General features: G+C 45.4%; 57 protein-coding genes (2 of these 57 cut by a window edge). 45 read left to right on the top strand and 12 right to left on the bottom strand.

Translation table 11 applies throughout. The features are described from left to right. From ACMQ5W_RS12555 to ACMQ5W_RS12490, 14 genes are all read left to right on the top strand, one after another. Nucleotides 1-157 carry the 3' portion of a PaaI family thioesterase gene (locus ACMQ5W_RS12555; protein WP_419025463.1) on the top strand. Its footprint begins 272 nt before the window's first position, so only the last 157 of its 429 coding nucleotides appear in the window; its start codon lies off the left edge, out of view; its stop codon occupies nt 155-157. Nucleotides 158-196: 39 nt separating this feature from the next. After that, nucleotides 197-1,936 (top strand): GlmL-related ornithine degradation protein, encoded by a 1,740-nt coding sequence (locus ACMQ5W_RS12550; RefSeq protein ID WP_419025462.1) that lies wholly within the window; start codon nt 197-199, stop codon nt 1,934-1,936. A gap of 24 nt (nt 1,937-1,960) precedes the next feature. Further along, complete coding sequence (gene orr / locus ACMQ5W_RS12545; RefSeq protein ID WP_419025461.1) at nt 1,961-3,049, top strand: ornithine racemase Orr; 1,089 nt, start codon at nt 1,961-1,963, stop codon at nt 3,047-3,049. Between the two features lie 353 nt (nt 3,050-3,402). Beyond that, complete coding sequence (locus tag ACMQ5W_RS12540) at nt 3,403-4,809, top strand: Na+/H+ antiporter NhaC family protein (RefSeq protein WP_419025460.1); 1,407 nt, start codon at nt 3,403-3,405, stop codon at nt 4,807-4,809. A 143-nt stretch (nt 4,810-4,952) separates the two neighbouring features. Then, nucleotides 4,953-6,344, top strand: a complete 1,392-nt coding sequence (locus tag ACMQ5W_RS12535) for a sigma-54 interaction domain-containing protein (protein WP_419025459.1) — start codon at nt 4,953-4,955, stop codon at nt 6,342-6,344. Nucleotides 6,345-6,549: 205 nt separating this feature from the next. Beyond that, on the top strand, nt 6,550-7,716 hold the full coding sequence (locus tag ACMQ5W_RS12530) for an alanine dehydrogenase (RefSeq protein WP_419025458.1): 1,167 nt from the start codon (nt 6,550-6,552) through the stop codon (nt 7,714-7,716). A 212-nt stretch (nt 7,717-7,928) separates the two neighbouring features. Next, complete coding sequence (locus tag ACMQ5W_RS12525) at nt 7,929-8,465, top strand: hypothetical protein (protein WP_419025457.1); 537 nt, start codon at nt 7,929-7,931, stop codon at nt 8,463-8,465. Nucleotides 8,466-8,650: 185 nt separating this feature from the next. Beyond that, nucleotides 8,651-8,845 (top strand): sulfur carrier protein ThiS, encoded by a 195-nt coding sequence (thiS, locus tag ACMQ5W_RS12520; RefSeq protein WP_419025456.1) that lies wholly within the window; start codon nt 8,651-8,653, stop codon nt 8,843-8,845. A gap of 2 nt (nt 8,846-8,847) precedes the next feature. Next, on the top strand, nt 8,848-9,486 hold the full coding sequence (gene thiF / locus ACMQ5W_RS12515; protein ID WP_419025455.1) for a sulfur carrier protein ThiS adenylyltransferase ThiF: 639 nt from the start codon (nt 8,848-8,850) through the stop codon (nt 9,484-9,486). Then, on the top strand, nt 9,483-10,253 hold the full coding sequence (locus ACMQ5W_RS12510; RefSeq protein WP_148494461.1) for a thiazole synthase: 771 nt from the start codon (nt 9,483-9,485) through the stop codon (nt 10,251-10,253). The genes thiF and ACMQ5W_RS12510 overlap by 4 nt, the downstream gene beginning before the upstream one ends. A 10-nt stretch (nt 10,254-10,263) precedes the next feature. Next, nucleotides 10,264-11,517: a 2-iminoacetate synthase ThiH gene (thiH, locus tag ACMQ5W_RS12505; RefSeq protein WP_419025454.1), complete on the top strand. Its 1,254-nt coding sequence runs from the start codon at nt 10,264-10,266 to the stop codon at nt 11,515-11,517. Next, nucleotides 11,510-12,070, top strand: coding sequence for a thiamine phosphate synthase (locus tag ACMQ5W_RS12500; protein ID WP_419025453.1), 561 nt, complete (start codon nt 11,510-11,512; stop codon nt 12,068-12,070). The genes thiH and ACMQ5W_RS12500 overlap by 8 nt, the downstream gene beginning before the upstream one ends. 128 nt (nt 12,071-12,198) lie before the next feature. After that, the gene (locus ACMQ5W_RS12495; protein WP_419025452.1) at nt 12,199-13,968 is read left to right on the top strand and encodes a phosphoenolpyruvate carboxykinase (GTP); all 1,770 of its coding nucleotides are present in this window, start codon (nt 12,199-12,201) and stop codon (nt 13,966-13,968) included. 187 nt (nt 13,969-14,155) lie between these two features. After that, a complete protein-coding gene (locus ACMQ5W_RS12490) occupies nt 14,156-15,322 on the top strand; it encodes a PucR family transcriptional regulator ligand-binding domain-containing protein (protein ID WP_419025451.1) in 1,167 nt (388 codons plus the stop codon). Between the two features lie 11 nt (nt 15,323-15,333). Here the strand turns inward: ACMQ5W_RS12490 and ACMQ5W_RS12485 are convergent, their stop codons facing one another. Together ACMQ5W_RS12485 and ACMQ5W_RS12480 are read right to left on the bottom strand one after the other, a co-directional pair. Continuing rightward, nucleotides 15,334-15,972 carry a DUF47 domain-containing protein gene (locus ACMQ5W_RS12485; RefSeq protein WP_148494436.1) on the bottom strand — a complete coding sequence of 213 codons (639 nt, stop codon included), beginning with the start codon at nt 15,970-15,972 and terminating at the stop codon, nt 15,334-15,336. 13 nt (nt 15,973-15,985) lie between these two features. Continuing rightward, entirely contained in the window at nt 15,986-16,978 is a 993-nt protein-coding gene (locus ACMQ5W_RS12480) for an inorganic phosphate transporter (protein ID WP_419025450.1), read from the bottom strand. A 240-nt stretch (nt 16,979-17,218) separates the two neighbouring features. Here ACMQ5W_RS12480 and nhaC point away from each other — a divergent pair, with 240 nt between their 5' ends. The 20 genes from nhaC (at nt 17,219) to ACMQ5W_RS12380 (ending at nt 39,969) form a co-directional block, all read left to right on the top strand. Next, nucleotides 17,219-18,694: a Na+/H+ antiporter NhaC gene (gene nhaC / locus ACMQ5W_RS12475; RefSeq protein WP_419025449.1), complete on the top strand. Its 1,476-nt coding sequence runs from the start codon at nt 17,219-17,221 to the stop codon at nt 18,692-18,694. Continuing rightward, nucleotides 18,695-19,525, top strand: a complete 831-nt coding sequence (locus ACMQ5W_RS12470) for a histidinol-phosphatase HisJ family protein (protein ID WP_419025448.1) — start codon at nt 18,695-18,697, stop codon at nt 19,523-19,525. A 220-nt stretch (nt 19,526-19,745) separates the two neighbouring features. After that, complete coding sequence (locus ACMQ5W_RS12465) at nt 19,746-20,999, top strand: carboxyl transferase domain-containing protein (RefSeq protein WP_419025447.1); 1,254 nt, start codon at nt 19,746-19,748, stop codon at nt 20,997-20,999. Further along, complete coding sequence (locus ACMQ5W_RS12460; protein ID WP_419025446.1) at nt 20,986-21,258, top strand: OadG family protein; 273 nt, start codon at nt 20,986-20,988, stop codon at nt 21,256-21,258. The genes ACMQ5W_RS12465 and ACMQ5W_RS12460 overlap by 14 nt, the downstream gene beginning before the upstream one ends. Before the next feature lie 11 nt (nt 21,259-21,269). Further along, on the top strand, nt 21,270-21,629 hold the full coding sequence (locus tag ACMQ5W_RS12455; RefSeq protein ID WP_419025445.1) for a biotin/lipoyl-containing protein: 360 nt from the start codon (nt 21,270-21,272) through the stop codon (nt 21,627-21,629). A gap of 12 nt (nt 21,630-21,641) precedes the next feature. Further along, complete coding sequence (locus ACMQ5W_RS12450) at nt 21,642-22,766, top strand: sodium ion-translocating decarboxylase subunit beta (protein ID WP_419025444.1); 1,125 nt, start codon at nt 21,642-21,644, stop codon at nt 22,764-22,766. Between the two features lie 13 nt (nt 22,767-22,779). Further along, nucleotides 22,780-24,177 carry an oxaloacetate decarboxylase subunit alpha gene (locus tag ACMQ5W_RS12445; RefSeq protein ID WP_419025443.1) on the top strand — a complete coding sequence of 466 codons (1,398 nt, stop codon included), beginning with the start codon at nt 22,780-22,782 and terminating at the stop codon, nt 24,175-24,177. A 92-nt stretch (nt 24,178-24,269) separates the two neighbouring features. Beyond that, the gene (locus tag ACMQ5W_RS12440; RefSeq protein WP_419025442.1) at nt 24,270-24,698 is read left to right on the top strand and encodes an Lrp/AsnC family transcriptional regulator; all 429 of its coding nucleotides are present in this window, start codon (nt 24,270-24,272) and stop codon (nt 24,696-24,698) included. A gap of 254 nt (nt 24,699-24,952) precedes the next feature. Next, complete coding sequence (locus ACMQ5W_RS12435; RefSeq protein ID WP_419025441.1) at nt 24,953-25,750, top strand: M55 family metallopeptidase; 798 nt, start codon at nt 24,953-24,955, stop codon at nt 25,748-25,750. 80 nt (nt 25,751-25,830) lie between these two features. After that, nucleotides 25,831-27,243 (top strand): amino acid permease, encoded by a 1,413-nt coding sequence (locus tag ACMQ5W_RS12430; RefSeq protein ID WP_419025440.1) that lies wholly within the window; start codon nt 25,831-25,833, stop codon nt 27,241-27,243. A 396-nt stretch (nt 27,244-27,639) separates the two neighbouring features. After that, nucleotides 27,640-28,965 (top strand): Sapep family Mn(2+)-dependent dipeptidase, encoded by a 1,326-nt coding sequence (locus ACMQ5W_RS12425; RefSeq protein ID WP_419025439.1) that lies wholly within the window; start codon nt 27,640-27,642, stop codon nt 28,963-28,965. 110 nt (nt 28,966-29,075) lie between these two features. Beyond that, nucleotides 29,076-29,405 (top strand): DUF3870 domain-containing protein, encoded by a 330-nt coding sequence (locus ACMQ5W_RS12420; protein ID WP_148494418.1) that lies wholly within the window; start codon nt 29,076-29,078, stop codon nt 29,403-29,405. A gap of 289 nt (nt 29,406-29,694) precedes the next feature. Continuing rightward, a complete protein-coding gene (locus tag ACMQ5W_RS12415) occupies nt 29,695-30,465 on the top strand; it encodes a serine hydrolase (RefSeq protein ID WP_419025438.1) in 771 nt (256 codons plus the stop codon). A 220-nt stretch (nt 30,466-30,685) separates the two neighbouring features. Continuing rightward, nucleotides 30,686-32,635, top strand: coding sequence for an OPT family oligopeptide transporter (locus ACMQ5W_RS12410; RefSeq protein ID WP_148494414.1), 1,950 nt, complete (start codon nt 30,686-30,688; stop codon nt 32,633-32,635). Between the two features lie 26 nt (nt 32,636-32,661). Continuing rightward, nucleotides 32,662-33,750, top strand: coding sequence for a dipeptide epimerase (locus ACMQ5W_RS12405; RefSeq protein ID WP_419025437.1), 1,089 nt, complete (start codon nt 32,662-32,664; stop codon nt 33,748-33,750). 204 nt (nt 33,751-33,954) lie between these two features. Continuing rightward, the gene (locus ACMQ5W_RS12400; RefSeq protein ID WP_419025436.1) at nt 33,955-34,656 is read left to right on the top strand and encodes a FadR/GntR family transcriptional regulator; all 702 of its coding nucleotides are present in this window, start codon (nt 33,955-33,957) and stop codon (nt 34,654-34,656) included. Between the two features lie 127 nt (nt 34,657-34,783). Further along, a complete protein-coding gene (locus ACMQ5W_RS12395; protein WP_419025435.1) occupies nt 34,784-36,520 on the top strand; it encodes a M28 family peptidase in 1,737 nt (578 codons plus the stop codon). A 22-nt stretch (nt 36,521-36,542) separates the two neighbouring features. Further along, nucleotides 36,543-38,099 carry an alanine/glycine:cation symporter family protein gene (locus tag ACMQ5W_RS12390; RefSeq protein WP_419025434.1) on the top strand — a complete coding sequence of 519 codons (1,557 nt, stop codon included), beginning with the start codon at nt 36,543-36,545 and terminating at the stop codon, nt 38,097-38,099. Between the two features lie 6 nt (nt 38,100-38,105). Further along, entirely contained in the window at nt 38,106-38,828 is a 723-nt protein-coding gene (locus ACMQ5W_RS12385; protein ID WP_419025433.1) for an aspartate/glutamate racemase family protein, read from the top strand. Further along, the gene (locus ACMQ5W_RS12380) at nt 38,815-39,969 is read left to right on the top strand and encodes a M20 family metallopeptidase (RefSeq protein WP_419025432.1); all 1,155 of its coding nucleotides are present in this window, start codon (nt 38,815-38,817) and stop codon (nt 39,967-39,969) included. Before ACMQ5W_RS12385 ends, ACMQ5W_RS12380 begins: the two co-directional genes overlap by 14 nt. Nucleotides 39,970-39,983: 14 nt before the next feature. Here the strand turns inward: ACMQ5W_RS12380 and ACMQ5W_RS12375 are convergent, their stop codons facing one another. Genes ACMQ5W_RS12375 through ACMQ5W_RS12365 form a run of 3 tightly spaced genes read right to left on the bottom strand, consistent with a single transcriptional unit; the run spans nt 39,984 to nt 41,782 of the window. Further along, the gene (locus ACMQ5W_RS12375; RefSeq protein ID WP_419025431.1) at nt 39,984-41,018 is read right to left on the bottom strand and encodes a DUF2804 domain-containing protein; all 1,035 of its coding nucleotides are present in this window, start codon (nt 41,016-41,018) and stop codon (nt 39,984-39,986) included. 14 nt (nt 41,019-41,032) lie between these two features. Next, entirely contained in the window at nt 41,033-41,383 is a 351-nt protein-coding gene (locus ACMQ5W_RS12370) for a hypothetical protein (protein ID WP_419025430.1), read from the bottom strand. Between the two features lie 30 nt (nt 41,384-41,413). Continuing rightward, nucleotides 41,414-41,782 (bottom strand): YkvA family protein, encoded by a 369-nt coding sequence (locus ACMQ5W_RS12365; protein ID WP_419025429.1) that lies wholly within the window; start codon nt 41,780-41,782, stop codon nt 41,414-41,416. 114 nt (nt 41,783-41,896) lie between these two features. On the opposite strand from ACMQ5W_RS12365, the gene ACMQ5W_RS12360 reads away from it, so the two are divergent. The 3 genes from ACMQ5W_RS12360 (at nt 41,897) to ACMQ5W_RS12350 (ending at nt 44,542) form a co-directional block, all read left to right on the top strand. Next, nucleotides 41,897-42,778 carry a deoxyribonuclease IV gene (locus ACMQ5W_RS12360; protein ID WP_419025428.1) on the top strand — a complete coding sequence of 294 codons (882 nt, stop codon included), beginning with the start codon at nt 41,897-41,899 and terminating at the stop codon, nt 42,776-42,778. Further along, nucleotides 42,768-43,838, top strand: a complete 1,071-nt coding sequence (gene buk / locus ACMQ5W_RS12355; protein WP_419025427.1) for a butyrate kinase — start codon at nt 42,768-42,770, stop codon at nt 43,836-43,838. The genes ACMQ5W_RS12360 and buk overlap by 11 nt, the downstream gene beginning before the upstream one ends. 95 nt (nt 43,839-43,933) lie before the next feature. Further along, nucleotides 43,934-44,542 carry a hypothetical protein gene (locus ACMQ5W_RS12350; RefSeq protein ID WP_148494820.1) on the top strand — a complete coding sequence of 203 codons (609 nt, stop codon included), beginning with the start codon at nt 43,934-43,936 and terminating at the stop codon, nt 44,540-44,542. Between the two features lie 48 nt (nt 44,543-44,590). Here the strand turns inward: ACMQ5W_RS12350 and ACMQ5W_RS12345 are convergent, their stop codons facing one another. After that, nucleotides 44,591-46,117, bottom strand: a complete 1,527-nt coding sequence (locus ACMQ5W_RS12345; RefSeq protein WP_419025426.1) for a phosphomannomutase/phosphoglucomutase — start codon at nt 46,115-46,117, stop codon at nt 44,591-44,593. Nucleotides 46,118-46,131: 14 nt separating this feature from the next. Continuing rightward, nucleotides 46,132-46,500, bottom strand: a complete 369-nt coding sequence (locus tag ACMQ5W_RS12340) for a putative ABC transporter permease (RefSeq protein WP_419025425.1) — start codon at nt 46,498-46,500, stop codon at nt 46,132-46,134. Between the two features lie 109 nt (nt 46,501-46,609). On the opposite strand from ACMQ5W_RS12340, the gene srtB reads away from it, so the two are divergent. Both srtB and ACMQ5W_RS12330 read left to right on the top strand, forming a co-directional pair. Continuing rightward, nucleotides 46,610-47,359 (top strand): class B sortase, encoded by a 750-nt coding sequence (srtB, locus tag ACMQ5W_RS12335; protein ID WP_419025424.1) that lies wholly within the window; start codon nt 46,610-46,612, stop codon nt 47,357-47,359. Then, entirely contained in the window at nt 47,359-47,745 is a 387-nt protein-coding gene (locus ACMQ5W_RS12330; protein ID WP_419025423.1) for a hypothetical protein, read from the top strand. The genes srtB and ACMQ5W_RS12330 overlap by 1 nt, the downstream gene beginning before the upstream one ends. Nucleotides 47,746-47,791: 46 nt before the next feature. On the opposite strand, the gene ACMQ5W_RS12325 is transcribed toward ACMQ5W_RS12330, so the two are convergent. From ACMQ5W_RS12325 to ACMQ5W_RS12310, 4 genes are all read right to left on the bottom strand, one after another. Beyond that, nucleotides 47,792-48,658 carry a MerR family transcriptional regulator gene (locus ACMQ5W_RS12325; protein WP_419025422.1) on the bottom strand — a complete coding sequence of 289 codons (867 nt, stop codon included), beginning with the start codon at nt 48,656-48,658 and terminating at the stop codon, nt 47,792-47,794. Between the two features lie 147 nt (nt 48,659-48,805). After that, a complete protein-coding gene (locus tag ACMQ5W_RS12320; RefSeq protein ID WP_419025421.1) occupies nt 48,806-49,357 on the bottom strand; it encodes a phosphoribosyltransferase family protein in 552 nt (183 codons plus the stop codon). Between the two features lie 157 nt (nt 49,358-49,514). Beyond that, nucleotides 49,515-50,084, bottom strand: a complete 570-nt coding sequence (locus ACMQ5W_RS12315; protein WP_419025420.1) for an HDIG domain-containing metalloprotein — start codon at nt 50,082-50,084, stop codon at nt 49,515-49,517. 45 nt (nt 50,085-50,129) lie between these two features. Further along, on the bottom strand, nt 50,130-51,065 hold the full coding sequence (locus ACMQ5W_RS12310; RefSeq protein WP_148493925.1) for a DMT family transporter: 936 nt from the start codon (nt 51,063-51,065) through the stop codon (nt 50,130-50,132). Between the two features lie 154 nt (nt 51,066-51,219). Between ACMQ5W_RS12310 and cobT the strand changes: the two genes are divergently transcribed. From cobT to ACMQ5W_RS12285, 5 genes are read left to right on the top strand one after another with little or no spacing between them, the layout of a single operon-like run. After that, nucleotides 51,220-52,353, top strand: coding sequence for a nicotinate-nucleotide--dimethylbenzimidazole phosphoribosyltransferase (gene cobT / locus ACMQ5W_RS12305; protein WP_148493926.1), 1,134 nt, complete (start codon nt 51,220-51,222; stop codon nt 52,351-52,353). Then, the gene (locus ACMQ5W_RS12300) at nt 52,353-52,904 is read left to right on the top strand and encodes a bifunctional adenosylcobinamide kinase/adenosylcobinamide-phosphate guanylyltransferase (protein ID WP_148493927.1); all 552 of its coding nucleotides are present in this window, start codon (nt 52,353-52,355) and stop codon (nt 52,902-52,904) included. The genes cobT and ACMQ5W_RS12300 overlap by 1 nt, the downstream gene beginning before the upstream one ends. After that, complete coding sequence (locus tag ACMQ5W_RS12295) at nt 52,901-53,656, top strand: adenosylcobinamide-GDP ribazoletransferase (protein ID WP_419025419.1); 756 nt, start codon at nt 52,901-52,903, stop codon at nt 53,654-53,656. The genes ACMQ5W_RS12300 and ACMQ5W_RS12295 overlap by 4 nt, the downstream gene beginning before the upstream one ends. A 33-nt stretch (nt 53,657-53,689) precedes the next feature. Further along, a complete protein-coding gene (locus ACMQ5W_RS12290) occupies nt 53,690-54,070 on the top strand; it encodes a bifunctional adenosylcobinamide kinase/adenosylcobinamide-phosphate guanylyltransferase (protein WP_148493929.1) in 381 nt (126 codons plus the stop codon). After that, nucleotides 54,070-55,791, top strand: a complete 1,722-nt coding sequence (locus ACMQ5W_RS12285; RefSeq protein ID WP_419025418.1) for an aldo/keto reductase — start codon at nt 54,070-54,072, stop codon at nt 55,789-55,791. Before ACMQ5W_RS12290 ends, ACMQ5W_RS12285 begins: the two co-directional genes overlap by 1 nt. A gap of 125 nt (nt 55,792-55,916) precedes the next feature. Here ACMQ5W_RS12285 and ACMQ5W_RS12280 read toward each other — a convergent pair whose 3' ends face one another. Continuing rightward, nucleotides 55,917-56,291, bottom strand: coding sequence for a helix-turn-helix transcriptional regulator (locus ACMQ5W_RS12280; RefSeq protein WP_419025417.1), 375 nt, complete (start codon nt 56,289-56,291; stop codon nt 55,917-55,919). A gap of 567 nt (nt 56,292-56,858) precedes the next feature. Between ACMQ5W_RS12280 and ACMQ5W_RS12275 the strand changes: the two genes are divergently transcribed. Beyond that, on the top strand, nt 56,859-57,671 hold the 5' portion of the coding sequence (locus ACMQ5W_RS12275; RefSeq protein WP_419025416.1) for a P1 family peptidase. The gene runs 213 nt beyond the window's last position; only the first 813 of its 1,026 coding nucleotides appear in the window; it begins with the start codon at nt 56,859-56,861; the stop codon falls past the right edge of the window.

Genomic DNA, 57,671 nt, shown 5'->3' with positions numbered 1-57,671 from the left:
ATCCTTTCTGCGTCCCCTTGACAGCGATTCCCACGCCATCATACACACTTATATTGTAAAGAATGGCCGAAGTATCATCAGATTGCGGGGAGAGATGATTTGCGAAGAAAGTGGAAAGCTGGTTGCAACGGCAACCGGCAATTGGTTTCCACTGTAGTTATAGAATAGGAAATATCCAATAAATAGAGGTGATAAGATGAAAGTAGACGTATTAGTAGCCGAAATCGGCTCGACAACCACAGTTGTAAACGCTTTTAAAGATTTGAATACTGACAACCCCATCTTTTGGGCTCAGGGACAGGCGCCGACATCGGTTCTTGATGGCGATGTGAGAATCGGCCTGCAGGGCGCCGTTGACGATCTCTGCAAGAAGATGAACATTGACAGTCTGGAATATGACGAGATGCTGGCAACCTCTTCGGCGGCAGGGGGCTTAAAGATGACCGTGCACGGTCTCGTGTATGACATGACAGCCAAAGCCGCTAAGGAAGCTGCCCTGGGAGCGGGAGGCATTATTCACTATATTACAGCTGGAAAACTGAGAAGGACAGATTTAGCCAAAATCAAGGAAATCAAACCAAACCTGATTTTGATTGCCGGTGGCGTTGATTACGGAGAGAGAGATACGGCATTGGACAATGCTGAGAAGATCCGTGCTCTGGGACTGAATACCCCGATTATCTACGCTGGAAATATTGAAAACCAGGAAGAGATGAAGTTGATTTTCGATGAGGAGAGCGGGCAGAAGCTATATAATGTAGAGAACGTGTATCCAAAGATTGACGACCTCAACGTAGAACCATGCAGAAAGGTGATTCAAGATGCCTTTGAAGAACATATCATCCACGCGCCGGGTATGGAACATGTGAGAGATATGGTCAACGGACCAATTATTCCGACACCGGGCGCAGTCATGGAGTGCACCAAACTGCTCTATGACTGTTTAGGTGATTTGATTGTTTTAGACGTAGGCGGTGCGACCACAGACTTGCATTCTGTGGCAACGGAATCGGATAAAATCGCCAGAATCATGATTGCACCAGAACCAAAAGCAAAGCGGACGGTAGAAGGTGATCTGGGCGTTTATGTCAACAGGATGAAAGTCATCGAGTCCATCGGAGAAGAGCAGATGAAAAAAGACTGTGAGAAGATGGGCATCGATTTAGAGAAAACCTTAGAAAGCTACGTAGCAATTCCGAAAACAGAAGATGAGTTCAAGCTGGTAGAACGGCTGACGAAAGAAGCTGTTCTTAAGGCAGTAGAACGCCACGCGGGCATTATCAGATATATCTATGGCCCATCTGGCAGAAGTACAGTGGCAGAAGGAAAAGATCTGACGCAAGTGAAATACATCGTCGGTACGGGCGGCGCTTTGACGAGACTGCCCCACAGAGTAGAGTTGATGGAAGGGATTGCAAAGCACAACGAGACTGGCATGATGCTGTTCCCAACGGAACATGCTAAGATTTTGGTAGACAATGATTACATCATGGCTTCCCTAGGTGTTTTATCAAAGAGGTACAGAGAAGCAGCCATCAGACTTCTCGAAAAGAGCCTTGACTTTAAATTTCCTGAAAAGAAAGAGCAGGAGTTTACGGTAAACGCGAAGTTTATGGCGGATGTGGATCGTGAATTGGCAGAAGCAAAAGCGAAAGAGGAAGAATACAGGAAACACATTGAGGAATGTGAGGCCATGGGCTACGATATGACAGCCTTTAAGGAGGAAGAGACCATTGGCGGGGCCAGTGCGGAAGAACTAGAAGCCGCAAGAAAAGCGGCGCTGGCGGATGCGGATGAAAAGGCAGAGATGCGCCAGGGCGGCGGCATCAAGGGTAAATGGGCAGCGCAGACGGAAAACGGCGGACAGTATATGGGAGACTGCACTCACGACTGCAAGCACTGCACCAGAAGAAATTGTCCGAACAGAGTAGAATAGAAAGAGATAAAAAGGAGAGAAATTATGTATCCAAAATTGATGATCAACTTGAAGAAACTTGAAGACAACTTAAACGCTTGTGCAACGATTACAAAGGATCACGGCAAGTGTTCTCTGATGATTGTCACCAAAGGGCTTTGTGCAGACAGAGAAATGGTAAAGATGGTAGCAGAAAATCCAAATGTTGATTTTATTGCAGATTCTAGAGTGAAGAATATTGCAGGGTTTGCCGATACAGCAAAGGCTAATGGAAAGAAAACGGTGCTGCTCCGTATCCCTATGCATTGCGAAGTAGCCGATGTAGTGAAATATGTAGATCTTTCTTTCAACTCGGAATTGTCCACCATCAGATTGCTCAATGAGGAAGCAGCGAAAGTCGGTAAAGTTCACGACGTCCTGCTGATGATTGATTTGGGAGATTTACGTGAAGGGATTTTCTTTCAAAATCAAGAGTTGATTTATGAGGCGGTGGAAGAGATTCTCAAGATGGAGAACATCAATCTCTATGGCATCGGTGTCAACCTGACCTGCTATGGCGCCATCATTCCGAAAAACGATAACCTCTCTCAGTTAGTTGCCATCGCTCAGGATTTAGAAAAGAAGTATGATATCAAACTGGAAATGGTATCCGGTGGAAACTCCAGTTCCATCTATCTAGTCGACAAAGGCGAGCTGCCAGCAGGCATTAACAATTTAAGATTAGGAGAGTCCTTCCTACTGGGCAACGATACGGCCTATGAGACAAAGCTGCCGGGGACGGTCAGCGACGGATTGGTTCTGCAGGCACAGATTATCGAACTGAAAGAAAAACCATCTCTTCCGATTGGTGAAGTCGGCGTCGACGCCTTCGGTGAAAAGCCGTACTATGAGGACAGAGGGATCATAAAGAGGGCCATCATAGGTATCGGCAAACAGGATACGGATTTGGGCAGCATGACGCCATGCGATCCCCAGGTGGAAATCATGGGAGGCAGTTCCGACCATATCATCCTCGACGTGACCCACTGTGACAGAGAATACAAGGTAGGCGATATCGTGGAATTTGAGCTGGGATACGGCGGCATGCTGAAGACAGCGACCAGCCCCTATGTAGAGAAAGCTTATATTAAATAGGATGTAATTGAAGAATGAGATTTCGTAAGCAATGTCATTAAGTTAAGCAAAGTGGGACATTAGCAGAGCGACCAGATGAATAACAGGGTGTACGAAGGGTATGCTCTGTTTTTTTTACCATATTACTATAATTTCCAAGGTCTTTTCGCAGCAGGGGCATTCCAGGAGGGAACAGTCTTCAAGAAAGAAAAGACCAGATTTGGGCATTGATGACCCAAAAATTGGCACACTGATGAGAAAAAGAAATAGCGCTATGAGAGAAACCTTCCAATTCCAACATGTCGCAAATTGTCTAAATGTGGCATATAATTTGCAATATATATGTAGCAGAACGTACAAAGGAGGTTTATTTTATGGATCTTGAAACAATGGGCTGGATATCCCTATTACCGGCTATCATCGCAATCGTATTATCTTTTGCTACCAAGAATACCATCGTAGCGTTGATTGCGGCGTGTCTGGTAGGTACTTTGGCGGCGGGTCAGGGCATTATGGGACTGCCGACCTTGATTAAAGAGGCCACAGGTACTACTGGCTTTTCTTGGGTTATGCTGCTCAATCTTTATATCGCAATTATCGTAGCATTTTTCCACAAGACAGGTGCCATTCAGGCTTTTTCGGACTGGGTGCACAGCAAAAATTTAAAAAGAAAAGGCGTGCAGCTTCTCGCCTGGTTTTTAGGAATTTTTGTTTACTTTTCAGACTCTTTCTCCCCGCTGTTCGTGGGAACCGTTATGAGAGATATCTCTGACAGAGCAAAGATTTCTAAGGAAAAGTTATCTTACATAGCAGATTCTACGGCTGCGCCAGTCAGCGTGCTGGTGCCCATTACGGGCTGGGCTGCATACTTGATGGGATTAGCCGTAGGTGTCGGCTGTATCGTGTCACAGTCAGATGCACAGAGATTATTCATCAAGGCTATCCCGCTTAATTTCTATCCGCTGTTTGCAGTGATCATGGTGGGATTGGTCGCTAGCGGTATTGTCAAAGACTTTGGTCCGATGAAGAAGGCAGAACTGAGAGCCATCAACGAAGGCAAAGTTCTCCGAGATGGAGCGACGCCTCTGATTGGAAAGGAACTGCTGGAGATGAAACCTTATCCAGGCATCGCTCCAAAAGTATTTTTGAACTTCGTGCTGCCAGTCATTCTGATTATCGCAGGTGCCATGGCGACATTTTTCGTATTAAAGTCTGCGAAGACTATGGAAGTATTCCTGGGCGTAGTGATCCTTATGGCAATCAGCATGCTGATTCAGGGAATTCCCTTTAGGGAAGTCATGGAGACAGTTACCCAGGGCATCAAAAGCGGTGTGCCTGCCGTAACGCTGCTGGCGCTTGCTTATTCTGTAAACAAGCTGTCTACTGATATGGGGACTGCTAATTATATCATCGAAAACTGTGAAAGCTTCTTGTCACCTGCTGTGCTGCCAGCAATCATCTTTGTCGTTGCTGCCGTCATGGCTTTCGCAACCGGGTCCTCATGGGGTACCTTTGCGATCTGCATGCCGATTGCACTACCACTCGCTTTTGCATATACCAATGATACGATGACCACACTGGTCGTTGCCTGCTTTGCCGCAGTCGCTGGCGGCGGCGTGTTCGGAGACCACTGCTCACCACTGTCAGACACGACGATTTTGGCATCCACGGGTGCAGGAGCTGACCACATCGACCACGTAAAGACCCAGCTGCCGTACTCGCTGATCTGCGGTGCACTGGCAGTCATCGGATATTTAATTCTGGGCTTTACTTCCTTATAATCGTACATCTTAATAATTAATCCATTTATCGATCACAGGCGGACCGTCTCATAATGAGGCGGTTTTCGCCTTTTTTGATTTGACTCCTTTTCAAAGACGAAGTACAATAAAGATACCATAATTGGATGCAAGGGAGAAGTGCCATGGATTTTATAAACAAGCTTTTTAACGGCAAAGGATATATAGAGGGGATTACGATTATTAACGTGGAAGGCGAGATTCTTTTCTCAGCCAAGTTTAACAACAAATTGGATACGAAAGATGAGAACTACGAAGTTGTCGGAAAGAAGTTTCTCGACATTTACGAGAATCTCGATGAAAGCTCCAGTACGGCTTATATTGCAATGCAAAGGGGTATGCCGGTTTACATGGAAAACCAGATTATTAAAAGCGCAGATCGGGAACCCATCGAAATTACTTCCTTGTCCATACCGATCAAATCTGGGCGCACTGTGGTAGGTGCTATCGATCTGTCTGTATCTGGAAATGAGCAGCAGGCACTTGATGGAGTTGAGATTATGGATGAAGTCCTCTTTGCTTATAACAATGTGGAAAGTCTGGGACACATCTCTGATGAAGCCAGGTACAGGATAGAGGATATTCAGACTTGTGACAGCAAAATGTTAGAATTGAGGGATAACATCGTCAAATTGGCCAAGACAGACATGCCTGTATTAATTTATGGAGAAACAGGGACTGGTAAAGAACTTGTGGCTCACTCCCTCCACAACGCCAGTAAGAGAGAGGGCAGGCCTTTTGTCGTACAAAACTGTGCGTCCATACCGGCTAATCTGATGGAGAGCATTCTTTTTGGCACATCAAAAGGCGCTTTTACGGGCGCGGTAGATAACATGGGACTGTTGGAACTGGCTAATGGGGGGACGCTTTTTTTAGACGAAATCAACTCTATGCCCCTTGAACTGCAGCCTAAGATTCTCAGAGTGATTCAAGACGGAACGTTCAGAAGGGTTGGTGAAAAACAAATAAAAAAGGTCGATGTCCGCATCATTTCCTCTACTAATGAAAAACCTGCAAAGATTGTAGCAGAGGGAAGGTTCAGGATGGATCTGTATTATAGATTGGCAGTGATGGTTCTGGAGATACCGCCGCTGCGAGAACGAAAAAAAGATATTCCTCTCTTGACGAATTATTTTATCAGTAAGTACAATAATTTGTTTGGGAAAAATATTCATAAGGTCTCGAAAAAGCTTTATGAGGAATTGGGGCAATATCAGTGGAATGGTAACGTGAGAGAGCTGGAAAATACAGTAGCCTACGGCGTAGGCATGGCAGAGGATCATGCGGATATTTTGGAACTGCGCCATATTGAAAGCAGGCTTCATATGCTGGACAAGAAGACAGCTGACTTTGAAGACAGCGATATGCCGCTGACGGACTTGGTAGCAGACTATGAGCGAAATATCATAAAAAACGTTCTTCAGAAGACAGAAGGGAATATTACCAGGGCGGCTGCGGTATTAGGGGTTCCAAGGCAGACTTTGAGCCGTAAAGTAAAGGAATACCAAATCCGCTAAACGCCAATTTGTTAGCCGAACCCGCTCATAAATTGGCACTTTTGTGAAATGATAATGATAAAAACGTTGATTGTTCAACGTTTTTATTTACATATAGGATGGCACAGCATTTGCAGTTAGAATATGACAGTAAATATTATCGCGCATATTGTTGCCTTCTGTGATGGGTTTTGTCCATGGAGGCAAGGGGAAAGGAAGTATAGAAATGAAATTTGGCGTATTAAAAGACATTAAAAACGGGGAGTACCGTGTTGTAGCGACGCCCGCAGAGGTCAGCATTCTGACAGAAGATGGACATGACGTATATGTGGCAAGTAAGGCTGGGTACGCTGCTGGTTTTGATGACGAGGAATACGAAAAGGCTGGAGCGACGATTACGATGGGAAATGAGGAAATTTGGCAGACTTGTGATTTCGTGGCAAAGGTCAAGGAAATAGAAGCGAGTGAATATGAATTGATGAGAGAGGGACAGTTGATCTACTGCTGCATCCATCCGGCGGCTCACAAGGAAGAGGTCGATGCCTTGCTTGAGAAGAAAGTCATTGCCATTACAGCAGAAGATTCTCATAGATACGGTTCTCCAAACTGTGAGGCGGCAGGCAAAGCCGGCGCCTTTATGGGGCTTTGGTCCATGATGAGCACTAACGGTGGCAGTGGGAAATTTGTCAGCGGTTTGGGCGCAGCTCCGGGCATCAAAGCATTAGTATGCGGCTGTGGAACCGTTGGTAAAGGTGCCATTGAAGTGCTTCAGACTATGGGGGCTTGGGTTACTGTAGCCGATGTGAATATTGGAGCACTGCGTGAGATTTCCGCAAAGTATGACGGAAAAGTAAACACCGTTATATCTAATAAATACAATATCGCGAAGGAACTGCCAACGACAGATTTGGTCATCAACTGTGTCAGATGGCCGAAGAATGCTGCGGACTTTATGATTGATCGGAAGATGGTGGCCTCGATGCGCAGGGGTTCGGTCATCGTTGACGTAAGTAACGACTATGGCTGCATCGAAACCTTTCACGAAACCACACATGACGATCCCATATATATCGAAGAGGGTGTCGTACATTACTGTGTCAGCAATATTCCAGGGGCGATTGCAGGTTCTGCCTCTGTGGCGTATGCCGCCTCCGTACTGCCACACTTCCAGTCTATCATGAACGAAGGCTTAGAGAAAGCATGTGTTAAAAACGGTTATCTGAGACGGAGTCTGACTGCGTATAAGGGATATTTGACTCACGAGGAGACCAGTGGGATTCAAGACAGACCTTGGGTACAGCCAGAAGTCATCCTCGGAATTGCAGATAAGAAGCTGGATCCTGCGCCGAAGACAACAATTACTAGATCGGATAATTTCTACTCAGAATTCTAAAAATAGAATGATAATCAGCCAACTGTGTCCGCAAGCGCAGTTGGCTATATTTTTTTAATTTGTAGGGGAGTAGTGAATGACTTAAAGGGGAAAATCAAAATAGTATTACTTCTTTTATGAGAGCAAAAACAACTGGAACTCCCCATACGAATGTGCTATGCTTATTTTAATTAATGGAAGACACCTATGCCGCATTGGAAGGGAGGAATTTTATGACTTTGACCAATGAAGACTTATTAGCGCTTTCGCAAATGATAGATACCAAGTTAGATACGAAGCTGCAGCCTATCGGTAAAAAATTGGATGCAGTGGATGACCGGGTGGCTAATCTGGAAGATTGTATGACGAACTTGGAAGACTGTATGACGAACCTGGAAAATTGTATGACGAACCTGGAAAATCGTATGACGAACCTGGAAGATTGTATGACGAATCTGGAAGATCGTATGACGAACCTGGAAACCAGATTTGCCGATCTGGAGAAGAGTGTTGCCAGCTTAGAGAAGGACATCAACTGGATGAAGCTGGAACTGCAGCGTATGAACAGCGAACTGATGAAGCTAAAAATCTGTCAGGAAACCAGGATTGTACCGGGTCTGTCCAATATCGAGACATGCTATCTGGACACTTCGTTTCGGTATCAGATGTCGGCAGACAAGGTGGACCTGGTTTGCGAGGATGTAGAGGTGCTCAAGAAGATCGTCAGTGAGCACGACGAAAAATTAAAGAAATGCAAATCGTGCTGCTGATTCTGGCAGGTAAGGACTTGACTTTGACCGCATAGAATTATAAAATAGTAAAAGAGTGTTGACTTTAAAGCCACACGAAGGGGCGCACCACCACGGGTGCGAATCTTTGTGTGGCTTTTTGTTTGCATGTGGGAGCTGAACGAGACGTTATATGCCTAAGACAGTAGAAAGGAGAATCATACACCATGGTAAAGATTAACGGCAGAGAGACTGATGCAGAAGGAAAGACTTTGATGGAATATCTGAAAGAGACTGAATATCCGCTGAGACGGATTGCAGTAGAGTGCAACGGGGAAATCGTGCCAAAGACAAGTTATGAGACGAAAGTTATCTGTGATGGCGATAAAATAGAAATTGTGAGTTTTGTAGGAGGTGGCTGATTGTGATACCAACGGAAGAAGAACTTAAAAACACTTTGGAACGACGCCATACCAAGCCTATACAGGACAAGATTTCGGCAGCTAAAGTTGCCGTCTGCGGCCTAGGCGGATTGGGTTCAGCCATCGCTATCGCCCTTGCAAGAACTGGCATAAGCAGATTGCACCTGATTGATTTTGACTGTGTAGACCTCTCAAATTTGAACCGACAGCAATATGCGTTATGTGATTTGGGCAAGCCTAAACCAGAGGCCTTGCGAGATGAAATTCTGCGGTTTTCCCCTTATAGCCAGATTCGCATTGATTTTGTCAGGCTGACGGAAGAAAACATACCAAAGCTCTTGGCAGAGGACGTGTATATCTGTGAAGCCTTTGATGCAGCGGAAGAGAAAGCCATGCTGACAAACTGTATTTTAGAGAAATTGCCGGGGAAATATCTGGTAGGAGCTTCTGGAATGGCAGGCTTTGGAGACAGCAATGCAATTCAGACGAGAAAAATTACATCTCACTTTTATCTCTGCGGTGATGGAGAATCAGAAATCTGCAGGGAATACGGCTTGATGGCACCGCGAGTCATGATTTGTGGAGCTCACCAAGCAAATATGATTGTGAGACTTATTTTAGGAAAGGAAGATGAACGATGAAAAAAGACACATTCGTATTAGGAGGAAAAGAATTTTCTTCGAGATTTATCTTAGGCTCAGGCAAATATTCCATGGAACTGATCAAAGCAGCTGTGGAGCAGGCAGAGGCTGAAATTATAACTTTGGCAGTGAGAAGAACCAACACCAGAGAAAGTGAAAATATTCTGGATTACATACCTGAGAATATAACCCTTCTGCCAAATACCTCCGGAGCCAGAAACGCAGAGGAAGCAGTCAGAATCGCTAGAATGTCCAGAGAGTTAGGATGCGGCGATTTCGTCAAAATCGAGATTATGAAAGACAGCAAATATCTGTTGCCAGACAATGTAGAAACTGTCAAAGCGACAGAAATACTGGCAAAAGAAGGATTTGTCGTACTGCCCTATATGTATCCCGACCTTTATGCCGCAAGGGATTTGGTTAATGCTGGTGCAGCAGCGGTGATGCCTTTGGCCGCCCCTATCGGGTCCAACAAAGGACTGGCTACAAGAGCTTTCTTGCAAATCTTGATTGATGAAATAGACCTGCCGATTATTGTTGACGCAGGCATTGGAAAGCCATCACAGGCCTGCGAAGTGATGGAAATGGGCGCAGCGGCGGTAATGGCAAACACAGCTATCGCCACAGCCGGCGATATTCCAGCCATGGCTTCTGCCTTCCGCCAGGCTATTGAAGCGGGCAGAGATGCCTATTTATCAGGACTGGGGCGTGTTCTGGAAAGAGGTGCGGCGGCTTCAGATCCATTGACAGGCTTTTTGAGAGATTAGGAGGAGAGAGATGGAAAATAGTTTATTCTTTGTCGACTCACAGAGATTGAGTTCTGAGGCACTAGAGAAAAAACATCGCATCGAAAGTGATCCTTCAGCGAGAACGAATCATATGGAATACATGAAAGGCATGGAGCAGATTCACTCTGACATCATGGGCAGGGTTTTAAGCCAGATGAACGACTACGATTATGGCAGCTATACGGCCGATGACGTCAAGAGAGCTCTTGAAAAGGAAACCTGCGGAATTGAAGAGTTCAAAGTCCTGCTGTCACCCGCAGCTCAGCCCTTTCTAGAGAAAATGGCGGATAGGGCAAAAGCGGAAACCAGCAGACATTTTGGGAATACTGTATATATCTTTACGCCTCTATATATAGCAAACTATTGTGAAAATTACTGCATTTACTGCGGTTTCAATTGTTACAACGACATCAATAGAAAGAAGCTGAGTTATGCGGAAATGGAAAAAGAAATGAAAATCATTGCTGATTCTGGCATGGAAGAGATTTTGCTCTTGACAGGGGAGAGCCGCAAAGTCAGCAGCGTGCAATATATCGGGGAGGCCTGCAAGATTGCACGCAAATACTTTCGAAATATCGGCGTAGAGATTTATCCTGTCAATGTGGATGAATATGAGTATCTTCATGAATGTGGCGTGGACTATGTCACTGTATTTCAAGAGACTTACGATGGGGACAAGTACGAGACGCTGCATCTGATGGGGCACAAGCGAGTCTTTCCTTATCGTTTTGACGCACAGGAGCGAGCACTTATGGGAGGGGTCAGAGGAGTAGGCTTTTCAGCGCTGCTCGGTTTGTCAGACTTTAGAAAAGATGCATTGGCAACAGCTCTTCACGTGTATTACCTCCAGCGTAAATACCCTCATGGTGAATTTTCCCTTTCCTGTCCAAGGCTGCGCCCCATCATCAACAACGAGCGGATCAACCCCATGGACGTAGGAGAACGACAGCTCTGCCAGGTACTTTGCGCTTATCGCATTTTCCTGCCGTATGTAGGGATTACCGTTTCTTCTAGAGAAAACGAATCCTTTCGAAACGGCATTGTAAAAATTGCTGCCACAAAGATTTCTGCAGGCGTTTCAACGGGTATCGGAGATCATGAAGGGAAATACGAAGGAAAGGAGATTGATGACGCTGGTGATGAGCAGTTTGAAATTGCCGACGGTCGAAGTTTTGCACAGATGTATAACGACATAGAAGAAGAAGGACTGCAGCCTGTCATCAATGACTATATTTATGTGTAGGAAAATCTGTGTTACAAATCGCCATTTGGCCCAGGGAGATTTTCTCTGCCAGATAGAAAAAGTTGTTGCCACAAAGCCTGCAGCACTGATTCTGCGAGAAAAAGATTTGTCAGAAGAAGCTTATGAACGTCTCGCCATAAAGGTGATGGCGATTTGCAGGGCAGAAAACGTTCCTTGTTATTTCAACGGAAGGCCAGAATTAGCAGTAAAGCTGGGAGCGCAGGGCATCCAACTGCCTCTGCAGATAGCGCAGGCACTGGATTGCCGAGCCAGGTCAGAACTGCCGTGCCTGGGGATTTCCGTACATTCTCAAGCAGAGGCTGTGTGCGCACAAAACTTAGGTGCGTCATATATTATATATGGGCATGTTTTTGCCACTGACTGTAAAAAAGGCGTTCCGCCGAGAGGGCTTGAAGCACTGCGGATTGTCTGCCGCAGCGTCGGTATTCCAGTTTTTGCAATAGGCGGCATTTGCAAAAAAAACGCCTGGCAATGTATCGATGCGGGGGCATACGGCGTGTGTATGATGAGTGAATATATGGAACTGAAATAGGGTGAAAAATTTCCGTGACAAAAGCTGCAAAGTGGTATAGAATGGTGCTTGTATGAAAATCATATAGTAGACTGCTTCCGCCGAAGCGGCCTGAAATTGTTATAAAAAGGAGAAAAGGAGAAAAATTTATGACAATGGTAACAAACCAATCCGTTAACGATTGGGTGAAAGAAATGGCGGAAATGACCAGACCGGACGATATTGTTTGGATTGATGGCAGTGAAGAGCAGCTCGATCAGATCAAGAAGATTGCTTTGGAAACTGGTGAGATGCTGGAATTGAATCAGGAGAAACTGCCAGGATGTCTGTACTACCGCACAAACCCAAAAGATGTTGCAAGAGACGAAAAAAGAACGGTAATCTGTACCAGCAGAAAAGAGGATGCGGGTCCGACGAATAACTGGGCCAATCCTGAAGAAATGTATGCAAAAATGGGCAAGTTGTTTAAGGATTCCATGAAAGGGAGAACCATGTATGTCATCCCATTTTCTATGGGAGTCGTCGGCACTGAATTCGCAAAAATCGGTATTGAGATTACAGATTCTATTTATGTTGTATTGAGTATGGCGATTATGACTCGCGTTGGACAGAAGGTCATTGACCAATTGAATCGAGGTGCAGACTTTACCAAGTGCCTCCACTCCAAAGCGCAGATTAACGAACAGGAAAAATATATTGCACATTTTCCAGAGGATAATACAATCTGGTCTATCAATTCAGCCTATGGCGGCAATGTTTTACTGGGCAAGAAATGCCTGGCACTTCGAATCGGTTCATATCTTGGCAAACAAGAAGGCTGGATGGCAGAACACATGCTGATTCTGAAGATAGAGAACAAAGCAGGAGAGAGCAAGTATGTCTGTGGTGCATTTCCAAGCGCCTGTGGCAAAACCAACCTGGCAATGCTGACGCCTCCTGATTACTTTAAGAAAAAAGGTTATAAGATTTCAACAGTAGGTGATGACATCGCGTGGCTGCGCATTGGAAAAGACGGCCGTCTCTATGCGGTAAATCCAGAAAACGGTTTTTTTGGAGTCGCGCCGGGAACGAACCAAAAGTCCAATCCGAATGCGCTGCAGACAACGAAGAAGGGCACGATTTTTACCAATGTAGCAAGAAATCTTGATGATAATACAGTTTGGTGGGAACGACTCGACAAGAACCCGCCGGAAAACGGCGAAGACTGGCTGGGAAACCCTTGGAACGGCAAGACTTCTGCCGAAAAGGGAGCACATCCCAACTCCAGGTTCACTGCTCCGGCAGAAAATTGCCCGACCATTGCAGATGAATTTTTTACAGGAGAGGGCGTACCTATTTCTGCAATCATCTTTGGCGGCAGGAGAGCGAAGGCAGAACCGCTGGTATACGAGGCAAAGGACTGGAACCACGGTGTCTTCATCGGTTCGGCAATGGCCTCCGAGACAACAGCAGCGGCAAACGGCAAAGTAGGTGTAGTAAGACATGACCCTATGGCGATGCTGCCATTTTGCGGATATAACATGGCTGAATACTTCCAGCACTGGATTGATATGGGCAAGAAAATGACCAATCCACCAAAGATCTTTCACGTGAACTGGTTCCGCACTGACGAAAATGACGAATTCCTATGGCCAGGATTCGGCGACAACCTGAGAGTGATCCTCTGGATGTTACACAGATGCAAGGGCACTGTCGGCGCAATGGAGTCACCTCTGGGTTATGAGCCAAGGCCGGAGGACCTCGACTTGGAAGAGTTGGATATTACTGCGGAGGAGATGGAGAAATTACTGCGAGTCGACAAAGAGGCTTGGCAGAGTGAGATAAAAGATATAGAAGCGTTTTACAGTAAGTTTGATCAGCTGCCAGAAGAGCTGACAGACAGTCTTGAAGAACTAAAACAGGGAATTGAGAACTTATAAAAATAAGCACAGAAACATCCGCGGAAGAAATATTCGCGGATGTTTTTTTACCATATCAATGTTATAATGAACGAAGGAACAGAAGGTATTGCCACAAGGAGGCATTTACTGCATCATGACATCAAGATGATTTTCAGAGGGAATATCATACAACAATGTAAAAAGTGTTTATTAGAAAGGAAGACTTATGGCACTGAAGGTAAAAGAGTTATTACAATTACAGAGCCTGCAGGGATTTAAGCTAGTCTCTGGAGAAAAGGGCATGGACAGGGTTGTCTGCTCAGCGGGGATCGCTGACTATGAATTTGCACCGGATGTGGACTACCACAATGACAATGCATTCGACAAAGACAGTTTTGTCATCTCCAGTCTGCTCTTTGCACAGAATGACAGCAGCCGGATTCTCGATGCTGTACAGAACTTGTACAACTTGGGAATATCCGCCTTTGCTTATAAACGCGTGATTTATGATGAATTGCCTGCAGAAGTCGTCGCCTTTTCAAATGAAAATAATCTGCCGATTTTTTCCTTTGGGCCGGATCGTTATTTTGAAAACATCATCTATGAAATCATGGAGGCTGTCCAAAGGGATGACACGCAGATTCTGGCAGAAGAGAATATCAAAAAAATGATTGAAAATGAACTGCCCAAAGAGGAGGTGCTGCGAATTAGCAAGAGCATTTCCCTTCTTTTTAAGAAAAATGCCGTAGCCGTATATATCAAACCTTCTGCAAAGGGCATAAAGCTGGATATGTCGAGAATTTTTAGGAATTTCTATCTCAACAAAAGTTTGAAAAATAAGGCGATGCTCTGTAAATATAACAAAGGCTTATTTATCATATTGACCAGCGCCTATGATGAGGACGAAAAGTTTCAGCTGATTCTGAGTGAAGCCATGGAGAGCCTGTCCATTGACGAAGAAAAAGTGTATATTTCGCGGGGTAATATCTATCACCCTTATGAGGAACTGGATCGCTGCCTGCGAGAGGCCTATCATACTTTTGCAGCTAGTGTGACGGACAGCAAGGATTATGGAACTTTTAATAACATCGGCTCCTTCAAATATCTCATTCCGCTGAAGGACAGCTATGCACTGAATGAGTTTTCGGAAAGCATTTTGCGGCCGATTCTGGATAAGGAGGAATATCTCAATACTGTTATTACCCTGGTGGTTAATAATGGTGATATCACAAGTACGGCCTTAGAATGCAACTGTCACCAGAATACAATCCGTTATCGGTTGGCGAAAGTGAGAGAGTTGATTGGCGCCGGTAAAAAGACGGAATTTGAGTTCTATGGAGAACTATCCACTGCGGTGAGAATTTATCTGCTAAAGAAACAAGCAGCCCTTTAAAGGCTGCTTTTCTATTTAATTGATTTGATTTTGATATCGCTGATACTGTCTGCGGCCTGCCCGACCTTATTAGCCAGCTTATTCAAGTCCTTGGAAAACTCTCTGATAATGATGATATCTCGCAGAGACGCCTTGTATTTGTCCAGATCATTGATGTTCTCCCAGTAAAGCCGCTTAATTTGATTTTCGTTTTTCTTCGCTTTGACCAAGTAATCCCAGAAGTTCTCAATGCTGTCCTCAGACCACTCGCTCATGGCACAAGTGAGAGAATAGATGGAGGAGTCAATTAATTTCGCCATTTCAATATTCTTTTCAGTGGGCGTGTAGTTGAAAAAGATTAAAAAGTCCTTTAAATCCTTGATCTTGTCGGTGATATCGTCAATGTCACGGGATACAGAGAAGAGATCGTGACGATCCAAGGGTGTGATAAAGGAGTTTTCTACGTAATCGATCAGATCTCGCCGAATCTTATCTGCATTTTTTTCGCAGCTTTCTATCTGCTCTGCCAGCTGCAGATCGCCGGTACTGATATATTTTAATAAAAGAGAGATACTCCTTGAAGTGATTTCACACTGCCTTGTGAGCATGTGGTAGAAATCAGGACGCTCTTTTTTCTTAAAGAAATTTTTCTTTTTTTTCGTCTTTTTCATGTTCGTTCCTTTCTTATATTTGTTTCATGGCGTAGAAGATTCCAGCGCCAATGAGGGCAGATGCCGGAATCGTGATCAGCCATGCTAAGATGATTTTTTTTGTTATACCCCAGTTGACCGCTTTCGGAGTGTTGCTGGTACCTACACCCATGACAGATGATGTGATAACCTGGGTTGCGCTGATGGGCAAACCCGTCAAGTTTGCAATGGTCACGACAAAGATCGTTGCCATCTGAGAGGCGAAGGAATTATGAATATCGATTTTGCAGATATCCATGCCGACGGTTTTAATCATGTTGTATCCTCCGGTTATAGTACCGATGGCTAGTGCAGCAGAGCAAGCAAGAATGAGCCAAAGAGGAATCTCAACGTCCGCAGAATAGAAACCTGCGAGGCCGATGGCGATGAGTCCCATGACTTTTTGTGAGTCGTTGCTGCCGTAACTGAATGCAAGAAAAAAACTGCTCAGTTTGTGCAGGATCATAATTCGCTTAGTCCATACGATGGTAGCATTTTTCAATAGACGGTTCTGCAGTTTGAGAAAGAGATATCCAAAAAGGAAACCGACCACTGGAGAAACCAACATCGCCAGGATGACTTTGATAAAAATTGCATACCATTCTATGTATGCCAGCCCATAGGCAGCTATACCGCTGCCAATCATGGATCCGATCATAGAGTGAGAGGCGCTGGAGGGTAGTTTGACAATCCAGGTAAAGACATTCCAGACCATACTTCCGACAAAAGCTGCGGCGACAAAGGTGTAACAGGTATCTGGCTGCCCTGATAGAACGGGAGAGATATCAATGATGTTTTCCGAGATTGTATATGCGACGGCAGTTCCCAAGGCGATGGCGCCTAAAAAATTAGCAACACCGGCGATAAAGACTGCTTTTGACGGCGAAATCAGCCTGGAAGAGATGGTCGTGGCAACGACAGTGCCGCCGTCGTGCATGCCGTTTATATAAGCGAAGATTAGGCCGATGCCTATCATAAAATAAAACATATCATAACTCCTAACCTTTTATATGTTGTAACAAAATTATATAAGTTTATCGCGCTTTTTTGCTTTGTAGCATTACTCAATTTCTGGATTTTTTTTTGTAAAATATATAAATTTTCAAATAATACAAAAAATGCGGTCTAAATTTTGAGTTTTATCAAAACATCAAATGAAAGAAAATTGCTACAATTTAGCTATCCTAGGACACAGGACTTATTTATTCCACTTTTAAGGAGAACGCAAATGAAACAAAAGGAAAAACCAACAAGAGTAAAAAGAAAGCCCAATATGCTAGAAGCGCTTTCTGCAGTCATTGTACTATTAGTTATCTTCTTCTTCGGCTCACTGGCTGATCTATCGGCTCCAGCTTTGATCGGTATTGCTGTGTGTTACGTCGTATTTATCGGCTGGCGCTGCGGATACTCCTGGCAGGAGATGGAGATGTATACAGCTGAAAAAATCAAATCCGCGACAGCTGCGCTTTCTGTACTGCTGGCGGTGGGATTCCTGCTGGGTGCATGGATGTACTCAGGAACCATCCCAATGTTCATCTACTACGGCGTACAGTTAGTTAGCGAAAAATGGATATTAGTTTCGGCTTTTGCCCTCTGCGCAATCTTTTCAACCTGTACAGGTACTTCTTGGGGATCTGCTGCAACAGCAGGTATCGCCATGATGGGGATTGCCACCGCAATGCCGAATGTGAATATTGCAGCCGTGGCAGGCGCATGCTATACAGGCGCTATCTTCGGGGACAAGCTGTCACCTCTTTCTGATACGACAATCCTGGCAGCATTGTCTACCAAAAATGATATCTTCGATCATATCAGACATATGTCAAAGACTGTTGTACCGGCAGCCGTTGTCGGTGTCATTATATACATCATTATGGGAATCAGTACCAAGACAACCGGTACTGGCCTGCCGGAGAACACTCTGCAGCTCTTAGATACACTAGATGCTGCTTTCAACTGGAACATCATCGTATTGATTCCGTTGGTCATTGTCGTATACGGTGCTATCACAAAGAAACCATCCACTGTTGTGATGATGATTTCTGCTGTTGTCGCACTGCTCATCGGTATCTTCTATCAAGGGTATGATCTGCAGGACGGCGTATCCGCTCTCTACAATGGATTTAACCTGGAGATGGTAGAAAACGCAAGAGCAGGATTCTCAGCAGCAAATGCAGGAGACGATGCGATGGCTCTGTTGAACCGCGGAGGATTGGCATCCATGCTGAAGTCCTTTATCCTGATCTACATCTGCTTCTACTTTGCAGGGATTATGGAACAGATCGGTGCAATTGAAGTTCTCCTTGGGAAGCTGCTGACTTCTGTAAAGACCAGATTTGGACTGATTTTCGCGACCTCTATCTCTGTCATCGTATTGGTTGCCATCGGAGGAAGTTCTTCATTGGCATTGATCCTCACTGGCGAAATGTACAGCGAGAAATACAAAGAAATGGGTCTGTCAACGCTGAATCTGTCGAGGACGATGGAAGACTTTGGAACTGGTTTAGCCGGATTTATTCCTTGGTCTGGTTCTGGTGTTTACTACCCATCAGTTCTGGGTGTACCTATCATTCAATACCTGCCGTACTGCTTCATGAGTTATGCGGTATGGGTAATCGCCTATGTATATGCAGCAACTGGCATTGGTATTAAACCGTTAGAAAAAGAAACTGCTGAAGCAGCTCCAATGGAGGAGGCAAAATAAATGATTCCAGATATGCACGTACATACGAGATGGTCTAGCGATTCTGTAACGCCAGTAGAGACGCAGATAGAAAAGGCTATCAGTCTGGGCATGGAGAGTTTGTGCATTACAGACCATCAGGATTTTGATGCGCCACCGTTTCCGCCGGACTACTTCAAATTTCTCCTGAACGATGTGGGAGACGATGATACGACGGCGGCTTATGTCGCGGATTTGACAGCGCTGAAAGAAAAGTATAGCGACAAAATTGAATTGCTGATCGGTATTGAGCTGGGCATCCAGCCTCATATCACAGAGAAACTCAATGAATACGCAGCAAAATATCCCTTTGATTTTATCATCGGCTCAACCCATACTTTTCACAAGATGGATGCGGAAGATAAACGTCACTATGAAGATGTGGACATTGAGACGGCAGTCAGACAGTATTTTGAAGAGGAACTGAAGAACGTAAAAGGGTTTCGCCATTTTGATGTGGCAGGACATATGGATTTCGTTCTCAGATACGGTCCCGGTGCCAGAGAGTCGTTCTCCTATTCAAAATACGGGGATATCATAGACGAGATATTAAAGGAACTGATTACGACTGGACGTGGAATTGAGTGCAATACTTCCAAATATAAGGCGAAGAACATGATAAATCCCAACAAGGAGATTATCAAAAGGTATGCCGAACTTGGCGGCGAAATCATCACCTTTGGCTCTGACGCTCATGTGGCAGAACGCCTGGGGGAGGGATTTGAGGAAGTCAGCCAGATGATAAAAAGTTATGGTATCTCCTACTATGCTGTTTTCAGACAGCATGAACCATCCTTTTACAAGATTAATTGAATGAACCAAAAGCAAAACGGTTTTCCTAAAATAGGGAAGCCGTTTTGCTTTTGGCTGCTGAAATACAGTTTTAAAATAAAATAATATGACGCTGGATTTTTTCATATTTAAAGTGGAGCATAATAATTCTTTAAATAATTAGTAACTTACCGCTGGCGCTTGTACTCTGTACTGCGGCCGCTTACAATGATAGCGAAATTACAAGAATGGGGGACAGAAGATGATCGCAACGGAACGGCGTACTACAACAAAAGCGCTTCAAAGAATTCGCCGAATTTTAGACCCAGGCAGCTTTATGGAAATCGGCGAGCATATTACCGCACGGCGGACAGATTTCTATACGCCTGAGAAGGTTGAGGCCTCGGATGGTGTCATAACCGGATATGGAACCATTGACGGGTGCCTGGTATACGTCTTTAGCCAGGATGGTGAAGTGATGGGCGGTTCATTTGGGGAAATGCATGGCCGTAAGATTCATCACCTTTATCGACTAGCTATCAAAACCAAAGCGCCGGTGATTGGCTGTTTAGACTGCAGTGGTCTGCGCGTAGAAGAAGGGCTGGATTCTCTGGACGCATTTGGTCAATTGTATGCCCTGCAGGCGGAGGCCTCCCGGCAGATTCTGCAGATAATGGCAATCTGTGGAGGCTGCAGCGGCGGAATGACAGTAGCAGCAGATATGGCCGATATTATTCTCTCTGATTCGGTGCACCTAGCAGATCAAATCCGCACTTTGATTGACCTCTTGCCGGCAAATACCAGTCAGTATCCAGAACAAAGACCCTGCAGCGATGATTTAAATCGGCAGTTATCGGAACTGGAGAAAAAACGGGGAGATGGCAGAGGGATTCTCAACGAGTTATCCGATGAGCATTTTTTCTTTGAATTAAAACAATGCTGCGGCAGGGATATGGTAATCGGATTTATGCGTCTCAACGGTGCAGTTGTAGGCGGCATTGCAACCCAGACTATTGCCAGTGAAGGCAAGATTTCGCCAGAGGGTTTTGAGAAAGCGGCATCCTTTATTGAACTTTGCGGAAAGCTTCATATTCCCCTTTTGACGGTGACAGATGCTAAGGGATTTGAAGGATCACTGCAGGCAGGAAGACTGGTAAAGGCGCTGACTGCGGCTTCCGTACCAAAGATCAATCTCATTGCCGGGGAAATATTCGGAAGTGCGTATAGCATATTAAACAGCAAAGGCGTGGGGGCAGATTATGTATTCATGTGGGATTGTGCAGCTGCGGGCCTGATTGAATCCTTGCAGGCTGTAGAAATTCTTTATCCCCAAGGGGAACTGGCATTCTTACAAAAGAGGGCAGAGGACTATAGGAAGACTCATTGCAGTCCAATGGCTTTGGCCAGACACGGTTATGTTGACAAAATTATCAAACCAGAGGAGAGTAGAAAATTTATACTTGGGGCTTTTGAGACATTGGCAGATGCGGGGAGGTGTCATAATGACCTTTGGTGAGATCTTATCAAGAGCGGCAGTTAATACTTGTCTGGGTATGGGAACGGTTTTCGTCATGCTGATTCTAATCAGCGCAATCATATTTTTATTTAAGTACATTCCCGAGAAGACCGCTCCCACACCAGAAACGGAACCGGAGGCTGCAGATGCGGAACTATTTCCGGCAATCATCGCGGCAGTGCTGGCGGCTTCGAAGAAAGAGGCTGATACGGAAGACGAGGCGTATCCATATGTTGTCAGATCAATTAAGCGCAGATAAAGGAGGCGAAAATGGAGACTTATATTGTTAGGGTGAACGGCAAAACCTATGAAGTAGAAGTAGAGAAGCAAGGCGAGCAGACGGTGCAAGACATCAAACCGGTACAAAAACCGCCATCATCAAAGATGCCGTCGGGACAGGAGGTCACCTGCGGTACATCAGGCAAGGTTTGGAAAGTTGTGCAGACAGAGGGCGCGCAGGTAAAAAAGGGCGATACTATCATGATTTTGGAGGCCATGAAGATGGAAATTCCAATTGTCTCTCCCTTTGACGGAACCATAGAAACAATACTGGCTGCTGAAGGTGACAGTGTCGAAGCAGGACAGCCGGCAGCCGTTGTCGCCTATGAGGGAAAGCTAGTTACAGCTTAACGGGGGAAAAGAATGGAATACGTTGTAAATACCATTGAGAATTTGTTGAAACAGACGGCCTTCTTTAATCTGAGCTTCGGCAACGTAATTATGATTGTTGTAGCCTGCGGTTTTTTATATCTGGCAATTGGCAAGCAGTATGAACCGCTCCTGCTTTTGCCGATATCTTTTGGCATGCTCCTTGTCAATGTATACCCGCCTATTATGGAAGACGGCGGTCTGCTCCATTATTTCTATCTGTTAGACGAATGGACGATTTTACCTTCTCTGATTTTTCTGGGAGTCGGTGCGTTGACTGACTTTGGTCCCCTGATAGCTAACCCTAAAAGCTTTCTTTTGGGAGCAGCCGCTCAGTTTGGCATTTTTGGCGCCTATATCATTGCCATGTTAATTGGCTTCAATGACATGGCGGCGGCAGCCATTGCTATCATCGGCGGAGCCGACGGACCCACGTCTATTTATCTGGCCATGAAATTACATCAGACCGACATCATGGGGCCTATCGCCGTAGCGGCTTACTCCTATATGTCGCTGGTACCGATTATCCAGCCCCCTATTATGAAAGCATTGACTACGAAGGAAGAACGGCAGATTAAAATGGAGCAGCTGCGGCCGGTTTCCAAGAGGGAGAGAATTCTCTTTCCCATCATTGTCACGATTATCGTCTGCGCTCTGCTGCCGTCAACCACGCCACTGGTGGGCATGCTGATGTTAGGCAATCTGTTTCGCGAAAGCGGCGTCGTAAGGCAGCTGACAGAAACTGCATCCAATGCGCTGATGTACATCGTCGTCATTCTTTTAGGAACCTCCGTTGGCGCTACTACCAGTGCAGAGGCCTTTCTCAACTGGTCCACGATCAAAATCGTCATCTTGGGACTTGCCGCCTTCTGCTTTGGTACAGCCGCGGGCGTTTTGTTTGGAAAACTGATGTGCAAATTATCCGGCGGCAAAATCAATCCGTTAATCGGTTCGGCGGGGGTGTCCGCAGTGCCGATGGCGGCAAGAGTATCGCAGAAGGTCGGAGCAAAGGCAGATCCAACCAACTTCCTCTTGATGCATGCTATGGGACCTAATGTGGCTGGCGTTATTGGAACTGCCGTGGCGGCAGGTGTCTTTATGGCCATTTTCGACGTATGATAGGAGATTAAATATGAAAAAGATAGAAATTACGGAGACGGTGCTGAGAGACGGGCACCAGTCTTTGGCAGCGACTCGCATGAGAACGGAAGATATGCTGCCCATACTTAAACAGATGGATCAGGCCGGATACTATTCCATCGAGTGCTGGGGCGGCGCCACTTTTGACGCTTCTCTGCGTTTTCTGGAAGAAGATCCTTGGGACCGTTTGCGCAAACTGCGCAGGCATATAAAAAACACAAAGCTGCAGATGCTGCTTCGCGGACAAAATTTGCTGGGATACAGACATTATGCCGACGACGTAGTGGAATACTTTGTGCAGAAGTCTATTGCCGGCGGTATCGATATATTGCGCATCTTTGACGCTTTTAATGATTTACGAAATGTACAGACTGCTGTCCGCGCTGCCAAGAGAGAAGGCGCTGAGGTACAGCTGGCAATGGCATATACTACTGGCAGCGCCTATACTTTAGATTACTGGAAGCAGCTGGCGGTAGAGATGGAGGACATGGGGGCCGATTCCCTCTGCATTAAAGATATGGCGGGAATTCTGACTCCTGATGCCGTTTCGAAGCTGATACCCGCACTAAAAGAGGCGGTCAGGCTTCCGATTCAATTACACAGTCACTGCACTAGCGGAATTGCGCCCATTACCTATGTCAGAGGTGTAGAAGCTGGCTGTGATCGCATTGATACGGCAATTTCGCCATTTTCCATGGGAACCAGCCAGCCTTCGACGGAGGTCATGGCAGAGACCTTTAGAGGAACGCCTTTTGAAACGGGATTGGAGCAAAGTACCCTTGCTGAAATTGCCAGCCACTTTAAGCCAATCAGAGATCGGTTTTTGGCTGACGGCACCTTGGATCCAAAGATGCTGGGGATCGATGTGAAGACGCTTTTGTACCAGGTTCCAGGAGGTATGCTCTCAAATTTGATTTCCCAATTGAAGGAACAAAATGCCATAGAGAAATTCTATGAAGTGCTGGAGGAAATTCCCCAGGTGAGAGAAGACCTGGGAGAACCGCCGCTGGTAACGCCTTCCTCGCAGATTATTGGAACGCAGGCTGTGCTCAACGTTTTGACTGGAGAAAGATATCAGGTGATGTCTCAAGAGACAAAGCGCATCCTGCATGGTGACTACGGCCGCACGGTAAAACCGTTTAACAGGGAAATACAGAAAAAAGCCATTGGCGAAGAGCTGCCGATTACCTGCAGGCCAGCCGACTTGCTTGCACCAGAGCTTGAAACCCTTGCGAAGGCATTGGCAGGTTTTAAAGAGCAGGAAGAAGACGTCTTGTCTTATGCCTTGTTCCCTCAGGTAGCTGCTGACTTTTTTAAACGCAGGGCAGCGAGGCTGAAGGGTATCAATCCAGATTGCTGTGACTATGAGAACAAGGCCTATCCAGTCTAAAAGGAGACTGGGCGGCAAATGTTTACTGGGGGTTTTGTTTTTCTACCCGATATGGTATATTTAAGGTAATCTTGAAAAAGGCGGGGGATATTATGAGAACCTTAGATGAAGTAGATATTAAGATCTTAAATCAACTGAAGAAAAACGCCAGGATGCCGCTTAAGGAATTGTCGGCAGAAGTCTATCTGACCACGCCGGCAGTTTCTGCCAGAATTGAGAAACTGGAGCAGGACGGATTTATCAAAGGATATCATGCGGATTTAGATATGGAAAAACTGGGTTACGGTATCAAAGCCTTTATTATGATTACCGTGGAGCCGGAAGACAGTCAGAAGTTCTACGAATTTATCAGATTGCAGAAATGTGTTTTAGAGTGTAATCATATCACGGGGCCCTACTCTATGATACTCAAGGCAACCTTTTCCAGCACGACGCTGCTGGATGAATTTTTAGGCAAACTGCAAGCCTTTGGCAAGACGGAGACGCAGGTGGTGTTTTCTACCGTGCTGGAACGACATTAAAGGCTCGCCGCTTCTGACCCGTTCAGAGGCGTTTTTTATTATGTAGGAAATAGTGATGAAGTCGATATTGATGAAATATCAAAGAATGTACCTTGTATAGTGGAACGAGATTTATCCTGTTATATCTCATTGCATCCCCATTCTTTGTGCAGTATTCCTGTGCAGAGAAACCGGGAGGCATTCTTTTTTGGCGTATATTTAGATGGCATAGAAGTTGCTTATTATATTTTATATGTGAAACAGGAGGTGAAGCAATGAAGGTATTTATCAGTGCAGATATTGAAGGGGTAACGGGTGTGACGGCCTGGAGTGAAACAAAATATGGCGGTCAGGGTTATGAAGAGGCTTGCAGACAGATGAACCTTGAGGTAAAAGCCACTTGCGATGCGGCGCTAGAACTGGGCTATGAGGTTGTAGTCAAAGACGGCCATGAGGATGCGCTCAATCTGGACCCATGGCAGCTGCCTAGGGGCGTACAGCTGATTAGAGGCTGGAGAACTTCACCAGAAGCTATGATGGGCGGTTTGGACGGGACTTTTGATGCCTGTCTGTACATTGGCTATCACAGTGCGGAAGGCACAAACAGCAGCCCTTTGGCACATACCATTGAACACGAATTGTTCAATTGGATGAAAATTAACGGAACGCTGGCATCAGAGTTTTCTATGAATGCCCTTTGGGCGGCATACTATGGGGTACCATCAGTTTTCCTCTCTGGAGACGAGGGTATTTGTGCCCATGGCAAAGAAGTTTGTCCGGCAATTGTCACAGTTGCAACCAAGGCATGCACAGGTAATTCCACATGGAACCTCCACCCGCAGGATGCCCTGGAGCAGATTAGGGAAGGGGTCAAAACAGCGTTGCAGCAAGAGCCGGATTTGATTCCACTAGAAGAACAGTACAGCCTGCAGATTCACTTTAAAGAACATCAAAATGCGAGAAATGCGTCCTGGTATCCCGGCGCAAAGCTGATTGCCAGCAACCTCGTAGAGTATACAGCTAAAGATGTCAGAGACCTGATGGTTGGGCGAATGTTCATGACCGGAATTTGAAAATTCACAGCCGGATTGTGACACGACTTTTACACCTTACTTATTGCAAAGAAACAACTGTTTTTCAGGAGGTGAAAAAAATGAACGAGAAAAGGACTTCAGTAGAGAGGGTCATGGAGGCCAGCACAGGGCTCAAGCGCACGATGAAAACAAAAGCGGCTATTATGGTTGGCGTAGGCAGCACGATCGGCACGGGTTTATTCTTAAGTTCTGGAGATGTTATCTCCAGTGCCGGGCCGGGCGGAGCGATTGTCGCATACCTAATTGGCGGCTTTATCGCATGGCTGATGACGTCTTGCCTGGGGGAGATGTCGGCAGCTATGCCTGTTTCGGGAAGCCTGCAGGCATATTCTACGGAATTTATCGGACCGGCCATGGGTTTTACCATCGGATGGGTCAACTGGATTGGCGCTGCGGCTACGATTACTGCGCAGATTGTTGCGGCTGCGATTATTATGCAGGATATCATACCAGGCACGCCGACTTGGTTATGGATTGTCGTATTTTCTTTATTATTGTTCGGTGTTAATTTCTTTAATGCGAAAGCATTTGGTAATATCTCTTTCTGGGTATCCAGCTTAAAGATGGTTCTAGTGGTCGTATTTATCATCATCGGCATTGCGATGATATTCGGCGCTGCTGGCGGAGAAGCCGTAGGGTTAAGGAATTATACGGGAAATGGCGGACTCTTTCCCATGGGTATTGCGGGAATCGGCGCAGTCATTTTGACATCATTTTACGCATATGCAGGAACGGAGATGGTAGCATCTACTGCAGGCGAAATTGAAAACGAAAAGGATATGCCTAAGGCAATCAATTTGACAATCGTGATTTTGATTGCAGCGACGGTATTGAGTATTGCCATTGTTGCGGCCCTTCTTCCTTGGGACCAGGCGTCAGTGCTAGGCAGCCCCTTTGTTTATGTCTTCAGAAACGCAGGGCTAAAAAGCGCGGCGCTTATTGTAAATGTAATCGTATTGACTTCCGCTCTGACGTCCGGCAACTATTTTGTCTATGCCTGCAGCAGATATCTGTGGTCCATGGCGAAGTTCCAGCAAGCGCCAAAAATCTGTGCGAAGACCAGCAAAAGCGGCGTTCCTGTGGTTGCGTTGACCATCAGTATGCTCTTTGCAATGGTTGGGATCATTGCAGAATTTGTTGCCCAAGATACTGTCTATCTGTTCCTTGTTTACTTCATTGGAGGAGGCAATATTTTCATGTATTCCGTCATCTGCATCTGTCAATACAGATTTAGAAAGAGATATCTGGCAGAAGGCGGTCGGTTGGAAGACCTGAACTTTAAGGTGGCTTCTTGCCCGCTGGTTCCGATTCTGGGGGTCTTGGCCTTTGCAGCAATGCTGGTCGTTACATTGCTTGATCCGAACGAGGCAGTGGCTATTTACGTCTGCGCGCCGTGCTATCTGGCAATCTACATCGTATCAAGAATCTATACGAAGAAAAAAGGCGTCGCTGCGGTTAATCTTGATATTTAGGAAAAAAGATAGACAATTTGGACAATTGGTATTATAATGAGTTCATGATCTTACGGCGTAGCCGCAAGGTAGAACTCATTGAAGCATGTTCCCCCGAATCTAAATTCAGAGGAATACACCTGTTATAATGAGTTCATGATCCTACGGCGTAGCCGCAAGGTAGAACTCATTGAAGCATGTGCCCCGAATCTAAATTCAGAGGAAGGCACCTGTTATAATGAGTTCATAACAAAGTTGCTGAACACTTATTTATTTAGACGCGTACAGCAGTTCAACGTAAATGAGGCCGGGCATGACATTTTTGTCGTGTCCGTTTTTAATACCTAAGAATGTATACTACAAATGGTCGTCTACTGTGGACGACATTTAATCTTGACTAGTTGGGGGACTAGAAATATGTTAGAAGAATATATTGACCAGCAGAAGATGATCGAAAAACTACAAGCGTGTATTGCAATCAGAAGTGTCAAAAGCAAAGCTGAGCCGGGAATGCCCTACGGCAGGGAAGTGTACCGCGCTTTGGAATATATGTTGAACTTGGCAGCAGAAATGGGATTTCGGATTGCTAATATAGATGGACACGTAGGTTATGCGGAATATGGAGAGGGCGACGAGATGATCGCCGTTCTCGGACATCTTGATATTGTGCCAGAAGGCGATGGGTGGACCTATCCTCCTTTTGAAGGACGGGTAGCAGACGGAAAAATATTCGGACGAGGAACTACCGATGACAAGGGTCCGCTCATCGCTTCCCTCTTTGCGCTGAAGGCAATAAAGGATGCCGGTATCAAATTGAAACGCAGAATCCGTATCATCTTTGGAACAGATGAAGAATCGGGCAGCCACGATATGATCAGATATAAAGAGACAGAAGAACTACCGGTTATGGCATTTACCCCGGACGCAGATTACCCAGTTATCTTTTCTGAAAAACGGCTGGTCAATCTTAAACTGACCCGAAACCTGCAGGCAGATTCAACAAAGTGGACCTTGGCAATGGCGAAGGGAGGAAACGTGGTGAACCAAGTGCCTGACAGTGCGCAGCTGCTTCTCCAAAGAGGTGAGGAACAGATTCATCTGCAGGGAAAAGGTATGGCCGCCCATGGAAGTGCCCCCGAAATCGGTGAAAATGCCATTGACGATTTAATGAAGAAGTTAACGCAACATTGCTGTTTTGCTGAATGTTCGGAAACGCTGAAAGCCTTTGCTGCATTCTATATGGAGCATCTGTATGACAGCTCGGATGGCAGCGGCTTTGATATCTACTGTAATGACAGAGAATTGGGCAGCAGTACGTTTAATACTGGGCTGCTCCATGGAGATGAAGAAAAAATACAGTTGACTTTGGACTGCCGCTTTCCAGCATCCCTAGACGCAGAAGTGCCTCTGCAGAAAATGAAGGAGGCGGGAGCAAAGGCCTCTATTCTAGTTGAAGTTGTGAAAAATAAACCGGGCCTGTACATGCCCAAAGATCATCCATTAGTAGAGACTCTGCAAGAGGTCTATGAAGTGGAAACAGGAGAACGCTGTGAACCGATTGCCATCGGAGGAGGCACTTATGCGAAGGCACTGCCAAATACAGTGGCTTTTGGACCGATCTTCCCCGGCTGCCAGAACCGAATTCATGAAACAGACGAGTTTATCACCGTCGACGAGCTGATGATGGATGCCGGTATGATTGCCAGAGCCATGTGCCAGCTGGCAGGGAGTGGGTCCCGGTAAGTATACACGGCTAATTTTGTCGCATTTTGTAGACAATAAACAATATCTATGCTATATTATGTATAAATAGTATGTAACAACTTTGCGCATAGAATAGGAGAATGACTGCGATGTATGATGAGAACACAGTGTACGTCATCGGTCACGGAAAGACCAGCTGTGATAACGCCATAACTAGCAGATTCAATATTTTCTTTATCGGATTTGTTGTGGATACCAGGGACGACCGCATTGTTGATTTGGAATGCACCGCAACCATTGACATTACCAACAGGTTCGTCAAAGATATATTCAGCGGCGGTACTTTGGGTCGTTATGACGAGAAGCTGATCGAGACGGTTAAGCGCAGATATTTCGGTTCATCCCAGAAAGCGATTATTACGGCTTACAAAGATGCGGTCAAGAAATATCAGTTAGTGAAAGAAGAATATTATCTCTAAGCTGCTTTATTCAGTTTAGTTGCAGTCGATAACCAAGACTGCGATACCACGAATGAAATCCAGCATGAAACAAAGAGTCTTTTCGCTTTGTTTTGTGCTGTTTTTTTGTTTAATAGGAAATATCGATTTCCTACTAAACAAAAAGGGGTGTGCAGAGGGGACCCCTCGCCGCCCTCAGGAGGGTGCTCAGCTTGCGTAGCAAGCGCCGAAGGGAACCTAGGGTTCCCTAGCGGAGTGGCGCAGCCGCTTTTTTGTTTCTAGCAACGCTTTATCACAGTGGAGGTATAACATGTTAAAAGAGCAATTGATTGCATATCTAAAAAAAGAGAACGTACAGGGTGCTTTTCTGATCAAAGACCTGTCAGACGGAGAAACTTTATGCCACAATGAGTGTTTAAAAGTCCCGTCTGCCAGCTTAATTAAGATGTACATTCTTGTTGAAGCGTTCCGATGCATCAAAATCGGTTCTCTCACTTTGGACAAAGAGATAGCGGTCAAGAAGGAAGACCTGGTAGATTTCAGCGTTTTGCAGTTTTTGCGGCCGAGACTTTACAGTCTGGAAGAGCTGCTGCGCCTGATGGTGGTTTACAGCGATAATACAGCAACCAACGTGCTTGTGGATTATTTCGGTATGGCATCTCTTAATGAACTGATGCAGCAAATCGGATGCAGGACCTCTGTCATTCAGAGAAAGATGATGGATTTTGCAGCCGCAGAAGAGGGAAGACAGAATTATACTTCTGTAATGGATATGACTAGCCTGCTTGAACGCTTATATCAGGGAAGCCTGCTGGGACAGCCCTTTGATGCGCAAATGCTCGACATTATGAAGGGCCAAGCTGATGAGGAAGCCATGCGTCGTGATTTGCCTGATGAACTTGTCATTGCCCGCAAAAGCGGAGAGTTGGACGCGTTGGACCACGATATTGCTATCGTCTACACAGAAAAGCGAAATTATATTTACGTATTTTTTTCCTGGGAAACGGGCGATAACAACTGCGGCCGTAAAGTCTTAGCAGAGACTTCAAAGCTGGTCTTCGACTATTTCCAAGGTAAGTAATTATATACGACTAAATCCCTCCAATCGTGGTTCGCACAAAGCGCTCGCACTCTTGGGGATTTAAAGCATAAGGCCTTCCATCAATTCCTTACAGAAATTGTGGCAAGCGCCATTATACGACTAGCGTCTTGCCGCTCGCACTGTTTGCGGGACGCTAAAGCATAAGGCCTTCCACCAATTTCTTGCAGAAATTGTGGCAAGCGCCATTAGGAGGTACAAAATGGAAAACAAGGAAACCAAAAGAACGGCGAACTTTTCCGCAAACGTCAGCGGAGATGAGTATCAGCCATATGTTCCTGCTACAGAGAACATAAAAGAATTTACCGTGCGTGCCATTGTGATCGGATGCATTTTGGCCTGTCTTTTTGGAGCGGCTAACGCATACTTGGCGATGAAAATCGGTATGACCATCTGTGCATCGATTCCGGCGGCGGTCATCGGTATGGCAGCGCTGAAGTGCTTCAAGAACGGAACGGTGCTGGAGAACAACATCATTCAGACTGTGGGATCATCCGGAGAAGCTTTGGCGGCAGGTGTCGCATTTACCCTGCCGGCGCTGCTTTTGATGAATCTGGACATCAAAATCGTTACAATTTTTGCTATTTCAGCACTGGGCGGGCTGCTAGGATGTCTGCTGATGGTGCCTCTGCGCAAGTTCCTGATAAAGGACGAACACGGCAAACTGCCGTACCCAGAAGGAACCGCTTGTGCAGAAGTCGTGGTAGCTGGTAAAGAAGGCGGAACCACGTCGAAGATGCTCTTTAAATCATTGGGAATCGGTGCGGGCTTTAAATTCCTCACCAATGGGCTATGTATTTTTCCAGAGGAGCTTGACGTGCCATTTAAAGGCTTGCTCAAAGGAGGCAGCGTAGGACTTGACGTCTATCCGTCCCTTCTGGGCGCAGGTTTCCTAGTTGGACCGAGAATTGCAGCCATGTCCCTGGCCGGTTCTGTTATCGGCTGGTTTGTCATTCTGCCTACCATTTACTTTATCGGACAGTATGCGCCAGAGGCGATTGGCCTGGCTGATCTGCCGATCTCTCAGTTAGATCACTGGGATCTGTGGACTTATTACTTGAAGTATATCGGTATAGGGTCTGTTGTCATGGGCGGCTTTATCAGCCTGTTCAAAGCAGCTCCGATTATCTACAAATCCTTTAAAGGCACCTTTGCAGCTTACAAGCTGAAGGAAAGTGAAGTAAAGAGAACTGACAGAAACATCGCTAAAAATGTTCTGGTCATCGGTATCATCGTGATTCTCGCTATCATCGCATTTTTGCCAGTATTCCCAAGTGTCCTGGCTGGAAGCATCGGTGCAATTCTGGTCTTGATATTTGGATTTATCTTCGTGGCCGTATCAGCTCACCTGGTAGGCTATGTGGGTAGTTCCTCCAACCCAATTGTGGCAATGGCTATTGGCGGCTTGTTAGTAACTGCCATTTTGTTCAGAACCATGGGCTTTAACGGAACCAGCGGTACAATCGCGACAGTCGTTGTAGGGTCAATTATCTGCATCGCCATCGGCGTCTCCGGTGATATGGCACAGGATTTAAAGACAGGTTTTCTCTTAGGAGCTACACCAAAGAAGCAGCAGTATGGCCAGATGATCGGCGTTTTGACTTCCGCTCTGGTCATGGGTGCAGTCATCATCATGCTCAATAATGTCTATACTATCGGCAGCAAAGATTTGGCAGCACCGCATGCTACTATGATCAAGTCTCTTGCAGAAGGTGTCATGTCAGGTAATCTGCCTTGGGCTCTGATTTTGATCGGCATGGGTATCGCTGTTGCCGTATGGCTCATGGGCGGTTCCGTACTGCCGTTCTCCGTAGGACTTTATCTGCCGATTCACCTCAGCGTAACCATGATGATCGGCGGCGCAATCAGAGGCATCGTGGACAGCAAGAAGTCTTACAGCGAAGGTACAAGAGCGAAGAAAATTGAGAAGGGCACCATGTATGCGTCTGGCTATATTGCAGGCGATGCTTTGATGGGTGTACTGGCAACTTTCCTGATTTACATCGGAACGGGCGTAGATACTTGGATTTCTGGAACCGATAACGCATGGGTATCCTTCGCATTCTTCTTGCTTGTCATCGGTTATTTCTGTTATGAGGTATTCAGCAACAGAGATGAAGATAAGCTGGAAGGCAGAGATTTGATGATGTAAATATTACATAAGAGGAGTAAACCAAAATGAAAATAGAATCGGTAGAGCTGAAGCGTGTCAGCATTCCCCTGAAAAAGCCGTTTAAAACAGCGCTGCGCAGGGTGGATACAGCGGAGAACATTATCGTAGTAATGACTGCTGACGATGGGACTCGGGGTTATGGAGAAGCCCCGCCCACTGCAGCAATTACCGGCGACACCAATGAGACGATTACTTCTGCCATCAAAGAGTTTATTGCTCCAGCAATTACAGGGCTTGACATCGAAAACTTGGACGAAGTCATGTACCGCCTGCAGCATTCCGTTGAAGGAAATACTAGTCCAAAAGCTGCCTGCGATATGGCAGTCTACGATCTGTGGAGCAAGCACTATGGGCAGCCGCTGTATAAGCTGCTTGGCGGATATAGAAAAGATCTGGAAACAGATTTGACAATCAGTATCAACGAGCCGGAGGAGATGAGGCGTGACGCTCTTGCCGCGATTGGCCAGGGATTCCATGCTCTGAAGCTGAAGGTGGGTATCGACTCTGACTTGGACATTGAGAGAGTGAGAACCATTCGGGAAGCTGCAGGTCCAGACATCAAATTGCGCCTAGACGCAAATCAAGGTTGGACACCCGAAGAAGCTATCCGTACTATCCGAAGATTTGAAGACTTGGGCCTGGATATTGAATTCGTGGAACAGCCGGTGAAAGCACGTGATTTTGCAGGACTGAAGAAGGTCCATGACAATGTAAGCACCAGAATCATGGCTGATGAGAGTATGTTTTCGCCAGCAGATGCTATTGAGCTGCTTCACATGGAGGCAGTGGATCTGATCAATATCAAGCTGATGAAATGTGCGGGAATTCATAATGCTTTGAAGATTGCTGGCATTGCTGAGACCTATGGAGTAGAGTGCATGCTGGGCTGCATGATTGAGAGTAAAGTCAGTCTCACTGCTGCCGCACACCTAGCAGCAGCAAAGAAAAATATCACCCGCGTTGACTTAGATGCGGCAATCCTGTTGGCAGAAGACCCCGTACAAGGTGGTTTTAAAAAAGAAATCCCGCATTTTTTTGTCACCGATGCGCCTGGACTTGGCATTACAGGCATCGAGGGACTGATGGAGTTATAAAAGTGAAGTGGCGCCGCTCTTTGGCATGAATCTCATCCAACAGAGGCGGGTCTTGATGTCACGTTTTTAGCAACATAAAAAGAGAACTTGGATGAGTTCTCTTTTTAATTGATAGGAAATGGTAAAAAAGAATATACATGTTTGAACAATGGTAGGTTTTATGGTATATTAATTCTGTAAATAAGAACAACGGAGGCATTTTGATTGAGGAATATTGGCGGAAGACCCTCGAGGACATTATTATATGAGGATGTAGTAAATGATTTATATACTTTGATCGATGAAAGCCAGCTGCAGCCCGGAGACAAGCTGCCACCGGAACGGGAGCTGACCGAAAAGCTTGGCATCAGCAGAAACGTGCTTAGAGAAGCATTTCATGTACTAGAGAGCAGGGGCATTATCAATTCACATCAGGGAAAAGGTAGGTTTTTGAGAGTCATGCCCAAGGCGGGTGACATGACAACGAAATATGAAAGCCTTAGCAAAAACTTAGAAAGATGCTCCATGATAGAGGCTTACGAAGTTAGACAAGTATTAGAAATGAAAGCTGTAGAACTGATTGTTAGAAATGCCAGCGAAGACGATATCGATGACCTAGAAAAAGCCTGCAGAGAGTTAGAAGTAATATTTGAAGAGACAAGGCGTACAGTTGGAGAATTTGAACTGCATAGACTCTATGCGAAGAAAACAAAAAGTCTGTTCATGGAACAGACAATGGAGATTGTTTTATCCAGCATCTTAGATATGATGCACAGTAGATTTCACGATGTACTGGATATACATAATCCCAAAAAAGAAATTGACTCTCATAAGCAAATTATTTCTGCAATTAGGGAACGAGACGCAGAGGCGGCAAAACAACTGATGTTTCAACATATTCAAGATACGATGGATATGTTGCAGTAGCATCTGTTTAATGATCAGAACAAATATGTAATTGACAAATAGCACCTTTGAGTGCTATTATGTTTGTACAAATTGGGTGACCAAGTAACCAAGAGAACAAAAAACTAAGCATGTAAAAGGAGGAGACATGGAAGATCTGAAAAAAATATTAGAAGAAATCAGTCTGGACCAAATGATGGACAGGATTCACTACATGACAGAGAATTTCCCCTACAGACTTTCGGGCAGCGAAACGGAGGAAAAAGCTGCACGGTATGTAACGAATGTCATGGAATCCTATGGCATGGAAGCAGAGACGCTGGAGTTTGATGCATACAACAGCACCCCTATGGAGTCGAAGGTTGAGATTATTTCACCTGAAAAGTTTCAAATCGACAGTCTGCCTTGCGGACACATTCGATCGACAGGAAAGGATGGCAGGGATTTTGAAATTGTATATGTAGCTGACGGATCTATTTCTGCCTATGAGGGAAAGGATGTTCGGGGCAAGATGGTGCTTGTGGAAGTCTCCTATGCACCGCCAGTGCCGGAAAAGGCTTATATTGCTGCACAGATGGGCGCTGCCGGGATAATGTGTATGAACTGGGGGAACGATGAAGAGGTAATCTGCCATAGAGCCTTAAAATCTGTATGGGGAAACCCTACACCCCAATCTCTGAAAGAAATGCCCGATTTGATAGGTGTGGGGATTACGAGGCACGCTGGTCTTCGCATCAAAGGATTATGCCAAAGGGGAGAAAAAGTGATTGCAAAAGTCACTGCCATTGCCGATAGAAAGTGGTCAAAAGTGCGGCAGCCTTATGGCATTATTCGAGGAAATGGCGAGAGTGATGAATTTATGTTGGTTGCATCACACCTGGATGCATGGCAGCCAGGTGTGACTTGCAATGCGACAGGCAATGCGACGACTTTAGAACTCTGTCGGGTGCTGACCAGACACAGAGAACAACTCAAACGCGATATTCACGTGGTATTCTGGAACGGACATGAGATTGCAGAGGCAGCCGGCTCCACCTGGTTCTTAGATCACTATTGGGATTTGCTGAATAAAAAGTGTATTGCGTACATGCACATCGATTCCACGGGCGTGGCATTGACAAAAAAGCTAGAGATTAAATCATCGGATGAACTCTATTCCTTTGCTCGCAATAACGTAAAGCAGATGAAAGAGGAGAACCTGCGAATCATGACCTTGAAGAAGATTGGCGATCAAAGCTTTATGGGCATCGGTATTCCCTCGCTTTGCCAGAGGATTTCCTTTACGGAGGAGGATATGGAGAAAGCTCATGGAGCGACCTTAGGATGGTGGAACCATACTAAAGAAGACGGTATCGATAAGTGCGATCCGCAGATTCTATATCAAGATACGCTGATTCATGCTGAATTTGTTTACAACTTCGTCAACAGCGACCTATTGCCTTACGATTTTAGACGGAAGTTTGATCAGATAGAAAAGAATCTTTATCCTCTGGCAGAGGCGTATCAGGAAAAAGTGGATTTTACCGATGTGCTGGCCAATCTAAAAGAGGCGAAAGAACTGGTCTTGGGGATTCAGAATAATAGCGCCAGCCTTGCTCCGTCGAAAAGGAGTGATTACAATGAGTTTGTTAAGATTGTATCCCGCAGTTTGACAAATATCTTTCAGACTTATGGATCAAAATTTGACCAGGACCGTTATGGGCACACAAATTTAACAGAACCGATCCCACTCCTTGCGGAAATCAAACAGTTAGATAAGCTGGAACCCTCATCTCTGGAGTACGGATTAATTGAAACGTTAGTAGTAAGAAATAAAAATAGAATTACAGACGGGCTGAAGACGGTAATTGATTTTGGCAAAGTGTACAAAAAGGTGCTTCTGTAAAGAATGAAGAAAGGAGTTACAAATGGAACATGTATTAAGTATCGTCAACGATTTCTTTGGAAATTTTCTGGCAATCAGCAACTACCTGTGGGCCTTTCCTACCCAATACGGCTGGTGGAGCAATATTCCAATTTTAGGACAGTTCACACTTCCCGTAATCATGTTATTTTCGGCGGGAATCATCTTTACGCTGCGATCAAAATTTGTCCAGATTCGCTATTTCAAAAAAGGCATTAAAATTTTGACAAAGAAAAAAACTGCAGAAATCGGCGTCAGCCCTTTTGCCTCGTTCATGTTGTCTGCCGCAATGCGCATCGGCGCCGGAAATATCGTAGGTGTTACAGGAGCCATTGCTGTCGGCGGACCGGGTGCGCTGTTCTGGATGTGGTTTTCAGCTTTCCTGGGTATGGCGACCTCCTTTATTGAAGCGACGCTGTCACAGATATTCAAGGAACAGAAAAATGACGAGTATGTAGGAGGCTTGACTCATTACGCGGAAAAGATTTATCAGAATCGCCACTGGGTCGGCGTCGCAATTGGTGTTGCATTCATTCTCTATAGAATGCTCAGTATGCCAGTACATACCTTTCACCTGTTCACCTCTGCGGGCACTATTGTTACGACTCTGACAGGACATCCGGCGGAGCGGACTTCTGTTCTGTACTATTCTCTGGCAGTTTTAATCGTCATTACTCTTGCCATTGTCATTTTCGGCGGCATCAAACGTGTCACAAAGCTGACTGACAAGATGGTACCCGTCATGGCAATCGGCTACTCTGTATTAGTTATCTTTATCGTCGTCGTCAATATTGACAAATTACCGGTTTTCTTTGTTTCTGTATTCAAAGGTGCTTTTCGACCAGACGCTATCTTCGGCGGTATGTTCGGCGTAGCATTAATTCAGGGTATAAAAAGAGGTCTGCTCTCTAATGAGGCCGGTATGGGTACCACCACTATGGCGGCAGCCTCTGCTGATAACGACCACCCTTGTGAACAAGGCTTTATCCAATCTATTGCAGTTTTCCTGGACACGTTTATTATCTGTACTATGACGGGTTTTATGGTGACGATGGGCGCAATATGGTCTCATCCCGCTTATGACTGGGAGTCCATCTCCAATTCAATCATCGATGTATTTACGCAGTCAGTGGCAGTTCTGATGCCGGGAACCGCCTTCGACAACGCCGCTGTTGTCATCGTGTGTTTGGCCTATGGCTTCTTTGGATTTACAACCCTTTTGGGCGGTATCATCTTCTGTGAGATTTCGGCCAGCAAAATTTCCGGCAGTGCGAAGATGACAAAAGTAATCAGAATAATGAGTGTCTTTGTCATGGTACCGGCTGGGTGCCTCAGTGTGCTATCCGGCTTAGAACTGGGAAACATGTGGAGCATTTCGGATTTGATCAACGTAACGTTTATCTTTATCAACGTGCCGACCATTTTAATCGGTGGGAAAATCGCACTAAAAGCTCTGAAGGATTACGTGGATACCGAGGGTGAACCCTTTGTTTCTGAGCGAATCGGTATAGAAACCAGCATTTGGACAAAAGACTTTGCTAAATCCAAGAAAGGAGCGTGACCTAAAGTGATAAAGATAAAGGTCATTATCCCTAACAGCGGGATGGATAGAAATACTCTGACAGCGCGGGAAGAGATGCTTTCCCATGCTGTCTCTAAAGAAATACAGATTTCAGTGGATTGCATAAGACGGGGACCTGATGCCATTGAATCCCATACTGATGAGGTACTGGCCGCTGCGGAAGTGATTAAAGACTGCATCAGAGCAGAGGAGGAGGGCTTTGATGGAATCATTATCTATTGCTTTAGTGATTTGGCTATTGATGCTGTGCGGGAGAACGTATCTATTCCGGTTATTGGGCCGGGAGAGGTGACCCTGACGGCGGCTGGCTCACTTTCTAACCGCTTTACAGTAATCACGACGACAGAAGACAATATAGCTAGAACTTATCGCAGGCTGAAGGGCAGTGGATTAGCGGATAAAATGACCTCTGTCAGAGCGTTGAATATTCCGGTAGTAGAATTGAGGAGAAATCCGCAGGTTACGAAGGACTATCTGGATAAAGTGATCTGCGAAGCGATAGAACAGGAACCTATTGATGGGGTGGTGCTGGCATGTCTGGGCATGGCGGCATTCGGAGAGGAAATCGGAAAGAAGTACGGTATTACAATCTATGATCCGTCAACGTTGGCAGTAGCTTATGCAGAGACCAGTATACGTACCGGTCTGAGACATAACCAGAAGGTTTATCCAAAGTATAAGAAGGGAAAAGAATATGGACTACTTTGACTTTGCGATAGATTTGATGAAAAAAATGGTTTCCATTCCTAGTAATTCACAAGACGAGAAGGATATTGCCAGCTTCTTAGATACCTTGTTTCATGAGATGGGGCTTATAACTCATCTTCACCAGGTGAGGGAGAATAGTTATAACGTCATTGCAAAACTACAGGGACAGGGAGCGCCACGGAGAAAACTTCTCTTGGGTGGTCATATGGATACAGTAAAACCTGACAAAGGATGGGCTGACAATCCACTCATTGCTAGAGAAGAGGAAGGCCGATATTACGGATTGGGCTGCGGAGATATGAAAGGTGGGTTAGCTGCACAGATTACCGTACTCAAGAAACTCCTCGATGAGGGGGTTCCCTTTCAGGGAGAGATAGAAATAGTCTGCTTATGTGACGAGGAACGCCATTCCATAGGCGCAATTGAGTATGTAAACTGGACGCAGGAGCACCAGGAACAAATCGCAGACTTCGGTATTTTTGCTGAGCCCCATTACGATCATATCGTCGTTGGTGCTACAGGGAAAGCGCTGTTCAGAATAGAGGTGATCGGCAGTACATGCCATGGAGCGACACCAGAAAACGGCATCAATGCAGTTTCCTGTATGGCAAAATTGATTCAAGCTGTCGATGAAAGATATGGGAGCCTATATAAACAGAAAAAGGGAGCGTCGCACTGCGTATTACAGATTGAGAGCCCTTGGGAAGGTTACAGTCTCAGCGTGCCGGATCGATGCAGTTGTTTATTGAATAAACAGCTGGATAGCGGCGAAACGGCAGCAGACTTGATGACAGACCTTATGGATTTATATCAGCAAACTGTCGGTGAAGGAAGAATCAAAATCAGCAGAGAAATCCCCTACTACCCATCCTATGCTGTAGATTTGAAAAATAAAGACTTGGAACTGCTGGTGCAGACCGCAGGACGAGTGGGCGGTTTTGTCCCCTCGCTTCGCATTAATCAGAGCGTCAGCGACGGGAATATCCTGAACAAGGAACTCGGCATTCCAGTGGTTTTATTCGGTCCGCAAGGAGTGAATTTTCATAAGGCAGAGGAATATGTGGTAGCAGAAACCATTCGGAACTATATGTGTATATTGGAGGAATATATCAAACACTTCTTTAAAAAAGAGAACTCTTGACGAGTTCTCTTTTTTTACCACTTATTATATACTTTCTCAGCAAAACCCATCAAATTTTTCACCTGTATTTCAGTGCCGTCGTCGAGAACGGCTTTGCCGGAGAATCTGCCGAAGACCTGATGCTGATTGGAACGAATGAGAAGGACGTTGGAATCTGCATGACGATCGATAATTGGTTCAAAGTCCATTTCAAAGCGGCTATCACTGCTGGTGAACCTCCACGGCTTGAGATAGTCCTCCTTACCGTCCTGCCCGGTTGGAATGTGAAAGGTTACTTGGTCCAATTTGTGGGCTTTGTGATTATAAAAGAGCATGTTTTCTGTGGCGGCGGAGGTATCGCCGAAGCCGTAGCCGATGTTAAATCCAAATGGCACGCCGTCTGCAAGCCCGGAAGCGCTGCCCCAGTACCAGGTGTTTTTGTAGGTCCAGACGCCGCGGCCCCAGTCCAGCACGGCAAAGGAGGACGCAGGATCAAAGATATACTCCTGTCCATCAAAGTGAACGCTGCCCTTTGCTGTCATGCAGTTGATCTTCTGATTGAGATAGAAGTGATCAGGCGCTCCGGCAAAAGGAGTGACGATGACCATGGAGTCTCCTGGCGGCTCCGTCAATTCCAGGCGCCCTTCTATTGGTTTTCCTTTGCAGAAATTATCCATGCGGAAGGACAGGACTCTGGCTGAACCTTCTTTTTGAAAGGAAAGGACGTGGTGTCTGCCGCCGTGGGCCACGTTTCCAGATGCAGAAGTGGACGGAAACCCTACTTTGCCGCTGGTAAAAAAGGACATGGGACTAGTCGTCTGCTGCCAGGGAATTCTGAAATCCAAGAGGCTGATACTGTCCAGACCCATGTAAGAATTATCAGCGATCGTTAGCGCGATGCCATAGTCATCATTGCCGATATAGTAATAATCCCATTCTTTGATGCGCCAGGAAGGGGCTTTGATTGCCGACCTGTCGTAAACAGGAAGCAGAGATTTTGCGTAACCAGGTTCATTTAAATGGCCCTGCTGATTCAGCAGAGGAGCGGCTTTTGTGATTTCATGCTGCATAATCAGACCTCCTTTTATTCTTTCTTGTCGTCTTTTCTTCGTATGAATTCAACGAAGGCAAACAAAATTGATATTACAGTTAAACCGGCTACGATCAGTTCAGCCATGTTATTGGCGTAGTCGACTTGTTCCGGTTTCACGACTGCCAAAACCAGAAAATAGACGCACCAAAGCAGCCCCATGAGAAGCAACATAAATGTAAAGTATTTTAACACACCAGCAGCTTTGTTTATAAGCTTGTGCGTAGCGGCTACTTTTTTTTCTGAGTATTCTTTGCGGAAAAAAGTGGCTTTGATCCCACCGCAGAAAAAGCCGACGATTAGGCCTGCTGATAAAGCGATACAGATGTTTTGCATAGTATTCATAAAGCATTCTCCTCTTAAGCTTGAATTCATTTAAAACCAGATGGCTTTTATGATCAGACAGAGTAACAAAAGCCAGATTATCAGAATGGGGATTGCGTAGTACCATTTTTTGGGCTTGCCATCCGCCCACATGTTTTCAGCACATTTGCGATTCTGCTCCCACACCTGGCGGGGAATCAGTTTGATTGTTAACGCTGTCAATGCAGGCAGCAGAACAAGATCGTCTAAATATCCGAGAACAGGTATAAAGTCAGGTATGAGATCAATAGGGGAGAGGGCATATGCCACTGTAACCGCGGCGACAACTTTTGCTGCTACCGGCGTGTCTTTATCCTTTAAAGCTAAAAAAACGGTCGGAATATCCTGCTTCAGCTTTTTTGCATTTTCTTTTAAATTCATGGAATGTTTCCTCTCAATGATTCTAAGTCAATTATACACGAATTAACGCAGATGTCATGAAATTATTTTTCAAAGGCTTTGGAATTCTGTGATGAATGTAGTACAATATAGGCTATGGAAAAGAAAATAACAAACAAAATAGAAAATAAAAGATTATGCATTGGCTGCCATCTTTCCTCGGTGAAAGGGTTTGCAGCCATGGGAAAGAATGCATGCGATATCGACGCCAATACCTTCGCTTTTTTTACACGTAATCCAAGAGGAGGAAAGGCTAAGGAAATCGACGGGGAAGATGTAAAAAAACTGAGAATGATATTGGAGGAGAATCATTTTGGAAAATTGGTCGCGCATGCGCCATATACGTTGAACCCCTGTTCCGCCACCGAAAAAACGAGGAACTTTGCCCATATGGCCATGGAAGACGATATGAGAAGGATGGAATATCTTCCGGGCAACTATTACAATTTTCATCCCGGCAGTCATGTGGGGCAAGGTATAGAAAAGGGAATTGAATTGATCAGTGATCTGCTGAACGAAATCATCACGCCAGAGCAGTCAACTGTGATATTGCTGGAGACGATGTCGGGAAAGGGCAGTGAAGTGGGCAGCCGATTTGAAGAGCTGGCCGAAATTATTTCCCGGGTAAACCACGACGAAAAAATGGGTGTGTGCCTGGATACCTGTCACGTCAGTGATGCCGGCTACGATATTATAGGCGATTTGGACGGGGTGCTTGAGGAGTTTGATCAAGTGGTCGGACTTGACCGATTGAAGGCGCTGCATATCAACGACAGCATGAACGAAAGGGGCGCCCATAAGGATCGCCACGCCTGTATCGGCAGTGGACATCTGGGGCTCAAACCGATATTGCATGTGATTAATCATCCGAAACTGGCAGGGCTTCCTTGCATTTTGGAGACGCCGCAGGAGGATCTATCTGGTTATGGAAGAGAAATCAAAATGCTGCGAGAGGAGAGTGAGAGATATGAAGATTAGAGACATTCTGGTCATCAATCCAGGTTCTACATCGACGAAAATCGCCATTTATGCCAATCAGAATGAGGACGTGCTCTTTGAAGAAAATATCATTCACGACGAAGAAATCATCCTCTCTTTCCCCAATGTAGCATCGCAGAGAGAATACAGAAGAGAGATGATCCTACAGATGCTAGAAGAAGACGGCTATGATTTGACGAATCTTTCGGCAGTAGTCGGCAGAGGCGGCATGGTCTATGAACTTGCAGGTGGCGGGTACAGAGTAAACGAAAGACTCTGTGACAGACTGGCCAGTTCCGATATTCCGCAGCATGCATCCAGCCTGGGAGGACTTTTAGCTTACGCGATTGCAACACCTTTGGGATTGCCAGCATATATTTACGATTCCACCATGGGCTGTGATTTGTTAGATGTTGTGAAACTTACCGGGATTGCCGGGGTCGAAAAGTATGGTGCAACCCATCTTTTGAATTCGAGAGCGCAGGCCATCAAATATGCAGCTTCTATCGGCAGAGACTATAAGGATCTGCAGTTCATCGTCTGCCATATGGGTGGCGGTATTACTGCTAATGCCTGGAGAGATGGGAAAGTAATAGATACCGCGGCTTACGATGACGGCCCTATGGCCCCGGAGCGCTCCGGGGGTATCCCGCTTCTTCTCTTCAAAAAACTCTGTTTTGATGGCAGACACACTGAGAAGGATATGGAAGACCTAATCAGCGGAAAAGGGGGCATCTATTCTTATTTGGGAACGAAAGACTGCTTAGAAGTTGAAAACCGCATTGAGGGTGGGGATGATTATGCCAAACTAGTCTATGAGGCCATGGCTTTACAAGTGGCAAAGTCTGTAGCGGGACTATCTTGTGTTTTAAAAGGTCAGGTGGATGTGATTATCTTGACTGGCGGCATTGCCCGCTCAAAGATGTTGACCGACATGATTACAGAGTATTGCGGACATATCGGCAAAATTGAAGTCATGGCAGGAGAGGGTGAGATGGAAGCTCTGGCAGGCGGCACGTTGCGCATGCTGATGGGGGAGGAAATCGCAAAAGAGTACTAATCTATATTTTAACTATGCTTCACAAATAAAATGTGATAAAATAGATTTGTCAGAAAAATGCAAATTGGGAACAGAATATTAACGAGGTGAGTATTATGAACAGAGCTGTACAACTTATTTCAGAAAATATAGGCATTCAGCATGCCTTAGCAGAATATAAGAATTCACAATACATACCCGCGCCAGACTATCTAGTGGTATCTTTTCCGGTTCTGTCAGACGAAAAGGTTTCGGCAGACGCCTATCAGGAAACTCTCGAGGAAGCTTTTGAGAAAGTGGAAAAGATTGATACCTATGATAACCGATATTTTTATCGGGTTTCCGTACCGAAGGACGAAATTCTGGAGGCCTTTGAGAAATGCGCGGATAATGATATGCTCAACAAGTGGATCAACTATTTTGCCGTCAGGGGACTGAAAGGGGATGCCAACGAAAGAGATCGTATCAAATTATCTGCTAAACAAGAAGCGGCAGATATGACCGGCGATGAAGAGTGGGCGGAATTTGTCGGCTACATGAAAGCGGGGATTATGGCCAATGCGGGCAGATTCGGGCTTTCCGTACCGGGGTTCACCATTGAAGAGCTTCGCAATGACAAATATGCAGGCGCCCTGGCCAGGGCGTTCGAGTCGGTGACGATCATCATCTTTGATTACGAATGGAAGGATGTAGAAGTATTCTACAAGTCATTGGAGTTTAAATAATAAAAAAAGTAAAAAGGCCGTTCAGCGTGACGGCCTTTTATAGTGCTTTTATAATTTTGAAATATCCAGCTCTGCATAAGTCGCCAGAATCGGCGTTAACAATTTCCTGATCGCCTCACAGCCGCCTTCTACATCGGATTCAATATTGAGGGGCATGATCGGATCATGCAGCGACTTGCGAAGCAGCATCCATCCCTTTAGAGAAGGGGTATCAAAATTGATGCGAACGCCTTCATAGTTCGGTGTGACGAGAGAAGCGCCCTGCAGCCGATCGGATGCGACGAGTGTCTGCAAATCATCGATAATCTGATTGCCGTAAGCTGAAAAGTCCTCCGCTAAAATCGGAAATCTGACTTCTATAGATTCCGCAGGCATTTTCATAGTGGCAATCAACGCGGAAATACCCTGACCCGCCTGATGGAGTTTTGCCGCTTTGATGACGATTTTAGTGGCGAGATAAGCGCCGTCGTCGAGGAAGTAGTTTTCTTTGTATGCGGCGTGGCCTGAGGTTTCAATGGCTAACTGGCTGTCAATCCCAGCTTGATTTAGTTGGATGGATTTGTTAATCACGTTTTTATACCCTCGCTTGAAGCGCAGGTGCTTAAGCCCCAGGTCCTTTTCGAGAAATGCAGTCAGCTGATTACTGGTGATGCTGTCTGTAACGACGGTGGTTCCCGGATGAGCCTCGGCGATCAGTGCCGCCGCCATGGCAACGATGCCGTTCCGGTTAATTTCGCGGCCTTTTTCGTCCACCGCAGAGGATCTGTCTACATCGGTATCAAAGATGAGGCCAAGATCTGACTTCACCTCTTTGACACGAGAACAGATTGCCTCCATCGCTTTCTGATCTTCCGGGTTCGGGGCATGATTTGGAAAGTTCCCATCGGGTTCCAGGTACTGGCTGGAAGAAATATCAGCACCTAGAGGTGCTAACACCTTAGTGGCGAAGAACCCGCCGGAACCGTTGCCCGCATCGACGGTAATTCTCATACCTGCCAGTGGTTTTTCGCCCAAGCCTGCACCTTCAGCAATCAGCTCACGCAGATGGGCCGAATATGTATCGAGAAGTGGGATTTTTTCCACTTCTCCGGGCTCACGGCCCTGTATGGAATTTAATATCGAGTCTGATTCTGCAAAGGTGATGATGTCCGTAATGTCGCCCTTGTCCAGTCCGCCTTCACAGTCGAAGAACTTGAATCCATTTCTGTTAAAAGGGAGATGGCTGGCCGTCACCATGATAGCGCCGTCACATTGATACTCTGCAAAGATTGTTGACATGAACATGGCTGGTGTTGAAGCGATGCCTGCATCTAAGATTCTGCAGCCGTAAGAAACTAGCGCCTGGCAGAATGCATCAGCCAAGCCGGGACCTGACAAACGCGGATCGCGTCCGATGGATATAGTCAAAGAAGCTGGATCTTTTCCCGTCTTTGAAGACAGCCAGTAAAGAAAGGCTTTTGCGAGGCGCATCGTTGTTTCCTTGTCCAGGTTGACAGTTTCGCCAGGGACGCCGTCAATTGCAACTCCCCTGATATCGCTGCCATTTTGTAACTTGCTATAATCATATTTTGACATAATTTCTTCTCCTGCTAAAAAAGTATATTCCTATTATATTTTATCAGGGAGAAGAAGGCAAGGCATATTGCAAACCAGTATGCCGTATAAAGAGGGCAGATCTGCCCGAGTACATTGCCAGGACGAGAAGAATAGTCCCAAACATCCCAATGCAGCCAGAGATTGACGATGACACCCATCGAGAACTCGTATGCGGTGATAATCAAAGCGCCGAGCAAAGCGGCGAGTATAACATTCATATTAAATAGAAAAGGAATCAGAAGATAGAACGTGAGTACGACAGCACCGCCTGTCAGCACCATGGTCCAATGGGTCCAGCCTCGATATATAAATTCTGTAAGGCCGTAAAAAGCTCCACCCAAAACAAATACTATTAATTCCATGATTTTAATATTGGAATCGGCGGCCTTTTTTATACGCAAAAGAATGAAAAAGAAATGGAAATGTGATACAATACTTTATAGTCGGATGAATAGAGGAGAATGTATCACTATGACAAAAAAAGAAAAGAAAAAAAGCACGTTGCTTTATCGAATGATTCTCTTTATTTTGATACTGATTATTGCGTTTAGTCTTTACAAGATTGGAACGATTTTATATGAATATCACGTAGGAACGAAAGAATATGACAGTGTACAGGAACTTGCGGGAACGCAGGCAGAATCATTTACTGGTGAAGTGGATTTTGACGCATTGGTCAAGAAAAATAAGGACGTCAAGGCGTGGATTTACTCAAAAGATACAGTCATCAATTATCCTGTGGTACAGGGAAAAGACAATCAATACTATCTCTACCGGATGATCAACGGCCAGTACAATGGCAAAGGTTCCATCTTTATCGACTACCGATGCGAAAAACCCTTTGCAGAGTTCAACACGATTATTTATGGCCATAGAATGAAAGATGGCAGCATGTTCAATTCCCTTACGAAATACCGGGACAAAGACTATTTTGACAAACATAAGAAAATGATGCTGATCACACCGGAGAAAAAATACGAAGTGGAAATCTTTGGTGTTGTAACAATTGCCGCGGACAGCGATAAGTACCGATATCGTTTTTCCGGAGAAAAGGATAAACAGACATACCTCGACTGGATTATTGCAAATAGTGAAATTGACACGGGTGTGGCTGCATCGCCCAGAGACAAAATCGTGATGTTGAGCACCTGCACATATGAATTTGATGATGCAAGACTGGTAGTATATGGAAAGCTTGCAGAAATGGAGGATGACGAGTAATGGCGACGGGCGTAATTGTAATCGTAGACTTAGGACATGAGAATTGCCAGATGATCAAGGAGGATGTGGAGAGTTTTGGCGTGCCGGCAGTCGTCTGCAGCCACGACGCAGACCAGGCATATCTAGACAGCCTGGGAGAAATCAAAGGATTTATTCTCAACGGCGGTCCGCACAAAACCATCAACGGATTTCGGATAGAAGCCAGCGAGGCTATCTACGAAAATGAAATTCCGACCTATAGTGTCGATCATGCAAGTTGGAAAGGTGTTGATCTGTTTACCTGGCCGAAGGATGAAGGGGAGCGGAAAGAGAGAATTGGAAAGTTCTTGTCTGATACCTGCAAACTGGAAATCTGGTCAAAGACCCACGCCAGAGGCATGCTATAAAAAAGACTACGTTTTATCAACTTGAAACGTAGCCTTTTTACGCGAGTTATCTGTGGAAGTAACATCGCAGCGCTTTTGCGATATAATCAGATGCACCAGCACCGTATTTTTGATCTACGATACCTTTGTTTGTTTCGTTTTCGTAACTTTCGATTATCATATCCCAGTAGCCATCTCCCATCTCTCTATTCATAAGAGATTGCTGGGAAAATTCAATAATTTCCGCAAGAATACCCTGCACTGCAGGGGAAGAGGCGTCCCTCGACATGTCGTCGGTCAATTGCGCATATAACTCGTTATTTTTCTTCATCAACTCGTCGATATTCTCCCTCATAGTATCAGCCTGTTCCATCAGTTCAGAAAAATGTGCCAGGTTGTCCTTCATTGCTTCCGTATATTTTTCCACGCTGCCAAATTGTTTGACAGCCAGTTGAGCTAGACGAGGCTCATCCTCCCTGACTCTTTCAATGAACTTTTCAAAGTTTTCGATGCTGCCCCAGTATTTTATTACCTGGTCCGCATCAGTTTTTTTGAACTGCTCCAATGCGTCGATATATTCGCTTAAATCAAATTCTGTGAAACTCATACATGGTTCTCCTTTCGCAAGTCTATCCAGGAGCGATATCAGCTTGTTAAGCCGGTCTCGTTTTAAAGAGAGCAGCTGCTTCTGCTTCTTATAAACTTCAATTTGGTCGAAATCTGGCTGTTCAATCATCGTCTTGATTTCTTTTAACTTGAAATCCAGCTCTTTAAAAAATAAAATCTGCTGCAGCTTTTTCAGGTCTTCATCATCGTACAAACGATAACCCGAGGAGGTAAGCTGGCTTGGATTGAGCAAGTTGATTTCATCATAGTATTGCAGAGTGCGCACGCTTACTCCGGTCAGCTTTGCAACTTGGCTTATTGTTCTCATAATCATCAGCTCCTAATTAACTTTGTCTCCATCATACAGTATCACGTAACGTGGGAGTCAACTGTTTTTAAAACAAAAATAAGAGGCGCCTCACCAGGGTCTGTCCGACTGGATTCTGTGCAAGAAGCCTCTCAATTTACATATTGATTATTTTATTGTGCCGTCAGCATTGAAGACTGGCAATTTTTCTAAGAAGCTGATATCCGTTCTGTCAGCTGCCTCACCTTCTGCCAGTACAGCCATCCTGCCGACGATATTTCCGCCTACTTGTTTTACGAGGGTTTCCAACGAAAGGAGAGATTCTCCTGTGCTGATTACGTCATCGACAATGAGGACTCGCTTCCCGCACATCATATCCGCTTCTTTTTGCCCCAGACATAAAGTTTGAATATGATCGGTTGTAATGGAGTTGACCTCTGTGGTGATGACATTATCCATATACAATTTGGCACCTTTTCTAGCGACCACATAATCATCTGTGCCAGCTTGTCTTGCCATCTCATAGGCAAGGGGAATGCCCTTTGATTCTGCCGTGATGATGACATCAAAATCCGGCGCAGCTTTCAGGAGTTCCTTGGCACATGCCCTAGTAATTTCTACATCGCTGAACATGATAAAGGCACCGATATAAAGATCATCAGTAATCTTGCACAAAGGTAATTGGCGTTTTAGTCCTGCTATTGTCATTTCGTAATACATGAATCTTGTTCCTTTCTCAAACAAATTGTAAAACCACATCAATTATTATACTCTCTCAGAGCTTCAGTTTCAACTGGCAATCAAGACCTGCTATGGGTAAAGAAAAAGCATACCAGCCGGTATGCTTTTTACGATTTGCTTTCAAGGTATATTGAGACTATTGTTCCAGTGCTGCAATTTCGTCTTCGCAGGCCTGCATGGCTTCCAGGGTTTCTTCCATGAGCTTTGGCAGTTCCCAGCCTAACTGGTCAGCACCTTTCTGGATGACTTCGCGGCTGCAGCCAGCGGCAAATCTCTTGTCTTTGAATTTCTTCTTCAATGATTTGAGATCCATGTCTTTGCAGCTGTGTGAAGGTCTGAGGATGACTGACGCTCCGATGAGCCCGGTCAGTTCATCCATGGCAAAAAGTATCTTCTCCATCTCGTGATCTGGGAACACATCAGAACATTCACCATAACCGTGGGAGACGACTGCGTGAATGATTTTCTCATCGACACCGGCTTCTTCTAACAGTTCCACAGCTTTCTTGCAGTGTTCTTCCGGCCACATTTCAAAGTCAATGTCGTGAAGCAGTCCGCAAAGACCCCAGAATTCGGCTTCGTCACCGTATCCCAGTTTTTTTGCCATGTACCTCATCACACATTCCAGGGTAATTCCATGGTGGACATGGAATTCCTCCTTGTTGTATTTTTTTAGAAGTTCTAAGGCTTCTTCTCTACTAATCATTGGTATCACTTCCTATCTTGTCATATTGTTATCCACTATTGTACACTAATTGCTCTTTCCTTGCAATCTTTCTTCTTTTGATGGAAGCTGCGAAATGATGACTGCGATGAAGATGACCACGCAGCCAAGACCTTCGTAGATGGTCAGAGATTCGCTAGCGAGCAATACGCCGAAGAGTACAGCAAATACAGATTCTAAGCTCATGATCAAAGTCGCCACTGTCGGCTCTGCATGTTCCTGTCCCAGCACCTGCAGGGTGTAGGCGATGCCAGAAGAAAACACGCCGCAGTAAAGTATCGGCAGCCAGCAGTCGAGTATATCGGCTATGACAGGATTTTCGAAAATAAACATGCAGACGATGCCGATGATCCCGGCAGTGAGGAACTGAATGCAGGACAGTTTGATGCCGTCGCATTTCGGAGCGAAATGATCGACCACCAGAATGTGACAAGAAAAGGCGACTGCGCACAGCAACACGAACATATCGCCAGTGGTCAATGCAAAGCTGCCCCCCTTCCCTGCCATGCATAACAGGTAGAAGCCGACAGCTCCCAGGGCAACGCAGAACCAGATAACTGGTTTTACTTTCTTATGGAGGAACAAACCCAGTATTGGAACGAGGACAATATAAAGCGAGGTGATAAAACCGGTCTTGCCGGCATCTGTATCAAAGAACATGCCGAATTGCTGCAGCGAGGATGCGATGCAGAGAACAACACCACAGGAAAGACCGCCGATCAGCAGGGTTTTCTTTTCTGCCTGTTTCTCTGTCTCTGTCTTCGCAACACGATCAGGGTCTTCTTTGCTGATCTTTTTGAACAAGAAGATTACAGGGATTAAAACGAGTCCGCCGATCAGCATACGGATACCGTTGTAGGTGAAGGGCTCTAATACCGTACCCGCTTTCTGGGCAACGAAGGCAGATCCCCAGATAATTGCAGTGATGAGTAACATGATGTCGCTCTTAAGTTTTTTGTTCATAAAATCATTTCCTTTTCTAATAAAATAAGTATTGCTTACAGAAATAATTATATTAAAATTAATAAAAGTTTACAAGGTAAGAAACTTTTTTTTCGCACAAAAATATGGTAAGATGATTGTACGAGTGAACAACCAGAAAAGAGGATAAGCAAAGATGAGCAATGAAAAAAAACTATTTGAGTTGATCGGAGAAATAAAGGAACTAGATGATGCAGCAATGAAGGCCGCAAAAGAACGGCAGGATTATCTGGCAAAGCCGCCGGGAAGTCTTGGACGCCTTGAGGACATTTCCATCAAAATAGCGGGAATTACAGGAAAGGCTGTTGGCAACGATGTGACCAGGCAGTGTGTTGTCATCATGTGTGCTGATAACGGCGTCGTAGAGGAGGGAGTCGCTTCCGCTCCACAGTCGGTAACGTTATCACAGACCATAAATTTCACTAGAAGATATACGGGCGTAAGCTCGATGGCCAAATATTTTGGCATAGACCTTTTGGTTACAGATGTAGGCGTTTCCATGGAGATTCCGGAAGAACTCTATACGGACTCGATGCTTACCGAGGATCAAAAAATTCCAGTTAAAATAGTAAACCGCAGGATTGCCAACGGTACGAGGAATCTGGCTAAAGAGGCGGCTATGACGAGGGAAGAGGCGGTGCGTGCAATGCTGACCGGTATCGAAGCTGTGAAAGCCATGAAGGATGCTGGCATCCAGCTCTTTGGTATAGGCGAAATGGGAATCGGAAATACTACCACAAGTTCGGCAGTGCTGAGCGCGTTGACTGGTGTCAAAGCTGAAGAGGTAGTCGGCAGGGGCGGCGGCCTCAACGACGAAGGCTTGGCTAAGAAAATTAAAATTGTAGATGATGCGGTCAATAGCTGGTGTATGGGAGACCCCATTGAGAAATTAGCAAAAGTAGGCGGATATGATATTTGTGCTATGGTAGGTGCTTTCCTGGCAGCTGGGATCTACAGAATCCCCGTCGTCATTGATGGATTTATTTCTATCGTAGCCGCCTGTGTGGCCAAAGAGTTAAATCCAAGGGCTGTGGACTTCATGTTTGCTTCCCACAGATCATTCGAAGTAGGTTATGTCATCGCTATGGACCGTCTCGGCCTGGCACCGATGTTTGATTTGGGAATGAGACTGGGAGAAGGCAGCGGCTGCCCGATCGCTTTCAAGATTATCGAAGCGGCAGTAGGGTCCATGAACTTGATGAAAACATTGGAAGAGGCGTCTATCGAGGGCGACTATCTGGAAGAAATCAGAAGGGAAAACTTGTTCTAATGAATATCTTTATCAGCGGAGGCTGCAAAAACGGAAAATCCATGTATGCGCAGAGATTGGCAAAGGAAATGGCGGACACAGAAGGAACAAAACTTTACTACATAGCGACGATGATTCCCACTGACGAGGAAGACTGCAAGCGAATTGCAAGACATATCGATGAACGCAGCGGCTGGGGGTTTGAGACGTTGGAACAGGGCATTGATATTTGCGAACTTCTCAAAGAAGGCGTTGATCCCAAGGGCGCTTTTCTTTTGGACAGCGTGACAGCGCTTTTGTCTAACGAGATGTTTCGAAGTGATGGGACTTGTAACCTGAAAGCTGGTAAAAAAGTCGCTGAGGAGTTGACGGAGTTTGCTAGAAGAACAGGAAATACCGTCTTTGTGTCAGACTATATCTATTCTGACGCCAGAAACTTTGATGCATATACGGATCGATACAGACAGTCGCTGGCTTATGTGGACAGACAATTGGCGAAGGTCTGCGACCAGGTCATAGAAGTCGCCTATGGACAAAGATATTATTATAATAGAGAAAGAGAGAACGGATGAAGTTTATTACTGGATTTTTTATGGCTTGGGGAAATTTCATCACCCTGCCATGTCCATACAAGAAGTGGGATGGGCAGCTGAAAAATATGATGCTCGCTTTTCTGCCTTCAGTCGGACTGGTGATCGGTGTTCTTTGGATGGCTGTTTTCTGGCTGCTGGTCTATCTGCAGCTGCCACCGGCTTTAATCAGTTTTGCCATGCTGTTTTACATTTTTATCGTGTGTGGATTCATGCACATGGATGGATTTATGGACTGCAACGATGCAATTCTGTCCAGGCGGCCTTTAGAGGAAAGACAGCGGATTTTAAAGGATTCGACTGTCGGCGCATTTGCGGTAGTGACAGTGGCTTTTTTGCTGCTGGCTTGGTTTGCGGCGATGCAGGAGGCAATTTACCACATCACCTATGTAGACCTTCTGATTTTGCCAGTGGTCAGCAGGGGGATCGGCGGAATGAGCGTCCTGACCTACAAGCCCATTGGTCATAGCCAGTATGTAGAGGATTACAAAGAACCAGGGCGAGGAAAATACAGGGTGGCGGTAGCAGTACAGATGCTGCTTGTTATCGGAATTGTCATATTTTTGGGCCGAGATGCTGCCAAGACTTTGATCTGTGCAGCGGTAATCGTCGTCGCGGCATTTTTTGCCTGCGCCTATGCCAGAAAGCAGCTAGGCGGAATGAGCGGGGACATCGCAGGATACACTATATGTATCAGTGAGCTTGCGGGCATCATAACCCTGGCGATTATATAAGAGTTAATAAATCAGGAAAAGTAGAGGTGTAGTATGATATTGATATTTGGGGGAGCATATCAGGGGAAACTGGAATATGCACTGAGTACCTACAAATTAGTTGAGAAGGATGTTTACCACTGTGATATGGAGTCCATGGTAATTAATTTTGATAAGAAGGTGATCGCAGATCTGGAGAAGTTCGTTCTGGCATGCGTAAAAGAGGGAATCAATGCAAAAGAGTGCTTAGAAGACAACATAGAAAAGCTGCGAGGGAAAATTGTAATCTTTGATGATATTTCCCAAGGTGTCGTACCGATTGACAAGACAGAGCGGGCATGGCGTGAAATGACGGGAAGATGTATGACTTATCTGGGACAGCAGGCGGAAGAAGTGATCAGAGTATTTTGTGGAATCGGGAACAAGGTGAAATAATGGTATCGAGAATTTATTTGATTCGGCATGGCATTACAGAGGGGAATCAGAGGCGATGGTTTTATGGAAAAGCCGATATCCCGTTAGCTGAGGAAGGAAAAGAAACCTTGCAGAGGCTGGCTGCCAGAGGAATTTACCCCCGCATTCCTGATGATGCGGATTGCTATACCACGGGGCTCCTGCGTACAGAACAAACCTTTGAAATCCTCTTTGGTGATAGGGAACATAAAGTGATTCCGAAACTGCGGGAGATGGAGTTCGGTGACTATGAGTGTCAGACTTACGAGGAACTGAAGGACTATGAATTATTCGATCAGTGGTGTTATGACGAGACAGGCGACGCGAAACTGCCGGGAGGCGAGTCTAACAATGAGTTTTATGCCAGAATTGCCGAGGGACTGAAAGAACTTCAGGGATATCATCGTCTAAAGGAATTGTCCCATCGCCACAGCGGAAAGGATGCTATTTCTGTAATAGTCTGCCATGGCGGTGTGATTTCGGCGATGATGCAGGCGCTGTTTCCTGAGGTGAATGGGAACATGTGGGATTGGATTCCCGACCCCGGCTTTGGATATATGATTGAATTTGATAAAGGAGAAGCTATCATGTATGAAAAAATAGAAGATATTAAAAAATTAGGATTTGGCTTGATGCGGCTTCCGATGAATGATGAAGAAGTGGATATCGAGCAGACCAAAGAGATGGTAGACTTATTTCTCTCTAAAGGCTTTACATACTTTGATACGGCCTACGGCTATCTGGATGGGAAATCTGAAGAGGCGGCAAAGATTGCATTGGTCGACCGTCATCCGAGAGACAGCTTCCAGTTGGCTACAAAACTGCCGGCCTGGGCAGCAGCTACAGAAACAGAGGCCAAAGAAATGTTTGAAACATCACTGCGCAGGACAGGTGCAGGGTATTTCGATTTTTTCCTCTTGCATAATCTGGGAGATACGAGAACAGCAGCCTTTGACGAGTTTCACATCTGGGATTTTCTTGCTAAGAAAAAGGCAGAAGGCAAGATTGTAAACTTAGGTTTTTCCATGCATGACAAGGCGGAGAAGCTGGAAGAAATTCTCCAGGCACATCCGGAGATGGACTTTGTCCAGCTGCAGATTAATTACGCCGACTGGGAAAGCCCTACCGTCGAAGCGCGTAAATGCTACGAAGTTGCGAGGAAATATCAAAAGCCAGTGGTCATTATGGAGCCGATAAAAGGAGGATCTCTGGCAGTATTGCCTGAAAAAATCTCGAAGATTTTCAAAGAGGCCGATGCTGACGCTTCGCTGTCATCTTGGGCGCTGCGTTATGCAGCCTCGCTGGAAGGCGTACTGACTGTACTGAGTGGAATGAGCAGCTTGGAACAGATGAAAAATAATCTGGCGACCATGGAGGATTTTGAACCCCTGAATGAAAAAGAACAAGCAGTGATTGAGAAGGCTGCTGCCGCTTTGGACGCTATGCCGCAGGTTCCTTGTACAGCATGCAGATATTGTGAGAAAGGCTGCCCGCAGCAAATTGCCATTCCAGGAATCTTCAGAGCACTGAACAATTACATGATTTATGGAAATAAAGAAGGCGCTGAAGGCAATTATGAATGGGAGACCCGTGAAGGCGGGGTTGCTTCTAAGTGCATCGAATGCGGAAGCTGCGAGGATGTCTGCCCACAGCATATCAAGATCATCAAAGAACTAAAAAAGGCAAAAGAAATGTTTGAATAACACGAGGGTGCGATGAAGCAGGCGGAGAATGATTTGGCGGGAGTCGTTGTTCTCCGCTTTTTTGTTGTGAAAAAATATTTGACGTACGGTTTGGCAACTTGAGAGCAAAAAACTCCAGAGCGCAGTTACTCTGAAGCTTTTGCTTTCTTAAATTCCCTGACTAATTCTAATATTTCTTCTGTGTCAGAAGCAGGATCCACGTCCATGGCGTGAGCAAACTTGTTATATCTTTCAAATTGCTCGATCAAAGCACATAGTACATTTTTCTGTTCTATGGTCAAGCCATCTATACGAAGGCTTTCCGATGTGTCGATCCCTAATATATAGTCAGTTGTTACTTTGAATAAACGAGATAACTCTACCAAATACTGCGTTGAAGGCACGCTGATGCCGGTTTCCCAAGCATTGATGGAAGACCTGGTCAGCCCTAACTTTTTAGATAATGCCGTCTGAGAATAGCCATCGCGTTCCCTTAAGTCCTTAATTCTTTCAGATACCATTTTTACCACCTCTCGTAAACTATAATATATTTAGAGCTGCATTGCATTATCCTTATGTGCATAATGGACGCTTTGATTGTATAATGACTGCATAAACTGATAATTATATTTGACATAAAAGGAGATAAGGACTATAATTGACAAGAATAGAAAAATAATTCTATTTGTTTTCTGATTGTTTATCTTTGGCGGTATCATATTATTTATCATACTGTCAAATTATATTTGGAACTGCTAATTGGCACAATTTGTAGAACACGTTTATCAATGGTTTTCCTTAGCGTTACTTTTAATTTTTCCCAATTAATCGCAGACTAAAAAGCAAAACTCACACAAAATAAATTACTATGAAATTAAACTCATTAGCAGTTCCGCTTTTTTTAAAAAATTATTTTTAATATTACCTATTATATAACAAGGCAGATTGGCAATCGAGCGTTGTTTTTTTGTGTGTCTATCAACCCATGATGATTAAATGAAACCATAAGTGTCGATATTTGGTTAGGGATTGCCACGAGTGGAAGTTATTGCTATGATATACTTATTGAAAATCGAGGAGGCGTAAATATGGGATTACCTGATAATTGTGCAGTGAAGCTGCAGAACAAATATACCAAGGGAAAGAAAAATTTGCTTACAGATGTACCTGGTGTGAAAGTTGGTCATATTACATTGGAAGATCAAGAGAAAGATATTCATACAGGAGTGACTGCAATTTTACCTCATGGCGGAAATCTTTTCAAAGATAAAGTAATGGCAGGTGTCTCTGTCATCAATGGATTCGGAAAAAGTACAGGCCTTGTGCAGATAGAAGAGCTGGGAACCGTTGAGGCACCGATATTAATGACTAACACGCTTAGCATCGGGGCTGCGCTCGACGCATCAATAAAATACATGCTGCGGGATAATGAGGAGATCGGCGTTTCAACCGGCACGGTGAACTGTGTGGTAACAGAATGCAACGATGGCGTTCTGAACGATATCAGAGGACTCCATGTGAAGGAAGAACATGTTTTTGCGGCATTGGATTGTGCAGGAGAAAATTTTGAAGAAGGATCAGTGGGGGCTGGAACTGGCATGCGCTGCCTGGGCCTTAAGGGGGGAATCGGTTCTGCGTCCAGAATCTTGTCGATTGACGACCATGAGTACACCATCGGCTGCCTGCTGATGTCAAATTTTGGGGTTCCTGGGAGCTTGAGAATTGACGGCAGACCAATCGCAACGAAGGGAGAGGGTGTTCATCCGGGGGATCGGGGCTCTGTGATCATCGTTCTTGGGACAGATCTGCCGCTGAATGACCGACAACTGAAACGCACTGCGAAACGCGCAGTCGTCGGACTTGCCAGAGCGGGCTCCTATCTGGGGAACGGGAGCGGAGAT

The sequence above is a fragment of the Emergencia sp. genome (assembly GCF_048465375.1).
Taxonomy (GTDB): Bacteria; Bacillota; Clostridia; order Peptostreptococcales; family Anaerovoracaceae; genus Senimuribacter.
This window is presented reverse-complemented; position numbering and strand designations above follow the sequence as displayed.

Excerpts from the sequence above, each read along its gene's own strand:
- ACMQ5W_RS12285 (WP_419025418.1), top strand. The coding sequence starts at position 54,070 with ATGGTATCGAGAATTTATTTGATTCGGCATGGCATTACAGAGGGGAAT.
- ACMQ5W_RS12490 (WP_419025451.1), top strand. The coding sequence starts at position 14,156 with ATGGCACTGAAGGTAAAAGAGTTATTACAATTACAGAGCCTGCAGGGA.
- ACMQ5W_RS12295 (WP_419025419.1), top strand. The coding sequence starts at position 52,901 with ATGAAGTTTATTACTGGATTTTTTATGGCTTGGGGAAATTTCATCACC.
- nhaC (WP_419025449.1), top strand. The coding sequence starts at position 17,219 with ATGAAACAAAAGGAAAAACCAACAAGAGTAAAAAGAAAGCCCAATATG.
- ACMQ5W_RS12420 (WP_148494418.1), top strand. The coding sequence starts at position 29,076 with ATGTATGATGAGAACACAGTGTACGTCATCGGTCACGGAAAGACCAGC.
- ACMQ5W_RS12540 (WP_419025460.1), top strand. The coding sequence starts at position 3,403 with ATGGATCTTGAAACAATGGGCTGGATATCCCTATTACCGGCTATCATC.
- ACMQ5W_RS12530 (WP_419025458.1), top strand. The coding sequence starts at position 6,550 with ATGAAATTTGGCGTATTAAAAGACATTAAAAACGGGGAGTACCGTGTT.
- ACMQ5W_RS12480 (WP_419025450.1), bottom strand. The coding sequence starts at position 16,978 with ATGTTTTATTTTATGATAGGCATCGGCCTAATCTTCGCTTATATAAAC.
- ACMQ5W_RS12365 (WP_419025429.1), bottom strand. The coding sequence starts at position 41,782 with ATGAATTTAAAAGAAAATGCAAAAAAGCTGAAGCAGGATATTCCGACC.
- ACMQ5W_RS12345 (WP_419025426.1), bottom strand. The coding sequence starts at position 46,117 with ATGTCAAAATATGATTATAGCAAGTTACAAAATGGCAGCGATATCAGG.
- ACMQ5W_RS12455 (WP_419025445.1), top strand. The coding sequence starts at position 21,270 with ATGGAGACTTATATTGTTAGGGTGAACGGCAAAACCTATGAAGTAGAA.
- ACMQ5W_RS12510 (WP_148494461.1), top strand. The coding sequence starts at position 9,483 with ATGAAAAAAGACACATTCGTATTAGGAGGAAAAGAATTTTCTTCGAGA.
- ACMQ5W_RS12340 (WP_419025425.1), bottom strand. The coding sequence starts at position 46,500 with ATGGAATTAATAGTATTTGTTTTGGGTGGAGCTTTTTACGGCCTTACA.
- ACMQ5W_RS12445 (WP_419025443.1), top strand. The coding sequence starts at position 22,780 with ATGAAAAAGATAGAAATTACGGAGACGGTGCTGAGAGACGGGCACCAG.
- ACMQ5W_RS12280 (WP_419025417.1), bottom strand. The coding sequence starts at position 56,291 with ATGGTATCTGAAAGAATTAAGGACTTAAGGGAACGCGATGGCTATTCT.
- ACMQ5W_RS12525 (WP_419025457.1), top strand. The coding sequence starts at position 7,929 with ATGACTTTGACCAATGAAGACTTATTAGCGCTTTCGCAAATGATAGAT.
- ACMQ5W_RS12375 (WP_419025431.1), bottom strand. The coding sequence starts at position 41,018 with ATGCAGCATGAAATCACAAAAGCCGCTCCTCTGCTGAATCAGCAGGGC.
- ACMQ5W_RS12435 (WP_419025441.1), top strand. The coding sequence starts at position 24,953 with ATGAAGGTATTTATCAGTGCAGATATTGAAGGGGTAACGGGTGTGACG.
- ACMQ5W_RS12350 (WP_148494820.1), top strand. The coding sequence starts at position 43,934 with ATGAACAGAGCTGTACAACTTATTTCAGAAAATATAGGCATTCAGCAT.
- cobT (WP_148493926.1), top strand. The coding sequence starts at position 51,220 with ATGAGCAATGAAAAAAAACTATTTGAGTTGATCGGAGAAATAAAGGAA.
- ACMQ5W_RS12320 (WP_419025421.1), bottom strand. The coding sequence starts at position 49,357 with ATGTATTACGAAATGACAATAGCAGGACTAAAACGCCAATTACCTTTG.
- ACMQ5W_RS12390 (WP_419025434.1), top strand. The coding sequence starts at position 36,543 with ATGGAACATGTATTAAGTATCGTCAACGATTTCTTTGGAAATTTTCTG.
- ACMQ5W_RS12535 (WP_419025459.1), top strand. The coding sequence starts at position 4,953 with ATGGATTTTATAAACAAGCTTTTTAACGGCAAAGGATATATAGAGGGG.
- ACMQ5W_RS12360 (WP_419025428.1), top strand. The coding sequence starts at position 41,897 with ATGGAAAAGAAAATAACAAACAAAATAGAAAATAAAAGATTATGCATT.
- ACMQ5W_RS12450 (WP_419025444.1), top strand. The coding sequence starts at position 21,642 with ATGGAATACGTTGTAAATACCATTGAGAATTTGTTGAAACAGACGGCC.
- ACMQ5W_RS12460 (WP_419025446.1), top strand. The coding sequence starts at position 20,986 with ATGACCTTTGGTGAGATCTTATCAAGAGCGGCAGTTAATACTTGTCTG.
- orr (WP_419025461.1), top strand. The coding sequence starts at position 1,961 with ATGTATCCAAAATTGATGATCAACTTGAAGAAACTTGAAGACAACTTA.
- ACMQ5W_RS12495 (WP_419025452.1), top strand. The coding sequence starts at position 12,199 with ATGACAATGGTAACAAACCAATCCGTTAACGATTGGGTGAAAGAAATG.
- ACMQ5W_RS12550 (WP_419025462.1), top strand. The coding sequence starts at position 197 with ATGAAAGTAGACGTATTAGTAGCCGAAATCGGCTCGACAACCACAGTT.
- ACMQ5W_RS12300 (WP_148493927.1), top strand. The coding sequence starts at position 52,353 with ATGAATATCTTTATCAGCGGAGGCTGCAAAAACGGAAAATCCATGTAT.
- ACMQ5W_RS12410 (WP_148494414.1), top strand. The coding sequence starts at position 30,686 with ATGGAAAACAAGGAAACCAAAAGAACGGCGAACTTTTCCGCAAACGTC.
- ACMQ5W_RS12440 (WP_419025442.1), top strand. The coding sequence starts at position 24,270 with ATGAGAACCTTAGATGAAGTAGATATTAAGATCTTAAATCAACTGAAG.
- ACMQ5W_RS12310 (WP_148493925.1), bottom strand. The coding sequence starts at position 51,065 with ATGAACAAAAAACTTAAGAGCGACATCATGTTACTCATCACTGCAATT.
- ACMQ5W_RS12380 (WP_419025432.1), top strand. The coding sequence starts at position 38,815 with ATGGACTACTTTGACTTTGCGATAGATTTGATGAAAAAAATGGTTTCC.
- ACMQ5W_RS12485 (WP_148494436.1), bottom strand. The coding sequence starts at position 15,972 with ATGAAAAAGACGAAAAAAAAGAAAAATTTCTTTAAGAAAAAAGAGCGT.
- ACMQ5W_RS12290 (WP_148493929.1), top strand. The coding sequence starts at position 53,690 with ATGATATTGATATTTGGGGGAGCATATCAGGGGAAACTGGAATATGCA.
- ACMQ5W_RS12425 (WP_419025439.1), top strand. The coding sequence starts at position 27,640 with ATGTTAGAAGAATATATTGACCAGCAGAAGATGATCGAAAAACTACAA.
- ACMQ5W_RS12325 (WP_419025422.1), bottom strand. The coding sequence starts at position 48,658 with ATGAGAACAATAAGCCAAGTTGCAAAGCTGACCGGAGTAAGCGTGCGC.
- ACMQ5W_RS12330 (WP_419025423.1), top strand. The coding sequence starts at position 47,359 with ATGGCGACGGGCGTAATTGTAATCGTAGACTTAGGACATGAGAATTGC.
- thiS (WP_419025456.1), top strand. The coding sequence starts at position 8,651 with ATGGTAAAGATTAACGGCAGAGAGACTGATGCAGAAGGAAAGACTTTG.
- ACMQ5W_RS12315 (WP_419025420.1), bottom strand. The coding sequence starts at position 50,084 with ATGATTAGTAGAGAAGAAGCCTTAGAACTTCTAAAAAAATACAACAAG.
- ACMQ5W_RS12470 (WP_419025448.1), top strand. The coding sequence starts at position 18,695 with ATGATTCCAGATATGCACGTACATACGAGATGGTCTAGCGATTCTGTA.
- thiH (WP_419025454.1), top strand. The coding sequence starts at position 10,264 with ATGGAAAATAGTTTATTCTTTGTCGACTCACAGAGATTGAGTTCTGAG.
- buk (WP_419025427.1), top strand. The coding sequence starts at position 42,768 with ATGAAGATTAGAGACATTCTGGTCATCAATCCAGGTTCTACATCGACG.
- ACMQ5W_RS12415 (WP_419025438.1), top strand. The coding sequence starts at position 29,695 with ATGTTAAAAGAGCAATTGATTGCATATCTAAAAAAAGAGAACGTACAG.
- ACMQ5W_RS12465 (WP_419025447.1), top strand. The coding sequence starts at position 19,746 with ATGATCGCAACGGAACGGCGTACTACAACAAAAGCGCTTCAAAGAATT.
- ACMQ5W_RS12500 (WP_419025453.1), top strand. The coding sequence starts at position 11,510 with ATGTGTAGGAAAATCTGTGTTACAAATCGCCATTTGGCCCAGGGAGAT.
- ACMQ5W_RS12430 (WP_419025440.1), top strand. The coding sequence starts at position 25,831 with ATGAACGAGAAAAGGACTTCAGTAGAGAGGGTCATGGAGGCCAGCACA.
- ACMQ5W_RS12405 (WP_419025437.1), top strand. The coding sequence starts at position 32,662 with ATGAAAATAGAATCGGTAGAGCTGAAGCGTGTCAGCATTCCCCTGAAA.
- ACMQ5W_RS12395 (WP_419025435.1), top strand. The coding sequence starts at position 34,784 with ATGGAAGATCTGAAAAAAATATTAGAAGAAATCAGTCTGGACCAAATG.
- ACMQ5W_RS12370 (WP_419025430.1), bottom strand. The coding sequence starts at position 41,383 with ATGAATACTATGCAAAACATCTGTATCGCTTTATCAGCAGGCCTAATC.
- srtB (WP_419025424.1), top strand. The coding sequence starts at position 46,610 with ATGACAAAAAAAGAAAAGAAAAAAAGCACGTTGCTTTATCGAATGATT.